The sequence below is a fragment of the Sphaerisporangium sp. NPDC049003 genome, assembly GCF_043197795.1.
Taxonomy (GTDB): Bacteria; Actinomycetota; Actinomycetes; order Streptosporangiales; family Streptosporangiaceae; genus Sphaerisporangium.
In genome coordinates, this window is sequence record NZ_JBICTU010000002.1 from 181,261 (window position 1) to 237,691 (window position 56,431).

Annotated in this window: 50 protein-coding genes (1 of these 50 cut by a window edge); 18 read left to right on the forward strand and 32 right to left on the reverse strand. The window is 70.5% G+C overall.

What is annotated here, in order from left to right; genetic code table 11:
- Positions 1 to 390: 390 nt before the first annotated feature.
- From recA to ACGFIV_RS02755, 3 genes are all read right to left on the reverse strand, one after another.
- Entirely contained in the window at positions 391 to 2,577 is a 2,187-nt protein-coding gene (recA, locus tag ACGFIV_RS02745; RefSeq protein ID WP_392831352.1) for an intein-containing recombinase RecA, read from the reverse strand.
- Positions 2,578 to 2,945: 368 nt separating this feature from the next.
- A complete protein-coding gene (locus tag ACGFIV_RS02750; RefSeq protein WP_358551937.1) occupies positions 2,946 to 3,140 on the reverse strand; it encodes a DUF3046 domain-containing protein in 195 nt (64 codons plus the stop codon).
- A 126-nt stretch (positions 3,141 to 3,266) separates the two neighbouring features.
- Positions 3,267 to 3,755 carry a VOC family protein gene (locus ACGFIV_RS02755; protein WP_358551939.1) on the reverse strand — a complete coding sequence of 163 codons (489 nt, stop codon included), beginning with the start codon at positions 3,753 to 3,755 and terminating at the stop codon, positions 3,267 to 3,269.
- 144 nt (positions 3,756 to 3,899) lie between these two features.
- Here ACGFIV_RS02755 and ACGFIV_RS02760 point away from each other — a divergent pair, with 144 nt between their 5' ends.
- Entirely contained in the window at positions 3,900 to 8,603 is a 4,704-nt protein-coding gene (locus ACGFIV_RS02760) for a DEAD/DEAH box helicase (protein WP_392831356.1), read from the forward strand.
- An 85-nt stretch (positions 8,604 to 8,688) separates the two neighbouring features.
- Here the strand turns inward: ACGFIV_RS02760 and ACGFIV_RS02765 are convergent, their stop codons facing one another.
- The 3 genes from ACGFIV_RS02765 to ACGFIV_RS02775 form a co-directional block, all read right to left on the reverse strand.
- The gene (locus ACGFIV_RS02765) at positions 8,689 to 8,823 is read right to left on the reverse strand and encodes a hypothetical protein (protein WP_358551943.1); all 135 of its coding nucleotides are present in this window, start codon (positions 8,821 to 8,823) and stop codon (positions 8,689 to 8,691) included.
- Positions 8,824 to 8,918: 95 nt separating this feature from the next.
- Positions 8,919 to 9,326, reverse strand: a complete 408-nt coding sequence (locus ACGFIV_RS02770; protein ID WP_358551945.1) for a hypothetical protein — start codon at positions 9,324 to 9,326, stop codon at positions 8,919 to 8,921.
- The gene (locus ACGFIV_RS02775) at positions 9,323 to 9,943 is read right to left on the reverse strand and encodes a PadR family transcriptional regulator (RefSeq protein WP_358551947.1); all 621 of its coding nucleotides are present in this window, start codon (positions 9,941 to 9,943) and stop codon (positions 9,323 to 9,325) included. The genes ACGFIV_RS02770 and ACGFIV_RS02775 overlap by 4 nt, the downstream gene beginning before the upstream one ends.
- 113 nt (positions 9,944 to 10,056) lie before the next feature.
- On the opposite strand from ACGFIV_RS02775, the gene ACGFIV_RS02780 reads away from it, so the two are divergent.
- A complete protein-coding gene (locus ACGFIV_RS02780) occupies positions 10,057 to 10,827 on the forward strand; it encodes an esterase-like activity of phytase family protein (RefSeq protein WP_392831361.1) in 771 nt (256 codons plus the stop codon).
- Here ACGFIV_RS02780 and ACGFIV_RS02785 read toward each other — a convergent pair.
- Both ACGFIV_RS02785 and ACGFIV_RS02790 read right to left on the reverse strand, forming a co-directional pair.
- Positions 10,724 to 11,371: a M15 family metallopeptidase gene (locus ACGFIV_RS02785; RefSeq protein ID WP_392831364.1), complete on the reverse strand. Its 648-nt coding sequence runs from the start codon at positions 11,369 to 11,371 to the stop codon at positions 10,724 to 10,726. The two genes, ACGFIV_RS02780 and ACGFIV_RS02785, sit on opposite strands and share 104 nt — an antisense overlap.
- Positions 11,372 to 11,424: 53 nt before the next feature.
- On the reverse strand, positions 11,425 to 12,735 hold the full coding sequence (locus ACGFIV_RS02790) for an ROK family transcriptional regulator (RefSeq protein ID WP_358551953.1): 1,311 nt from the start codon (positions 12,733 to 12,735) through the stop codon (positions 11,425 to 11,427).
- 214 nt (positions 12,736 to 12,949) lie between these two features.
- Here ACGFIV_RS02790 and ACGFIV_RS02795 point away from each other — a divergent pair, with 214 nt between their 5' ends.
- Genes ACGFIV_RS02795 through ACGFIV_RS02810 form a run of 4 tightly spaced genes read left to right on the forward strand, consistent with a single transcriptional unit; the run spans position 12,950 to position 17,651 of the window.
- A complete protein-coding gene (locus tag ACGFIV_RS02795; protein ID WP_358551955.1) occupies positions 12,950 to 14,284 on the forward strand; it encodes a sugar ABC transporter substrate-binding protein in 1,335 nt (444 codons plus the stop codon).
- 2 nt (positions 14,285 to 14,286) lie between these two features.
- Complete coding sequence (locus ACGFIV_RS02800) at positions 14,287 to 15,303, forward strand: sugar ABC transporter permease (RefSeq protein ID WP_358551957.1); 1,017 nt, start codon at positions 14,287 to 14,289, stop codon at positions 15,301 to 15,303.
- Positions 15,300 to 16,151 carry a carbohydrate ABC transporter permease gene (locus ACGFIV_RS02805; RefSeq protein WP_358551959.1) on the forward strand — a complete coding sequence of 284 codons (852 nt, stop codon included), beginning with the start codon at positions 15,300 to 15,302 and terminating at the stop codon, positions 16,149 to 16,151. Before ACGFIV_RS02800 ends, ACGFIV_RS02805 begins: the two co-directional genes overlap by 4 nt.
- 45 nt (positions 16,152 to 16,196) lie before the next feature.
- On the forward strand, positions 16,197 to 17,651 hold the full coding sequence (locus ACGFIV_RS02810) for a glycoside hydrolase family 3 protein (RefSeq protein ID WP_392831370.1): 1,455 nt from the start codon (positions 16,197 to 16,199) through the stop codon (positions 17,649 to 17,651).
- A gap of 23 nt (positions 17,652 to 17,674) precedes the next feature.
- On the opposite strand, the gene ACGFIV_RS02815 is transcribed toward ACGFIV_RS02810, so the two are convergent.
- Positions 17,675 to 18,853 carry an ROK family transcriptional regulator gene (locus ACGFIV_RS02815; RefSeq protein WP_358551963.1) on the reverse strand — a complete coding sequence of 393 codons (1,179 nt, stop codon included), beginning with the start codon at positions 18,851 to 18,853 and terminating at the stop codon, positions 17,675 to 17,677.
- 210 nt (positions 18,854 to 19,063) lie between these two features.
- Here ACGFIV_RS02815 and ACGFIV_RS02820 point away from each other — a divergent pair, with 210 nt between their 5' ends.
- Genes ACGFIV_RS02820 through ACGFIV_RS02830 form a run of 3 tightly spaced genes read left to right on the forward strand, consistent with a single transcriptional unit; the run spans position 19,064 to position 22,321 of the window.
- Complete coding sequence (locus ACGFIV_RS02820; protein ID WP_392831373.1) at positions 19,064 to 21,052, forward strand: endonuclease/exonuclease/phosphatase family protein; 1,989 nt, start codon at positions 19,064 to 19,066, stop codon at positions 21,050 to 21,052.
- A gap of 20 nt (positions 21,053 to 21,072) precedes the next feature.
- Positions 21,073 to 21,522, forward strand: coding sequence for an Rrf2 family transcriptional regulator (locus ACGFIV_RS02825; RefSeq protein WP_358551967.1), 450 nt, complete (start codon positions 21,073 to 21,075; stop codon positions 21,520 to 21,522).
- A 7-nt stretch (positions 21,523 to 21,529) separates the two neighbouring features.
- Entirely contained in the window at positions 21,530 to 22,321 is a 792-nt protein-coding gene (locus ACGFIV_RS02830; protein ID WP_358551969.1) for a DNA-formamidopyrimidine glycosylase family protein, read from the forward strand.
- A 99-nt stretch (positions 22,322 to 22,420) separates the two neighbouring features.
- Here the strand turns inward: ACGFIV_RS02830 and ACGFIV_RS02835 are convergent, their stop codons facing one another.
- The 6 genes from ACGFIV_RS02835 to ACGFIV_RS02860 all read right to left on the reverse strand — a co-directional run bounded on the left by ACGFIV_RS02835 (position 22,421) and on the right by ACGFIV_RS02860 (position 29,078).
- A complete protein-coding gene (locus tag ACGFIV_RS02835; protein ID WP_358551971.1) occupies positions 22,421 to 22,786 on the reverse strand; it encodes a helix-turn-helix transcriptional regulator in 366 nt (121 codons plus the stop codon).
- Positions 22,787 to 23,039: 253 nt separating this feature from the next.
- The gene (locus ACGFIV_RS02840; protein WP_392831378.1) at positions 23,040 to 23,537 is read right to left on the reverse strand and encodes a CinA family protein; all 498 of its coding nucleotides are present in this window, start codon (positions 23,535 to 23,537) and stop codon (positions 23,040 to 23,042) included.
- Positions 23,534 to 24,139, reverse strand: a complete 606-nt coding sequence (gene pgsA, locus ACGFIV_RS02845) for a CDP-diacylglycerol--glycerol-3-phosphate 3-phosphatidyltransferase (RefSeq protein WP_358551975.1) — start codon at positions 24,137 to 24,139, stop codon at positions 23,534 to 23,536. The genes ACGFIV_RS02840 and pgsA overlap by 4 nt, the downstream gene beginning before the upstream one ends.
- Entirely contained in the window at positions 24,136 to 25,542 is a 1,407-nt protein-coding gene (rimO, locus tag ACGFIV_RS02850; RefSeq protein ID WP_392831382.1) for a 30S ribosomal protein S12 methylthiotransferase RimO, read from the reverse strand. The genes pgsA and rimO overlap by 4 nt, the downstream gene beginning before the upstream one ends.
- 148 nt (positions 25,543 to 25,690) lie before the next feature.
- Positions 25,691 to 26,434 carry a helix-turn-helix domain-containing protein gene (locus ACGFIV_RS02855; RefSeq protein ID WP_358549804.1) on the reverse strand — a complete coding sequence of 248 codons (744 nt, stop codon included), beginning with the start codon at positions 26,432 to 26,434 and terminating at the stop codon, positions 25,691 to 25,693.
- A 97-nt stretch (positions 26,435 to 26,531) separates the two neighbouring features.
- Positions 26,532 to 29,078: a DNA translocase FtsK 4TM domain-containing protein gene (locus ACGFIV_RS02860; protein WP_392831384.1), complete on the reverse strand. Its 2,547-nt coding sequence runs from the start codon at positions 29,076 to 29,078 to the stop codon at positions 26,532 to 26,534.
- Between the two features lie 134 nt (positions 29,079 to 29,212).
- Between ACGFIV_RS02860 and ACGFIV_RS02865 the strand changes: the two genes are divergently transcribed.
- Entirely contained in the window at positions 29,213 to 29,986 is a 774-nt protein-coding gene (locus ACGFIV_RS02865; RefSeq protein WP_358549808.1) for a hypothetical protein, read from the forward strand.
- Positions 29,987 to 30,063: 77 nt separating this feature from the next.
- On the opposite strand, the gene ACGFIV_RS02870 is transcribed toward ACGFIV_RS02865, so the two are convergent.
- Positions 30,064 to 30,249: a tautomerase family protein gene (locus tag ACGFIV_RS02870; RefSeq protein WP_358549810.1), complete on the reverse strand. Its 186-nt coding sequence runs from the start codon at positions 30,247 to 30,249 to the stop codon at positions 30,064 to 30,066.
- An 83-nt stretch (positions 30,250 to 30,332) separates the two neighbouring features.
- Here ACGFIV_RS02870 and ACGFIV_RS02875 point away from each other — a divergent pair, with 83 nt between their 5' ends.
- On the forward strand, positions 30,333 to 31,283 hold the full coding sequence (locus tag ACGFIV_RS02875) for a sugar kinase (protein ID WP_358549888.1): 951 nt from the start codon (positions 30,333 to 30,335) through the stop codon (positions 31,281 to 31,283).
- Positions 31,284 to 31,301: 18 nt separating this feature from the next.
- Here the strand turns inward: ACGFIV_RS02875 and ACGFIV_RS02880 are convergent, their stop codons facing one another.
- The 9 genes from ACGFIV_RS02880 to ACGFIV_RS02920 form a co-directional block, all read right to left on the reverse strand.
- Entirely contained in the window at positions 31,302 to 32,066 is a 765-nt protein-coding gene (locus ACGFIV_RS02880; RefSeq protein ID WP_358549812.1) for an IclR family transcriptional regulator, read from the reverse strand.
- 50 nt (positions 32,067 to 32,116) lie between these two features.
- Positions 32,117 to 32,863: an SDR family oxidoreductase gene (locus ACGFIV_RS02885; protein WP_358549814.1), complete on the reverse strand. Its 747-nt coding sequence runs from the start codon at positions 32,861 to 32,863 to the stop codon at positions 32,117 to 32,119.
- Positions 32,863 to 33,687, reverse strand: a complete 825-nt coding sequence (gene kduI, locus ACGFIV_RS02890) for a 5-dehydro-4-deoxy-D-glucuronate isomerase (RefSeq protein ID WP_358549816.1) — start codon at positions 33,685 to 33,687, stop codon at positions 32,863 to 32,865. Before kduI ends, ACGFIV_RS02885 begins: the two co-directional genes overlap by 1 nt.
- A gap of 89 nt (positions 33,688 to 33,776) precedes the next feature.
- Positions 33,777 to 34,559, reverse strand: coding sequence for an IclR family transcriptional regulator (locus tag ACGFIV_RS02895; RefSeq protein ID WP_392831390.1), 783 nt, complete (start codon positions 34,557 to 34,559; stop codon positions 33,777 to 33,779).
- Between the two features lie 40 nt (positions 34,560 to 34,599).
- The gene (locus ACGFIV_RS02900) at positions 34,600 to 35,367 is read right to left on the reverse strand and encodes an NAD(P)-dependent oxidoreductase (RefSeq protein ID WP_358549820.1); all 768 of its coding nucleotides are present in this window, start codon (positions 35,365 to 35,367) and stop codon (positions 34,600 to 34,602) included.
- Entirely contained in the window at positions 35,361 to 36,512 is a 1,152-nt protein-coding gene (locus ACGFIV_RS02905; RefSeq protein ID WP_358549822.1) for an enolase C-terminal domain-like protein, read from the reverse strand. Before ACGFIV_RS02905 ends, ACGFIV_RS02900 begins: the two co-directional genes overlap by 7 nt.
- A 108-nt stretch (positions 36,513 to 36,620) precedes the next feature.
- Positions 36,621 to 37,931, reverse strand: coding sequence for a sugar ABC transporter substrate-binding protein (locus ACGFIV_RS02910; protein WP_358549824.1), 1,311 nt, complete (start codon positions 37,929 to 37,931; stop codon positions 36,621 to 36,623).
- Positions 37,932 to 37,957: 26 nt separating this feature from the next.
- Complete coding sequence (locus ACGFIV_RS02915) at positions 37,958 to 38,836, reverse strand: carbohydrate ABC transporter permease (RefSeq protein ID WP_358549826.1); 879 nt, start codon at positions 38,834 to 38,836, stop codon at positions 37,958 to 37,960.
- Positions 38,837 to 38,847: 11 nt separating this feature from the next.
- Positions 38,848 to 39,750 carry a sugar ABC transporter permease gene (locus tag ACGFIV_RS02920; protein ID WP_358549828.1) on the reverse strand — a complete coding sequence of 301 codons (903 nt, stop codon included), beginning with the start codon at positions 39,748 to 39,750 and terminating at the stop codon, positions 38,848 to 38,850.
- A gap of 244 nt (positions 39,751 to 39,994) precedes the next feature.
- Here ACGFIV_RS02920 and ACGFIV_RS02925 point away from each other — a divergent pair, with 244 nt between their 5' ends.
- Together ACGFIV_RS02925 and ACGFIV_RS02930 are read left to right on the forward strand one after the other, a co-directional pair.
- Positions 39,995 to 40,915 (forward strand): 5-dehydro-4-deoxyglucarate dehydratase, encoded by a 921-nt coding sequence (locus tag ACGFIV_RS02925; protein ID WP_358549830.1) that lies wholly within the window; start codon positions 39,995 to 39,997, stop codon positions 40,913 to 40,915.
- A gap of 135 nt (positions 40,916 to 41,050) precedes the next feature.
- On the forward strand, positions 41,051 to 42,367 hold the full coding sequence (locus ACGFIV_RS02930; RefSeq protein WP_358549832.1) for a pectate lyase: 1,317 nt from the start codon (positions 41,051 to 41,053) through the stop codon (positions 42,365 to 42,367).
- 58 nt (positions 42,368 to 42,425) lie between these two features.
- Here ACGFIV_RS02930 and ACGFIV_RS02935 read toward each other — a convergent pair whose 3' ends face one another.
- The 3 genes from ACGFIV_RS02935 to dapA form a co-directional block, all read right to left on the reverse strand.
- Positions 42,426 to 42,956, reverse strand: coding sequence for a DUF402 domain-containing protein (locus ACGFIV_RS02935; RefSeq protein ID WP_358549834.1), 531 nt, complete (start codon positions 42,954 to 42,956; stop codon positions 42,426 to 42,428).
- 77 nt (positions 42,957 to 43,033) lie between these two features.
- Positions 43,034 to 44,719, reverse strand: coding sequence for a ribonuclease J (locus ACGFIV_RS02940; RefSeq protein WP_358549836.1), 1,686 nt, complete (start codon positions 44,717 to 44,719; stop codon positions 43,034 to 43,036).
- A 226-nt stretch (positions 44,720 to 44,945) separates the two neighbouring features.
- Positions 44,946 to 45,860: a 4-hydroxy-tetrahydrodipicolinate synthase gene (gene dapA, locus ACGFIV_RS02945; protein ID WP_358549838.1), complete on the reverse strand. Its 915-nt coding sequence runs from the start codon at positions 45,858 to 45,860 to the stop codon at positions 44,946 to 44,948.
- A 480-nt stretch (positions 45,861 to 46,340) separates the two neighbouring features.
- Between dapA and ACGFIV_RS02950 the strand changes: the two genes are divergently transcribed.
- Positions 46,341 to 47,081 (forward strand): GntR family transcriptional regulator, encoded by a 741-nt coding sequence (locus ACGFIV_RS02950; RefSeq protein WP_358549840.1) that lies wholly within the window; start codon positions 46,341 to 46,343, stop codon positions 47,079 to 47,081.
- A gap of 38 nt (positions 47,082 to 47,119) precedes the next feature.
- Here ACGFIV_RS02950 and ACGFIV_RS02955 read toward each other — a convergent pair whose 3' ends face one another.
- Positions 47,120 to 48,163, reverse strand: a complete 1,044-nt coding sequence (locus tag ACGFIV_RS02955) for a DMT family transporter (protein WP_392831400.1) — start codon at positions 48,161 to 48,163, stop codon at positions 47,120 to 47,122.
- On the opposite strand from ACGFIV_RS02955, the gene ACGFIV_RS02960 reads away from it, so the two are divergent.
- The 4 genes from ACGFIV_RS02960 (at position 48,162) to ACGFIV_RS02975 (ending at position 51,891) form a co-directional block, all read left to right on the forward strand.
- Positions 48,162 to 49,577, forward strand: coding sequence for a PLP-dependent aminotransferase family protein (locus ACGFIV_RS02960; RefSeq protein ID WP_392831402.1), 1,416 nt, complete (start codon positions 48,162 to 48,164; stop codon positions 49,575 to 49,577). The genes ACGFIV_RS02955 and ACGFIV_RS02960 overlap by 2 nt on opposite strands.
- A 70-nt stretch (positions 49,578 to 49,647) precedes the next feature.
- Positions 49,648 to 50,184, forward strand: coding sequence for a CGNR zinc finger domain-containing protein (locus tag ACGFIV_RS02965; RefSeq protein WP_392831405.1), 537 nt, complete (start codon positions 49,648 to 49,650; stop codon positions 50,182 to 50,184).
- Between the two features lie 103 nt (positions 50,185 to 50,287).
- Positions 50,288 to 50,872, forward strand: a complete 585-nt coding sequence (locus ACGFIV_RS02970) for a GNAT family N-acetyltransferase (protein WP_358549848.1) — start codon at positions 50,288 to 50,290, stop codon at positions 50,870 to 50,872.
- 149 nt (positions 50,873 to 51,021) lie between these two features.
- Positions 51,022 to 51,891: a 1,4-dihydroxy-2-naphthoate polyprenyltransferase gene (locus ACGFIV_RS02975; RefSeq protein WP_358549850.1), complete on the forward strand. Its 870-nt coding sequence runs from the start codon at positions 51,022 to 51,024 to the stop codon at positions 51,889 to 51,891.
- Positions 51,892 to 52,028: 137 nt separating this feature from the next.
- Here ACGFIV_RS02975 and dapB read toward each other — a convergent pair whose 3' ends face one another.
- The 3 genes from dapB to ACGFIV_RS02990 form a co-directional block, all read right to left on the reverse strand.
- The gene (dapB, locus tag ACGFIV_RS02980) at positions 52,029 to 52,766 is read right to left on the reverse strand and encodes a 4-hydroxy-tetrahydrodipicolinate reductase (RefSeq protein WP_358549852.1); all 738 of its coding nucleotides are present in this window, start codon (positions 52,764 to 52,766) and stop codon (positions 52,029 to 52,031) included.
- A gap of 72 nt (positions 52,767 to 52,838) precedes the next feature.
- Positions 52,839 to 54,149 carry a M16 family metallopeptidase gene (locus ACGFIV_RS02985; RefSeq protein WP_392831410.1) on the reverse strand — a complete coding sequence of 437 codons (1,311 nt, stop codon included), beginning with the start codon at positions 54,147 to 54,149 and terminating at the stop codon, positions 52,839 to 52,841.
- Positions 54,146 to 56,431 carry the 3' portion of a polyribonucleotide nucleotidyltransferase gene (locus ACGFIV_RS02990; protein ID WP_358549856.1) on the reverse strand. 39 nt of this gene lie beyond the right edge of the window, so the window shows 2,286 of its 2,325 coding nt (coding positions 40-2,325); the start codon falls outside the window, past its right edge — the gene reads right to left on this strand; its stop codon occupies positions 54,146 to 54,148. Before ACGFIV_RS02990 ends, ACGFIV_RS02985 begins: the two co-directional genes overlap by 4 nt.

The window sequence follows — 56,431 nt, forward strand, 5'->3', positions numbered from 1 at the left end:
CCCGATTCAACCGAACCGCCAGGCCAAACCGACCCATCCGACCGACCCGAACCACCGGACCGACCCGATTCAACCGAACCGCCAGGCCAAACCGACCCATCCGACCGACCCGAACCACCGGACCGACCCGATTCAACCGAACCGCCAGGCCAAACCGATCCATCCGACCGACCCGAACCACCGGACCGACCCGAACCGCCCGATCGGGACTGGCTCGACCCCAGCGGATGATCAGAGTCGCGAGGTCGTTGACGACCACCTCGGCGCCCGCCGGGTCCCTGGTCGCCGCTTCGCTCCTCCTCGGGGCCCTCCTCGATCCACGCGCCCCAGTCCCCTGGCCGGAGGCGGCCAGGGGGGTCGTCGCTCGCAGGCATGTGAGATCAGCTCAGATCAGACGTCACCCGGCTTGGGCGCCTTGCTGCCACGACCGGAGGGAGCGGGCGCGGGCGCGGCGGTAGCGGCGGGCGCGGCCGCGGCGGGGTTGTCGAGGCGAGGCCCGACGCCGAGCTTCTCCTTGATCTTCTTCTCGATCTCGTTGGCGATGTCGGGGTTGTTCTTCAGGAAATTACGGGCGTTCTCCTTGCCCTGCCCGAGCTGGTCGCCCTCGTAGGTGTACCAGGCGCCGGCCTTGCGGACGAAGCCGTGCTCGACCCCCATGTCGATCAGGCCGCCCTCGCGGGAGATGCCGAAGCCGTAGAGGATGTCGAAGTCGGCCACCCGGAAGGGCGGGGCCATCTTGTTCTTCACGACCTTGACACGGGTGCGGTTGCCGACGGCCTCGGTGCCGTCCTTGAGCGTCTCGATGCGGCGCACGTCGAGCCGCACCGACGCGTAGAACTTGAGCGCCTTGCCACCAGTCGTCGTCTCGGGGCTGTTGTGCACCATGACGTCGTCGACGAAGTAGTTGTGCGTGCCCTCGATCTCGATGTCGAACTTTCTCATCGACCGTGTCTTGGGCTTGATGTGCACATCGAGAATCTGTGATGGCACCAGGCGAACTTCCGCGTCCGAGAACTCCGGCCGCACCGCGAACTGGCCCTGGAATCTCGAAAGGAGCTTGTAGGCCATAGAGGGGTGGACGTAGGGCGCGACGAGCTTCTGGAACTTCGTGGTCGATTCGGTGGTGAACTGGAGGACCGCGACTCCTCGCGCCCCCCGGGACTGAAGCTTCACCTCAAGACCGTGAGTGTCGGCGAGGTAGTCACGCAACCGCTCCCGTGAACCCGCGCTCATCGCCTCGACGCAGATCTCGATGCGGCCCGTGCCACCTGCGGTGCGCTCCTGGACTCCCTTTGAACGCAGCGTGAAACAGCCGTCGTCCATGTACCAGACCGCGAGGGAAAGCGGGGTCAACGCCTTGAGGTACTCCTCGGTGATGTGCTTCTTCCCGTCCCCGAAGTAGACCACCTGGCGCAGCTCGTCGAGCTCGGGCAAAGGAGTGAAGTCCGCGAAGACCGCTCCCTTGGAGTTGGTCGTCCTGCTGCATGTGATGTTTCCGAGAAGGGCGCACTTCCAGTCGAGGTAGGCCTCCTGCTCGGCTCCGTGACCCATGCGGAATCGGACGCCGGTCCGCCCGTGAGTGTTGGGAGAGAGGCTTCCGTCTCCCAGCAACGAGCCGAGAATCGTCTGCCGCTGCTGACCGCTCAGGCGATGCGTCTCCGCGAGCATGACCCTGTCACCGGCGATGAGCTCGCCCGCCTCACGCCAGCCCCCCGGCGTGCGAACGAGATGATTCTCCGTGGCGGCGAACTGCGCACGACCGTTGCCTCCAGACTTGGCGACGGTGAACTGCAAGAACCGCTCGGCGTTCCCGTTGTCGAACCAGTTGACGATCTTGCGCGGGACCACACGATCGGTCTCGGCGTCGTACGAGAGCACCTCGACATCCATGCGCTGGTTGACGATCTTGCCGATTTTCTCTTTTGTTCCATCAGCCAGGCTTACGCGCGTGTTGTAGGAGAAGCATCCGAACATGACGCCGATCTTCTCGCGGAGCTGGTTGATGAAGATCGCGGTCGTGCCGGTGTTGCTGAGGGCGCCGGCCACCTTGCGGAGTGCCTGGGACATCAGGCGGGCCTGGAGACCCACGTGGCTGTCGCCCATCTCGCCCTCGATCTCGGCCTTGGGCACGAGGGCCGCGACCGAGTCGATGACCACGAGGTCGATCGCGCCGGAACGGATCAGCATGTCGGCGATCTCAAGCGCCTGCTCGCCGGTGTCAGGCTGGGAGACCAGCAGGGCGTCGGTGTCGACACCGAGCTTCCCGGCGTACTCGGGGTCCAGGGCGTGCTCGGCGTCGATGAACGCGGCGATGCCGCCCGCCCGCTGGGCGTTGGCGACGGCGTGGAGCGCCACGGTGGTCTTACCGCTGGACTCGGGACCATAGACCTCGACGATGCGCCCACGGGGGAACCCGCCGATGCCGAGCGCGACGTCGAGCGCGATGGCCCCAGTAGGAATGATCTCGATGGGGGCTCGCGTGTCATCGCCGAGGCGCATGACAGAGCCCTTGCCGAACTGCCGCTCGATCTGAGCGAGAGCAGTCTCAAGGGCCTTCTCGCGGTCGTTGGCTGCCATGGAGTGCTCCCCTGGAGGGTGTGTCGAAGTCGTTTCCGTCGCTTGCAAGCTACGGGCTGCCACCGACATTTTCCCGGAGTGGGCCCAGGGGCGTCGGCAAGTTCAATATAGCCGAACGACTGTTCGATCACAGCTCGACACCATCGGAAATCCGAACGCTTTCGAGTCGGCGGACCAGCGACGATGACGGGCGAGCCCGGAGACCGGTCCATACGCCCGGAGGGCCGATGGCATGAGCCCGGAGACCGGTCCGTACGCCCGGAGGGCCGACGGCATGAGCCCGGAGACCGGTCCGTACACCCGGAGGGCCGGTGCCGTGAGGCCGGGCTTGAGTCCGAGAGGGGGCCGAGGGGCGTGGAGCGAAGGCGTCAGCGTAGGCGGGAGTCCACGTCGGTTACGCCGCACACGGCGCGCCAGACCTCTTTGGCGGACACGCCGTCGGCGAGGGCCTGTGTCACGGTGCGGCTCCCCAGCTCCGCGATCACGTAGTCACGCGCCCAGGACTCGGCGTACCGCTCACCGAAGTGGCGGTTCATCCGGTTCCAGAATTCGGTCAGGCGCATCCCCCCAGTATGGTGCCGGGGACCACGTGGACGGACCGGGCCCGTTCATATGGTGCCGGGGACCATGTGGACGGACCGGGCCCGTTCGCTCTCCTTCGACCTCGCCCGTGGTGCGGCGGTACGCGGTCACAGGACGCGGGCGCCGTACATCTCTCCGAGAGGGTCGGCGAGGAGTTCCAGGCGAGCGCCGTCGGGGTCGCGGAAGTAGATCGAGGCGTCGCTCTCCAGCTGGTAGGGCACTCCCGCGTCGTCCAGCTTGCCCCGGAGCATCTCCCACTTCCCGCGCTCGACGGAGATCGCGATGTGGTGCAACCCGCCCAGTACCTCCTGGTACGGCCCGAGGTCCAGCCCCGGGAGGTCGAAGAACGCCAGCAGGTTGCCGTTGCCGATGTCGAAGAAGAAGTGGCTGGATCCCTTGTAGTCGCGGTTTTCGAAGATCTCCGTCAGCGGGAACTCCAGGATCCCCTGGTAGAAGTCGATCGTCCGCTCGACGTCCGAGCAGATCAGTGCGAAGTGGTGGAGGCCGCGCGCGCTGCTCTCGGGGCGCCGCTCGCGGAGGTGCCGGTCGCGGATCCGTTCCCGGCTCGCCTCGATGGCCGCGTAGTCGATGTCCATAGTTCAGATGACGTTCCAGGCGGCCCCCGTGTCAAGGCTTGGGCTTTTCGCCTGAGTAATGCACTGACGAGACTTTTGTCCCTTCTAGGAGGTCGGGCATGGGCGGTGGCGCGTTCTGTCGGTGGCGAGTTGCATGATGAAGCCGTGACCGGATCCGCGCTCGACCATTTCACCTCGGTGACCAGGCAATGGTTCACCGCCGCCTTCGCCGCGCCGACCTCCGCGCAGGAGGGGGCGTGGCGGTCGATCGCGCGCGGTGACAACACTCTGGTGGTCGCGCCGACCGGGTCGGGCAAGACCCTCGCCGCCTTCCTGTGGTCCCTCGACCGCCTCGCCGCCGAGCGGATGACGACCTCGGAGCCGCGACAGGAGCGTCCGGCGCGGCAGTGCCGTGTCGTCTACGTCTCGCCCCTCAAGGCGCTGGCGGTCGACGTCGAGCGCAACCTGAGGGCCCCGCTCGCCGGCCTCAGGCAGACCGCCCGGCGTGTGGGCCTGCCCGTCCCCGAGATCTCCGTGGCCATCCGGTCGGGCGACACCTCCGCGGAGGACCGCCGCCGCTTCGCCGCCGATCCGGCGGACATCCTGATCACCACTCCCGAGTCGCTCTACCTGCTGCTCACGAGCAGGGCACGCGACGCGCTGCGCGCGGTCGAGACGGTCATCGTCGACGAGGTGCACGCGGTGGCCTCCACCAAGCGAGGCGTCCACCTCGCGCTGACCCTGGAGCGGCTCGACGCCCTGCTTGCCCGCCCGGCGCAGCGCGTCGGCCTGTCGGCCACGGTCCGCCCCGTGAGCGAGGTGGCGACGTTCCTGGGCGGCGCCCGTCCGACGACGGTCGTCCAGCCGCCGTCCGAGAAGGTCATCGAGGTGAGGGTGATCGTCCCCGTCGAGGACATGACCGAGCTCGGCGGGCCGCCCCCGCGGACCGCCCCGTCCGGCGACGGCGACGAGCACGAAGACGGTCACGGCGACAGCCACGGCCACGGTGACGGTGACGGCCACTACGAGGAGCACGAAGACGGGCACGGCGAGGAGCGTGAATACGGTCGCGGCGACGGCGCATGGTCGACGGAGTCACCGGCGCGGCGGTCCATCTGGCCCCATGTGGAGGAGCATCTCCTCGACCTGATCGGGTCCCACCGCTCGACGATCGTTTTCGCCAACTCGCGGCGCCTCGCCGAGCGCCTGTGCGCGCGGCTCAACGAGCTCGCCTTCGAGCGCATGGCCCCGCCGGCCAGCGGCCCCCTCACCGGTGACGGGCTCTCGCCCGGCGAGTGCGCCCCGCCCGCGCCCCCTCCGCCCGCGATGGTCATGGCGCAGGCCGGCGCCGCGAAGGGCGCGGTGCCCGAGATCGTGCGCGCCCACCACGGGTCGGTCTCCAAGGAGGAGCGGGCGCAGATCGAGGAGGCGCTGAAGTCCGGCCGTCTTCCCGCCGTGGTCGCGACCTCCAGCCTGGAGCTGGGCATCGACATGGGCTCGGTCGATCTGGTGGCCTGCGTGGAGGCGCCGCCCAGCGTCGCCAGCGGGTTGCAGCGCATCGGCCGGGCCGGTCACCAGGTCGGCGCGGTCTCCCGGGGTGTGATCTTCCCCAAGTACCGCGGCGACCTGGTCCAGACGGCCGTCGTGTCCGAGCGCATGAAGTCCGGTGAGATCGAGGAGCTGCGCTACCCGCGCAATCCCCTCGACGTGCTGGCCCAGCAGGTCGTGGCGATGTGCGCGCTCGACGAGTGGACCGTCGACGAGCTGGAGGCCCTGGTCAGGCGGGCCGCCCCCTATGCCACGCTGCCCCGCGGCGCGCTTGAGGCCACGCTCGACATGCTCGCCGGGCGCTATCCCAGCGAGGAGTTCGCCGAGCTGCGCCCGCGCATCGTGTGGGACCGCGTGACCGGCCGCGTCACCGGCCGTCCCGGAGCCCAGCGCCTCGCGGTGACCAACGCCGGCACCATCCCCGACCGCGGCATGTTCGGCGTCTTCCTGGCCGGAGGCGACACCGGGCGCGGCAGGAGGGTCGGCGAGCTCGACGAGGAGATGGTGTACGAGTCCCGCGTGGGCGACGTGTTCGTGCTCGGCGCCACCTCCTGGCGCATCGAGGACATCACGGCCGACCGGGTGCTGGTCTCCCCCGCCCCCGGTCAGCCGGGCAAGCTGCCGTTCTGGCACGGCGACACGCCGGGCCGTCCCGCCGAGCTGGGCCGGGCGCTCGGGGCGTTCCTGCGCGAGCTGTCCGGGGGCGAGACCGAGCGCCTCGCCGAGGCGGGGCTCGACGCGTTCGCCATCGCAAACCTCCTCGCCTACCTCGCCGAGCAGCGTGAGGCCACCGGTTACGTTCCCGACGACCGCACCCTGCTCGTCGAGCGCTTCCACGACGAGCTCGGCGACTGGCGCGTCGTGATCCACACGCCGTACGGGGCCCGGGTCCACGCGCCGTGGGCACTCGCCATCGGGCGGCGGCTGCGCGAGCGGTACGACGTCGACGTGCAGACCATGCACTCCGACGACGGCATCGTGCTGCGCATCCCCGACACGCTCGAAGGCGCGCCCACCGACGTGGCCGTCTTCGACGCCGACGAGATCGAGCAGATCGTCACCGAGGAGCTGGGCGGGTCGGCGCTGTTCGCGTCGCGGTTCCGTGAGTGCGCCGGCCGCGCGCTCCTGCTGCCCCGGCGCAACCCTGGCAGGCGCTCCCCCCTGTGGCAGCAGCGGCAGCGGGCGGCCGGCCTTCTGAAGGTCGCGAGCAAGTACGGTTCGTTCCCGATCGTGCTGGAGACCATGCGCGAGTGCCTGCAGGATGTGTTCGACGTTCCTGGGCTGGTCCGGCTCATGCGCGACATCGCGGCCCGGCGCGTGCGGGTGGTGGAGGTCGAGACCGACCAGGCGTCGCCCTTCGCGGCGTCCCTGCTCTTCGCCTACGTCGGCGCGTTCATGTACGAGGGGGACGCGCCGCTGGCCGAGCGGCGTGCCCAGGCGCTCGCCCTGGACACCCATCTGCTGGCCGAGCTGCTCGGCGAGGCCGATCTGCGTGAGCTGCTCGACCCCGACGTGGTGGCCGACACCGAGCGGGAGCTGGCGAGGCTCGACCGTCCCCTGCGCGACGCCGAGGACCTCGCCGACCTGCTGCGGACCCACGGCCCGTTGCAGGCGCAGGACGTCACCGTGCGCGAGGGTGACCCCACGTGGCTGGCCGATCTCGAAGGCGCGCGGCGTGCCATCCGGGTCCGGGTCGCCGGGGTCGAGCAGTGGGCGGCGATCGAGGACGCCGCGAGGCTGCGCGACGCCCTCGGCGTCCCCCTGCCGATGGGGGTGCCGCACGCCTTCCTGGAGCCGGTGGCCGATCCGCTCGGCGATCTCCTCGCCCGGCACGCCCGCACGCGCGGCCCGTTCCCCGCCACGACGGCCTCGGCCCGGTTCGGCCTCGGCGTCGCGGTCGTGGTCGACGGGCTCCGGCGGCTGGCCTCCTCGGGCAGGGTCGTGCCCGGCGAGTTCAGGCCCGGCGGCTGGGGCGAGGAGTGGTGCGACGCGGGCGTGCTCCGGCTGCTCCGGCGCAGGTCGCTGGCCCGGCTCCGCAAGGAGGTCGAGCCGGTGCCGCCGGAGGCCCTGGGTGCGTTCGCCCCGGCGTGGCACGGCGTGACCGAGGGCCGCTCGGCCCGGGGGATGGACGCCCTGGTGCACGCCATCGAGCAGTTGCAGGGGGCGGCCGTCCCGGCGTCCGCGCTGGAGACGCTGGTGCTGCCCGGCAGGGTCCCCGGGTACGAGCCCGCCCTGCTCGACGAGCTGACCGCCGCGGGTGAGGTCGTCTGGGCCGGTCAGGGTTCGCTGCCCGGCGGTGACGGCTGGGTGGCGCTGTTCTTCGCCGACACCGCTCCGCTGCTGCTGCCTCCGCCGGCCGAGATCACGATGACCCCGCTGCACGAGAAGGTCCTCGCGGCGCTGAGCGGCGGCGGGGCGCTGTTCTTCCGCGACCTCGGCGCCCGGGTCGGTTCGCTGGACGACACCGCGCTCGCCGGCGCGCTGTGGGATCTCGTATGGGCGGGGCGGGTGTCCGGTGACACGCTGGCGCCCCTGCGGTCGGCGCTCGGCTCCGGTCGGCCCGCGCATCGCGCGACGACGGCCCGCAGGCGCAGGGCCGTACTGCCGACCCGGGCGGGGCCTCCGACGGTCAGCGGCCGCTGGTGGCCGCTTCCCGAGCCGTCCGGCGACGCCACCCAGCGCGCCCACGCCCAGGCGGAGGTGCTGCTGGAGCGGCACGGCGTCGTGACCAAGGGCGCGGTGGCGGCCGAGCGGCTCACGGGCGGCTTCGCCACCGTCTACCCGGTGTTGCGGGCGTTCGAGGAGACCGGGCGGTGCCGTCGCGGTTACTTCGTCGAGGGACTGGGAGGCGCCCAGTTCGCGCTCCCCGGCGCCGTCGACCGCATGCGGGCCATCGCGTCGACGCTGTTCTCCGAGGTCGGCGGTTCCCGCCCGCAGGGCGGTCCCACGGGTGAGCGGCGCGCGGTGGTCCTCGCGGCGACCGACCCCGCCAACCCGTACGGCGCGGCCCTGCCGTGGCCCGCCCATCCGGGGGAGATCGCGCACAAGCCGGGGCGCAAGGCGGGCGCGCTGGTGGTGCTGGTCGACGGCCGTCTGGTGATCTATGTCGAGCGCGGAGGCAAGACGCTGCTGTCCTTCACCGACGACGACCGGCTGCGGCCGGCGGTCGACGCGCTGGCGCTGGCCGTGCGCGACGGAGCCCTCGGGAAGCTGACGGTCGAGAAGGCCGACGGCACGGCGATCGTCAACTCCCCGCTAGCCTCCGCCCTGGAGGCCGCGGGCTTCCACCCCACCCCCCGCGGCCTACGCCTGCGCGCCTGAGCCATGGCCGACATCGCGGACCATGCGAATCGAGGGGACTCGCCGAACAACATTGAGGTCAAGTCTGTTGACGCCGAAATACTACTTAGCGAAACAGGCCGCTGAAGGCGTTGAGCGCGGGCTGTCCACCGAGGTGGGCGTAGAGGACGTTGGAGTCCCTGGGAATGTCGCCGTCGCGGATCGGGTCGATCAGCCCGGCCATCGACTTGCCCTCGTACACGGGGTCCAGGATGACGCCTTCAAGGCTGCCGGTGAGCCGGATGGCCAGATCCCGTTACGCGATCGAATGCGACAAGCACGATGTTTCATGCCGTGCTACGTCGAAACCCGGGCCGGGCCGAGCGCCACGAGCAGGGTCAAAATTGAGAGGGCGAGTGCGATCGGGCCCATCAGGAAGTTCTCCCACCGGCTGGCGGAGGCGAAGTTGGCGAGGGCGCTGAGACCGAGCAGGGAGACGAGCGCCCAGGTGCCCCAGCGGTAGAGGCCGGAAGGTCCGTTACCGGCCCGGAAGCCGCCTCGGCCGAGCACGACAAGAGCGGCGAGGACGAGGAAGGCCGCCGAGATGGCGCTGCCGATGCGCAATTCAACTGGCAGTTGCGTGTACGTCCCGCCCCATGCGGCCCGGCCCAGCGGAGCGCCCAATGCAAGGGCGATCTGGAACGCGGCGACCCCGGCCAGTCCGGTGGCGGCGACCGCAGCGATCCTGGCGGTGGAAATGCTCACAGTTGCTCTCCTCGATATCTCTGCTGGTTCTGGATCACGGAGTCAAGGCGCAGCCGCATCCGGGCGGGCGCGGCGGGCAGGTCGTCGAGGTCGTTACGCAGGTCGCGCAGCCAATCAAGCTCGGCGGCGACGTGGCGGATCCCGTTTTCCAGCGTCGCGGCGGCCAGCAGCCGGTCAGCGGCGGGCGGTACGTCATCGAGTACGGCTGTCGACTGCGCCGCGATCGCGCACAGGACGCCGAGCTGCTCCTCGGCTGCGGCGATCCGCGCGTCGACGATCGCCGCGGTCTCGGCCGCCGGCAGACGCCCAGCGAAGAACACCCTCGCGAGGAATGGTTCCCGTGGGGCGTGCCGCTCGACCGGCGCACGCAGCCACCCATCGAGCTCGATCCGGCCTGCGTCAGTGATGTGGTGCTCCTTGCGGTCGGGTCGCCCGTCCTGCTCGATGACGCGCACCTGGACAAGCCCGTCCTCGGACAACTGTGCGAGCGCCCGGTAGATCTGGGCCTGGTCGGCGCTCCAGAAGTGCCGGACGCTCGCGTCGAAGTACTTCTTGAGGTCGTAGCCGGTCAGCGGCTTCAGCGACAAGAAGCCGAGGATCGTGTGGCGGAGAGACACATCAACACCATATAGGATGAGACATATATATGACTAGTCTCATACTCACCGCGCCGTGGCCTCAGCTCGGGCCTGCCCTCGATGCGGGTAGCGCGGTACGGCGGTATTCGCGCATGACCGCATTCCTGGCGAGAGGCGAGACGCCGACGAAGCGGAGGAGTCGTGGATTCGAGGCCGTCGCCTCCTCCCCCGACGGGCACTACCTCTACCCCGCTGTGGAAGGCCGGCTTGCGGACGACGCCAACCCGTTCCGGCGCTACATCCACGAGTTCGACACCCGCAAGAACCCGTACACCGGTCGTTCCTGGCAGTACAGGGCGGATGGCGAGGATTACCGCATCGCCGACATGCAGTCGCTTGACGCCAACCGGGCGATCCTGATCGAGCGTGAGGACGACGAGGGGCCGGCCGCCACCCTCAAGCGCATCTACCTCATCGACCGGCGTCACCTCGACTCCGACGGTTTCCTTGTCAAGACCGAGGTCGCCGACCTGCCGAACCTGCGCGATCCCGCCCTCATCGGTTCGCACGACCCCACCGGGGGTTACGGCCTCGGCAACCCCCTTCAAGTTCCCCCTGCAGTCCGTGGAGGCACTGCTCCCCCTGCCGGGAAACCGGATCGCCATCGTGCAGGACAACAACTTCCCGGACAGCACCGATCGCGTCCCCGGCAAGACGGACGCCACCGAGATGATCATTATCGGCTTCCGCAAGTCCGACGACAGGACCGGGCGCCACTGGCACGCGGTCAGGACGATCGGCCACCACCGCGTCGGTGGGTCAGGTCAGGGAGCGGGGGCCGTAGATGGCGGCTTCGGCGCCGGTGGTCATGGCCCAGTAGCGGTCGCCGTAGGACCAGTGCCACCATTCGGTCGGATAGTTGACCAGCCCCGCCGCCTCCAGGGCGCCGCCGAGGATCTTCCGGTGCTCGCGCGCGCCGGCGGTGATGTTGAGCGCGGCGGTGTAGCAGGCGCCGTCGCTCTCCTCCGGGTTGGCGTTGACCGCGGTGCCCATGTCGAGCTCGACGCCGTCCTCGCCGGCGAGGGTCAGGTCGACCGCCGCGCCCGCCGTGTGGGGAGCGACCTCGATCGGGGAGACGTAGCGGCTGGCCGCCGTGTGCAGTTCCTCGGGCGACATTTCCGGAAATGTCGCCCTGAGCTCGTCCTTGTACTCCTCGAAGTACTTCCGCTGAAGCGCCGGAGGCCGGTACCCCTCGACCACCAGGATCCGGTAGCCCTGCGGAAGCCGCCGCTCCGCGTCCTTCAGCCGGGCGAGCAGCCCCTCCCGAAGGTGGGCGTAGGCGCCGTCGGGATCCGCCAGCCTGCCGTCGACGGCCAGGACGCCGCGCACGTCGGCCAGCGCCTCTCCGCTCTCCTCCACGGGGATGGAGGTCACGCGGGGGTCAGAGATCAGGACGATATCGTGCATGACCAGCAAGTCTCGCATAAATGACGTCATCGGGACCCCCGCGAAAGATCTCCTCAGCCGTCCACCGTGCTCGCGAAGACCTCCTCACGCGCCGGGCCCAGGGCGGCCATCACCGCGCCTCGCAGTACCGGATTGCCCTCGACCCCGGTCACGGTGACTCTGGGACGGCTCGGGCAGATCTGGGCCACCGCCTCCTCCACCCTCCGCGCGAGCGCGAGGCCACCGGCACGGCCCACGTCCCCGCTCAGCACGATCAGCCCTGGGTCGAGCACGACCGTCACCGCGGCGACCCCGATGGCCAGGCGCCGGGCGAGTTCGTCCAGGAACCCGTCCCGTCCCGCCTCGACGGCCGTACGGACGATCTCGGCCGCCGTGGCAGGCGGACCTGACGGGCCCGGGGAGGTGAAAGGAGCCTGCCCGTTGAAAGCGCCCTTCATCGAGGAACCGGCCGAGCCCGCGGATCCCGCCGGGCCATCAGAGCCCCCCGTACCAAGGGGGAGCAACGCGTCGGACGAGAAGCCCGGGATGCCGTGGGCGGCGGCGAGGCCGGTGACCGCCGCGGTGCCGACCAGACGCTGGAAGGACCCGGACTGCGGCTCGGTGACGTCTATGGGCAGGGGCTCGCCCGGCACCGGAAGCCAGCCGATCTCCCCCGCTCCCCCGGTGAACCCCCGGTGCAGGCGGGAGCCGAGCATGACGCCGAGCCCCTGCCCGACCCCCGCCCACACCAGGACGAAGTCATCGATCCCGCGCGCGGCCCCGTACGAGTGCTCGGCCAGCGCGGCCAGGTTCACATCGTTCTCGATCATGACGGAGGAGCCGAGCGCGGCGCGGAGGTCGGCGAGCACCCCCGCGTGCCAGGACGGCAGGTCGAAGGAGAAACGGACGTCCCCGGTCCGCGGATCGACCACGCCGCGGGTCCCGATGACCAACGCGCGCAGCCGGGACAGGCTCACGCCGGCCGAGTCGCAGGCCCGCCGCACCGCGCTGTGCACGGTCTTCACGGGCTCGCCGGTCTCGCAGGGGTCCACGGTGACCTCGGCGATCATCTCCCCGGTGATGTCGGCGACGCCGGCGGTGACACTGTCGGGCAGCACCTCAAGGCCGGCGACGTACGCGCTTCCGGGGACGACCGCGTAGAGGGCGGCGTTGGGGCCACGGCCTCCCGGGCGCTCCCCCGAGACGGCCACGAGCCCGCGCTCCTCCAGGCGGGCGAGCAGCTGGCCGGAGGTCACCTTGGAAAGTCCCGTGTGTTCTCCCAGCTCGGCCCTGGTGAGCGGCCCTTCGGAGAGCAGGAGCTCCAGCGCCGCACGGTCGTTGAGCTGACGCAGCAGCCGGGGTGTCCCGGGATGTCGTCTGGGCATGGGGTCGGGCCCCTCTCGTCACGATCCGCTAACAGGCGTTTCTTTTAATAAAGTTTCTTGTTAGTTTAGCGGCAGTCAGCCCGCAGGCAAGCGATCAGGCCTCGGGATGTCGCAGCGCAGAGCACGAGGATGGCGTCTTCGCAGGTGCACGGCCCTAAGTGCACTCTTCGATGAGCGCGAGCCCGACGCGAAGCCGGGAAGGGAGAACCCAAACGTGAAGTTCGGAAAGATCGCTGCCGCGACGGCCACGACCGCCGCTCTTGCCATTGGTGTGACCGCGTGTGGAAGCGGCGAGCCCGCCAAGACGGCGGACCCCCAGGCGTCAGCAGCAGCCTCGGGCCCCAAATACGCGGGTCAGACGCTGAACGTATGGCGGCTCGGTGCCCCCAATGACGTGCAGAACAAGTACATGGCCGACCTTGACGCCAAGTTCAAGGAGCAGACCGGCGCCGAGGTCAACGTCCAGTGGATCCCGTGGCCGGACGCCCAGAAGAAGTGGACCGCCGCGCTCGCGGGCGGCGAGGGCCCGGATGTCACCGAGTTCGGTAACGACCAGGTGGCCGCGTGGGTGTCCCAGGACGCCCTGACCGACATCAGCGACCTGGTCAAGTCCAGCCCCGACTTCCAGCAGATCCCGCAGAACCTGTGGGGCTACGAGACCATCGACAGCAAGATCTACGCGGCGCCGTGGGGCGGCGGCACCCGCGCCGTCCTCTACCGCAAGGACTGGTTCAAGAGCCTCGGCATCGAGGTGCCCAAGACCTGGGACGAGCTCGTGGCCGCGGGCAAGAAGATCGTCGAGAAGAAGGGCAAGGACGTCGACGGCTTCGCCTTCAACGGCGGCTCCGACGCCAACATGTCCCTCTCGCCGTTCGTGTGGTCGGCGGGTGGCGACTTCGCCGCCTTCGAGGGAGGCAAGTGGGTCGGCAAGCTGACCGACCCGGCCTTCAAGGAGGGCTTCCAGTTCTACACCGACCTGGTGGCCAAGGACGGCGTCTCGGGCAAGTCCCGCCTCAGCCAGAACTCGGTGGACATCAGCCAGCGCTTCGCCGCCGGCAAGGTCGGCATGTACGTCACCGGCGGCTGGGACATCGCCACCATCAAGGAGCAGAGCAAGGGCAAGGTCGGCGAGGACCAGATGGCCTTCTTCTCGCTCCCGAACAAGGAGGGCAGCGGCCCGGCCCCGGCCTTCCAAGGTGGCAACGACATCGCCATCTGGAAGGACGCCAAGAGCCCCGAGCTCGCCGCCGAGTACCTGAAGCTGGCCGCGGGCAAGGAGTTCGGCACGCGGTACGCCAAGGAGGGCGGCCTGCTCCCGCTCTACCCGGACGCTCTGGCGGAGTTCGCCAGTGACCCGGTGCAGGCGCCGTTCGCCGAGACGTTCAAGGTCGCCAAGGGCTTCCCCGCCAGCCCGAACTGGGCCGAGGCCAACGACACCAAGGCCGTCCTGCAGAACGCGGCCCGCTCCGTCATCGAGGGCAAGAAGGACACGGACACGGCCCTCGCCGACGCGAACAAGGAACTCGAGACCATCCTGAACCAGCAGTAACGATGGCGCAGACGTCAACTGTCGCCCGGGGCGGAGGCAACTCCTCCGCCCCGGCGCGGCGCCGGTCCCACCGGCCTCCGCGCCGGTCCAGCGGCCTTCCCGCCTGGGTCGTCCCCTACGCGCTGCTCCTGCCGGGCCTCCTGGTCATCGCGGTCCTGCTGCTCTATCCGCTGTACCAGATGGTCGACATGTCCTTCCACAAGGTTGGACTGCGGCAGATCAGGCCGAACCCGCAGCCTGCCGAGTTCCTCGGGGTGGACAACTACACACAGGTCTTCCAGTCGGACCTGTTCTGGTCCTCGCTGCGCAACACCGTGATGTTCGCCGTGATCACCGTCACCCTGACGCTCGTCGGGGGCACGCTGGTCGGGCTCCTGCTCCACAAGCTCGGCAAGAAGATGTCGACCTTCGTCATCATCGGCATCATGGCCGCCTGGGCCACCCCGCCCACCGCCACGGCGATCATCTGGAAGTGGCTGTTCGACGCCGACGCCGGCGTGGTCAACTGGGCGCTCAACCTGCTGCCCGACTGGCTGTCCAGCCTGGTCTTCGGACGGTCCGACTGGTCGGGCCAGCCCTGGCTCAACGACCCCACCACCATCTACCTGGTGCTGATCGTCGCGGTCGTCTGGGCGTCGTTCCCCTTCATCGCGGTGTCGGTGCTGGCGGGCCTCAAGAGCATCCCGTCGGAGCTGTACGAGGCGGCCAGGGTCGACGGCTCGACCCCGACCAGAACGTTCAGGAAGATCACCTTCCCTCTTCTGAAGCCGGTGTTCTCCGTCCTGCTGGTGCTCTCCGTCATCTGGGACTTCAAGGTCTTCACCCAGCTGTACGTGCTGGCCGGCGGCACCACCAACCGGGATTCGTTCAACCTGTCGCTCTGGGCGTACACCGAGGCGTTCAGCGCGCCGCCCAAGATGGGCTTCGGCGCCGCGATCGCCGTCATCCTCACGGTGATCATGCTCCTCATCACCGCCGTATATGTCCGGCAAATCGTGAGAACGGAGGACGTGCGATGAACCCGCGATCCGTCAAGCAGCTCAAGCAGTACGGGCTGAACGCGGCCGGCGTCGTCGTGTTCCTGTTCGCCGTGTTCCCCGTCTACTGGATGGTCGCGACCGCGTTCAAGCCCAACGACGAGATCTTCACCACGCGGTTCATCCCCTTCCCGCTGTCGCCGACCTTCGACCACGTGTCGCGGGTCCTCACCAAGGGCGTCGCCGGGCACTCCATCTGGCAGTACCTGATGAACAGCGCGATCGTCGCAGTCGGCACCGTGCTCATCGGCTCGGTCTTCGCGCTGCTCGCCGCCACCGCGGTGGCGCGCTTCAGGTTCCGCTTCCGTACGAGCTTCCTGATCCTGCTCCTGATCGTGCAGATGGTGCCCGCCGAGGCGTTGCTGATCCCGCTCTTCCTCATGGTGAAGCGGCTCGGGCTGTACGACCAGCTCCTCGGCCTGATCATCGTCAACGTGGGCTTCACGCTGCCCTTCGCGATCTGGATGCTGCGGACCTTCGTGGCCGCCGTGCCCAAGGAGCTGGAGGAGGCCGCCTCCATCGACGGCGCCAGCCGGTTCGTCACCTTCTGGAAGGTACTGTTCCCCCTGGTGGCGCCAGGACTGGTGGCGACGAGCATCTTCTCGTTCATCACCGCGTGGAACGAGTTCGTCTTCGCGCTGACACTGATCAACGACCAGGGCTCCTACACGATGCCCGTGGCGTTGCAGTTCTTCACCGGACAGCGGTCGACGGACTGGGGCGGCATCATGGCCGCCTCGACGCTGATGACCATCCCGGTCATCGCGTTCTTCCTGCTGGTGCAGCGGCGCATGGTCTCGGGCCTGGTCGCCGGCGCCGTGAAAGGCTGAAAACCCCAGCCTTCCCAACTCTGAGCTAAGGAGTCGAGTACAGCCATGTCTGAGTTCTCCGTGGGCGATGGCGATCGGGGGCTGCATCGTCTCGCGGCCGGTACGCTGCTCGTGGCATTCCCCGGCACCACCGCCCCCGACTGGATCCTCCACGACCTGGAGGACGGTCTCGGCGGGGTCACGCTGTTCGGCTTCAACGTCGCGGGGGCCGAGCAGCTCGCTGCTCTCACCGCGCGACTGCGCGGCGCCGGCGACCCGGTCATCAGCCTGGACGAGGAAGGCGGGGACGTCACGCGGCTCGCCTACCACGTCGGCAGCCCGTACCCGGGCAACGCGGCCCTCGGGGCCGTGGACGACGTCGAACTCACCCGCCGCGTCTACCGGTCCATCGGCGACGATCTGGCCCGCTGCCGCGTCAACCTCGACATGGCGCCCGACGCGGACGTCAACACCGCCGACGACAACCCTGTCATCGGCACCCGCTCGTTCGGCTCCGACGCGGCCCTGGTCGCCCGGCACACCGTGGCGGCCGTCTCGGGGCTGCAGGACGCCGGGGTGGCGGCCTGCGTCAAGCACTTCCCTGGGCACGGCGCCACCCGGCAGGACTCCCACCTGGAGATCCCCGTGGTGGACGTCACCCGCGAGGTGCTGTGGGACCGCGAGCTCATCCCGTTCCGCGCGGCCATCGAGGCGGGCACCAAGTCGATCATGACCGCGCACGTGCGGGTCCCGTTCCTGACCGGTACGGCTCCCGCCACGCTGTCGGCCGCCGCGCTGACCGAGCTGCTCAGGGGTGAGCTCGGTTACGACGGTGTGGTGATCTCCGACGCCCTCGACATGCACGCGATCACCGAGAGCGTCGGGCTCGGAGGGGGCGCGGTGCTCTCGCTGGCCGCCGGGTCGGACCTGCTCTGCCTCGGGCCCTTGCCCACGCGGGAGCAGATCCAGAAGATCAAGGCCGACATCGTGGCGGCGGTGCGCGACGGGCGGCTCCCGCGGGCCCGCCTGGAGGAGGCCGCCGAGCGCGTGGCACGGCTGCGCGGCTGGTTCGGCAGGCCCCGCGAGGAGGTCAGGGACGGCAACGTGATCGGCCTCACCGCCGCGCGCCGGGCCGTCAGCCTGTCCGGAACGGCGACCCCGCTGGTCAACCCGCTGGTCGTCGAGGTGGACACCCCGCCCACGATCGCGGTCGGTGACGTGCCCTGGGGGTTCGCCCCGTGGCTGCCCGACGCCGAGATCGCCCGGGTCAAGCCCGACGCGGCCGACGCGGCCGGGCTTCTGGAGCGCGCCATCGGCCGCTCGCTGGTGATCGTCGTGAAGGACGCCCACCGCCACCGCGCGAGCCAGGACATCGTGTCGGCGCTGCTGGCCGGGCGCCCGGACGCGACGGTGGTCGAGATGGGCCTGCCCATCTGGCGCCCCTCCGCGGGCGCCTACATCGCGACGTACGGCGCCGCCCGCGCCAACGCCCAGGCGGCGGCGGAGCTCCTCACCGCCTGAGGACGCCGGAAAGGCCGGGCCCGTCAGGAGGCGAAGATCTCCTCGCGGGCCTGGTCGAGGGCGGCCAGGATGGCGCCGCGCAGCACCGGGCGGCCCTTGACGTCGCTGACGACGACCTCCGGCCTGATCGGGCAGATGGCCGCCACGGCCTCCTCCACCCGGTGGGTCAGAGCGCCACCGCCCGCCCTGCCGACCTCGCCGTTGAGCACCACGAGGGTCGGGTCGAGGACGACGCACACCGACGCGACGCCGAGGGCGAGCCGGTGGGCCAGCTCGTCGAGGAACGCCGACCCGCCGTCGCCGCTCTCGACGGCCGCGCGCACGGCGTCGGCGGCGGACCCGCCCGCGAAGCCGTACGGCTCGGCCAGCTCGGCCACCGCCTCGGCGCTGATCAGGGACTGCAGGCCGCCCGCCAGCGCCGGCATCCGCCCCGGCACGGCCTTGACGTCCGCGGCGAGCGGCACCCCCGGCACCGGCAGGTAGCCGATCTCACCCGCGCTGCCGGAGCGCCCGCGGTGCAGCCTGCCGCCCAGGACGACGGCGAGGCCGACGCCGCGCTCCACCCAGAGCAGGACGAAGTCGTCGACTCCCCTGGCCGCGCCCTCGGACCGCTCGGCGATGGCCGCGAGGTTCACGTCGTTCTCTATGGTGACGGGTCGTCGCAGGTCATGGGCCAGAGCCTCGTGGCTGCCCTCGTGCCACCCGGGGAGGTCGAAGGAGAACTTCACGTCACCGCTGCGGGGGTCGACCACGCCGGGCGTGCCGATCACGATGCCCTTCAGGCGGGACAGGGCGACCTTGCCCGAACGGCAGGCCTTCACCACCGCGTTGTGCACCAGCGCGACGGGGTCGCCGTGCCCATTGGTGGAAACCGTCACCTCTGCCACGATTTCGCCGTTAATATCCGCGATGGCGGTCGTCACCGATTCCGGTCCGACATCGAGCCCCGCCACATAGGCGGACGACGGAATCACCCCGTAAAGGGCCGCATTGGGCCCCCGGTTCCCCGCCTGTTCTCCGACCACCTCGACCAGGCCGCGCTCCTCCAGCCTGGACAGCGTCTGGGACGCGGTGACCTTGGAAAGACCGGTCATGTCACCGATCTGTCCCCTGGTCAGCGGGCCCGAGGCCAGCAGCAGCTCCAGCGCGGCCCGGTCGTTGATCTCCCGTAGCAACCTGGGCACGCCAGGACGTCGCTCCATCGCATGCTTTCTTGTCGTCGGTCCCCGTTGGGTTTATCACAAAGCGCGGCGCGGTGTGACTCAACCATTCATCAGTAAAGCTTCCTGCTAGTTTACCGGCATCGCCTGCCGGGTATCGTCGCCCGCCATGCCGCCTTCTTCTTTGCCGGACCTTGCCTTCGCCCGGCAAAGACACGAGGATCACTCATGTCTTTGCCGAGGAGATGCCATATGGGTGAGCCCACCGTCGAGTCCGCCGTCGAATCCACCGTCCGTGCCGAGCGCGCGGCCCCACTCTCACGGCTGGAGCCGTTCACCGGTGTGATCGCCCTGGCCCTGGGCGTCCTGCTGTTCACCGACGTGCTGAGGGTCTTCCTGCCGTCGCTCATCACGCTCTTCGGCCACGCCGGGGACACCCCGCCCGAGCAGATGGGGCTGTACGCGGCCCTGTGGTTCGTCCTGCCGTTCGCCGCCGCTCCCCTGTGCCGCCTGGTGGACCCGAGGCGCGTCGCGCTCGGTGGCGCCCTCCTCCTGGTCGCCGCCCGCCTGGTGCTCCAGGCCACGGACGGCGGCACGGCCCAGCTCTATGTCGCGAGCGCGGGCGTCTCGTCCGGCCTGATCTTCCTGTACGGCCGCGCGCTCACGACGCCACGCGCGGCCGTACCCGGCGGGCTGGCGGCCGGTCTCGCGGCCTCCGTGGTCCTCCACCTGGCCCTCGGCCAGATGGATCTGGTGTGGCGCGACGGGCCGCTCCCCTGGCCGGCCGTCGCCGTCCTGTGCGCCGCCCTCGTCTGGTCCGCACGGCTCGCGCCGACCGCTGAGGACGTCGCCCCTGCGGGGGTGTGGTTCGTCTTCGGCCCCTTCATCGTGCTGCACGGGATGTTCCTCACGACGATCGGGCTGGCGGACCATCCCGGAGGAAGCGGGCGCAACCCCTGGGAGACCGCCGCCATCGTCGCCGCGCTGGTCTGCGCCCAGTTCCTGATGGCCTTCTACGCCGCCCGGCCCCCGCGGCAGCGCGGGCTCATGCTCATTCTGCTGCCGGTGACCTCGGCCATGCTGATCATCTTCTCCGCGCTGCCCCTGGCTCTGCTCATGGCGCCCGCCCTCGGCGCATGCGTCGGGATGGCCGGACTGCCCTCGGCCCGGTCGCCCCGGCGGAGCGGGCTCGCACTGCTCGGCGGAACGCTGGTCTTCCTGATCTCGGTCTTCCTCTACTACGCCGCCTACGACACCGACCTCGGCTTCCCCAACAGCGTGGTGCCCGCGCTGCTGACGGGCCTGGTCACCGCGGTGGCGCTCCTGGCGGCCAGGGGAAGGAGGTCCGAGGTTCCCGGACGCCCCCGGACGGCCAGGATCGCGGTGACGGCCCTGTCCACGGCGCTGGTCGTCGCCGCCCTCACCTGGCAGCCGCTGCCGGCCGTACAGGCCAGGGCCGGGAACGAGTTCACGCTCGTCGCGTACAACATCCGGATGGGGTTCGGGCTCAAGGGCACCCTCGACCTCGACCGGGTCGCCGCCTGGGCGAAGAGCGAACGGCCCGACGTGGTGCTGCTGAGCGAGGTCGACCGGGGCTGGCTCCTCAACGGCGGCCACGACGACCTGGCGCGCATCGCCAGGGGGCTCGGCATGCGGTACCACTTCGCTCCCGCCGCCGACAGCCTGTGGGGCGACGCGATCATCACCAACCTGCCGATCAGGCAGATCGCCTCACACCCGCTGGGAAAGCATGACTACCCCACCGGCGCGCAGGCCCAGGCGGTCGTCATCGAGGTCGGCGGGCAGGAGGTCGGGATCGTCAACACCCACCTGCAGGCCCCGCCCGGCCAGGCGCCCGAGGTCGCGGCCATCGCCAGGGATCTGGCCGCGGGGATGAGCGCCGAAAGCGCCGGAACGACGTTGCCGGGCGCGCGGGCACCCCGGGCCGGTACGCCCACGACGGAAACGCCGGGCAGGGCGGCGCCACGGCCGGTGCTGCTGACGGGGGACCTCAACACCACACCCGCCGACCCCGAGATGCGCGTGCTGGAGGCCGCCGGGCTCTCGGACCCCCTGACGGCACTGGGAAATCCCGATACGTCCCCCGCCGAAGCTCCGGTCAAACGCATAGATCACGTGCTGGTGAGCCGGGGTCTGACGGCGGTCGAGGCCCGGGTGCCGCGCGTGAGTTTCTCAGATCACCTGCCTGTTGTGGTCCGGTTGCGCGTAACCAGGGTTTAGCAGGCGGGATAATCGACAACATGCGTCTTTCCGCCCGTGTCGACTACGCCCTTCGCGCCGCCGCCGAGCTGGCCGCCTCCGGCAGCGGCCCCACAACGGTGGGCGAGCTGGCCAAGGAACAGGAAATGCCCCCCAAGTACCTGGAGAATATCTTGCTCCAGATGCGCCGGGCGGGTCTGGTCCGCGGCCAGCGGGGTCCCGAGGGCGGGTACGTCCTCGCCAGGCCCGCGGCGGAGATCTCCCTCGCCGACGTGATCCGCGCCGTGGACGGGCCGCTGGCCAACGTCCGCGGCGAGCGGCCCGAGCACGTGGGCTACCGGGGAGCGGCCCGTTCCCTGCAACAGGTGTGGATCGCCCTGCGCGCCAGCGAGCGCGCGATCCTGGAGGAGGTCACCCTCGACCAGATCGCCGCCGACACCCTGCCCGACCGCGTGATGGAGCTCGCGGCCGATCCGGCCGCCTGGGACTGACCGCGCCATGCCCGAGGGCGATGCCGTCTACCGCACGGCCGCCAGGCTGCGAGCCGCCCTCGACGGACGGGTGCTCACCCGGTCCGACTTCAGGGTGCCCCGGCACGCCACGGCCGACCTCACGGGCCGCGCGGTCCTCACCACCGTTTCGCGGGGAAAGCACCTGCTCACGAGGGTCGACGGCGGGCTGACCGTCCACACGCACCTTCGCATGGACGGAAGCTGGCGGATCAACCCCGTCGGCGCGCACATCCGCAGGGGCGACGTCGTGCGGCTGGTCCTCGCCAACGAGCGGTGGCAGGCGGTCGGGATCAAGCTCGGCATGGTCGACCTGCTGCGCACCGACCGGGAGGACGAGGTCGTCGGCCATCTGGGGCCCGACCTGCTCGACCCCGCCTGGGACGCCGGGCACGCGGGGCGGGCGGCGCGGAACATCGCGCGCCGCCCGGACCAGACGATCGGGGACGCCCTGCTCGATCAGCGCAACGTGGCGGGGATGGGCACGATCTGGCGGGCGGAGACGCTGTTCCTGTCGGGGGTTTCGCCGTTCAGGCGCGTCGAGGAGGTGGAGAACCTCGAAAAGATGATGGGGCTCGCCCACAGGCTGCTGGACGCGAACAAGGACAACGCGGGTGGTCCGCTGACCACGGGAGACCGGCGCCCCGGAAGGCGCCTTTGGGCGTACGGCCGGGCCGGGCGGCCCTGTCTTCGCTGCGGGAACAAGATGATCGGCGGTGAGCTCGGGGCGCGGCCATACGAAAGAGTGGTCTTCTACTGCCCCGCCTGCCAACCCCGCTAGCGGGCCCGGTCACCGGACAGCGTGCGAAACACAGACCATCACGAGTCAACCACCCGTGACAGTCCGCTCGTCAGGACGGAAAGCCGGCGACCGCTCGAACTACGCGGCGACCATGTCCTTGACTTCGGGGAAACCGTCGAACTCGGAGCCCGAGATCGTGCTGGGCACGGTCTCGGAAACAGGCAGACGCTCGTGTTCAGGCGCATCGGCCAGGACGGGTGCGTGTTGAAGCTCGGCCAGCGCGAACTGGTCGGAAACCTCACGGAGCACCTGTGAGAGCGGCACACCGAGGGCGCCGCAAATCGAGGCGAGCAGCTCCGAGGACGCCTCCTTCTGGCCACGCTCCACCTCGGACAGGTAGCCAAGGGAGACACGTGCCAGGGTGGAAACCTCACGCAGGGTGCGTGCCTGCCGCACCCGCAGCCGCCGCAGCACGTCACCGAGCAGCTGACGCAGCAGGACCATCTGTCGCTCCCTCCCGGGCGCAGGCGTCTTCACGACGCTCCGCGCGGTCGGTTCGTATCGCCCGTTTTTCGAATGCCCTTCGTACATGCTCCTCGCCGTCATCATTGGTTCGCTCGGCCCCTTTGCCGGGCGTACGCCGGACCTGCTCCTCACCGATGGGTCACGAACCTCACTCACAGCTCCACCGTACCCGCATCGACCAAGAGGGCGGCAGACCGTGGGGAGCATGTTCGCTGGTGACGTAACGCGGTAATCATCCGGAATGTTCCCCCATTTGCGCCTCCAGCACACCTCTCAGGAGATCCAAACCCTCCCTCACCGTACTTTCACGGATGTCTTCGCGAGATCCCGGGAACACCCCGTCTCGCCGCCAGATGGCGCCCTCAGGACCGCTCACGGCGATGTGGACCGTGCCGACCGCCTTGCCGTCCTGCTCGCCGGGCCCGGCCACGCCGGTCACGGCCAGCCCGTACGTGGAGCCGGTGAGCGCCCGCACGCCGGCCGCCATCGCCGCCGCGACGTCCGGATGGACCGCGCCCTCCCGATCGAGTAGATCTTTCGGGACGCCGAGGATCGCGGCCTTCAGCTCGGTGGCGTAGGCGATCACCCCGCCCCGGAAGGCGGCGGAGGCTCCGCTCGGCGCGGTGAGCGTGGCGCCGATGAGCCCGCCCGTGAGCGACTCGGCCACCGCGACCGTGGCCTTACGGCCTACCAGGAGGGACAGCACGTCAGCGGCGACGGCCGAGGTCATCCGCCGCGTGCCTTCTGGGCCACCTTGCGCAGCCGCAGGGCGCGGACGACGTAGTCGAGCCCGGTGACCACGGTGACGGCCAGGGCGAGCCCCATGGCCACCCACCTGATCGGGCCGGGCACGCCGGGCAAGATGTAGAGCGCGATCGCCACGATCTGCAGAACGGTCTTGACCTTGCCGCCGTAGCTGGCGGGGATGATGCCATGGCGGATCACCGCGAAGCGCAGGCCGGTGACGCCGATCTCCCTGCCGATGATCACGACGGTGATCCACCAGGGCAGCTCGCCGAGGACCGACAGCGTGACCAGGGCCGCGCCGATCAGCGCCTTGTCGGCGATGGGATCGGCGATCTTGCCGAAGTCGGTGATCAGGCCGTACCGCCGGGCGAGCCAGCCGTCGAGCTGGTCGGTCAGGGAGGCGAGCAGGAAGACGACGAGGGCGGCGGTGCGCCAGCCGGCGCCCTCGACGAACAGGCAGGCGACGAAGAACGGGACGACCAGAAGCCGGAGGACGGTCAGCACGTTGGCGATGTTCCACGGGCTGACCTGCCGAGCCACGGACCCCACTATCGGCTCGGTGCCGATCTCCGGCGGGTTGGTCATGGCCCGGCCTTGATACGGGCGATCAGGTCGACCCCCTCGGCGTCGACGACCGTGGCCCGCACGATCTGGCCGGGCAGCAGGCCGATGCCCTGGACGGTCACCGAGCCGTCGACCTCGGGGCCCTGGTGGGCGGCGCGGCCCTCGTAGCCGCCGTCGCCCAGGTCCTCCTCGACGAGCACCTCGATCTCGGTGCCGATGCGCTCCTCGGCGCGCTGGGAGGTCAGCTCCTCGGCGAGCTCGGTCAGCGCCGCCACCCGCTCGTCGATCGTGTCCTGGTCGAGCTTGGCGCCGAGGCGCGCCGCCTCGGTGCCGTCCTCGTCGGAGTAGCCGAAGACGCCGATGACGTCGAGGCGGGCCTCTTCGAGGAACCCGACCAGCTCGGCGAACTCGGCCTCGGTCTCCCCCGGGAAACCGACGATGAAGTTGGAGCGCACGCCGGCCTCGGGGGCGCGGTGGCGGACCGTCTCCAGCAGGTCGAGGAAGCGGCGCGGGTCGCCGAAGCGGCGCATCCGGCGCAGCACCGGCCCGCTCGCGTGCTGGAATGAGAGGTCGAAGTAGGGCGCGACGCCCTCGGTGCCCGCGATCACGTCGATGAGGCCGGGGCGCAGCTCGGCCGGCTGGAGGTAGCTGACGCGGACGCGCTCGATGCCGTCGGTGGCGGCGAGCTCGGGCAGCAGCTTCTCAAGGGCGCGCAGGTCGCCGAGGTCCTTGCCGTAGGAGGTGGAGTTCTCGCTGACGAGCACGAGCTCCTTGACCCCCTGCCCGGCGAGCCAGGCGGCCTCGGACAGCAACTCGTCGGGACGGCGTGAGACGTAGGCGCCGCGGAACGCGGGGATGGCGCAGAAGGTGCAGCGACGGTCGCAACCGGAGGCGAGCTTGAGCGAGGCGACGGGCCCGCCGGACAGCCGCTTGCGCAGGGTGCGCGGGCCGCTGGCGGGCGCGACTCCCTCGGGCAGCTCGCCGTGGCCCGGGACGTGGGCGTGGCCGGCGGAGCGCTCGACGGGACTGATGGGCAGCAGCGTGCGGCGGTCGCGGGGGCTGTGAGGCCTGAGCGGCCGGCCGTCGAGGACGTCGTCGAGACGCGCGCCGATGTCGGTGTAGTCGTCGAAGGAGATGACGGCGGAGGCCTCGGGAAGCGCCTCCGCCAGCTCCTTGCCGTAGCGCTCGGCCATGCAGCCTGCGGCGACCACCTTGGCGCCGGAGTCCGACGCGGCGAGCAGCGTGTCGATGGAGTCCTTCTTCGCCGAGTCGATGAAGCCACAGGTGTTGACGACGACGACGTCGGGGTTGTCGTCGTCGAGCTGCCACCCGGCGGCTTCCATGCGCGCGGCGAGCTCCTCGGAGTCGACTTCGTTGCGCGCGCAGCCCAATGTGATCAGCGATGCGGTTCGGCGGGAAGACATGATGGCTCTACGGTATCGGGAGTTGGCCACCGCCTGACGCACTCCCCCCGTTCTTCCGCCGCCGGCAGCCGTGAGCGGCGCCGATGGATCATGTCGAGCGGCGCCGCCGGGGGGAACGACCGGGGTCAGGACCGGTCGCGACCGGGCATCATCGGGAGCCGGGCTCCTCGGGGCCGAAGGACCTTCGGACGAGCTGCCCGACCTTGCCGGGCACGCCGACGTGCTTGCCGTTCACCTCAAGATCGACTCCTCCGGCGTTGCCGATGGTGACGCGCATCTGCTTGTGCGTCTTCCAGATCGACGTCTGCCCCGCGGGCATCGTGCCGCGGAACATCTGCTTGCCCTTGCCGTCGCTGACCTCGACCCACGAGGGTTTGTTGGCCTTGACCTGGAGCGTCACCAGGTCGCTCACCGGTTTGGCCGCCTTGGGGTTGACGGGCTGCCTGGTCGCGCCCGACCCCTTCGGGGTGGGCGTCGGCTTGAGGTCGGCGCCCGTGGCGAGGGTCTCGCCGGAGCCGCTCATCACCCGGGTCACCCCGAAGACCGCGACGATGGCCAGGGCTATCGCCATCGCGGTGGACCAGTTGGGGCTGCGGCGGTCGCGAAGCTTGATCGTGCTCTCGGCCTGGAAGACCGCCGCCGCGCGCACGGGCCGAGGCACACCACCGTGTTCCTCGTCGAACTGGTGCACGATGGCGTCGGGATCGAGCCCGAGCGTCTTGGCGATGTTGCGGACGTGACCTCTCGCGTAGAAGTCGCCCCCGCAGAGCGAGAAATCGTCCCGCTCCATGGCGTAGATGACCGTTTCCCTGATCCGCGTGCGGCCGCTCAGCTGAGCGACCGTCATGCCTGCCGCGTTGCGTGCCGCGGCCAGCGTCACTCCAATGCTCATACGTCCCCCTCGCCGTGCACCTGCGCTGCGCCCGTATTCCGACGATGCGTAGTCATTCACATTCAACCAGTTACCGAGGGGGACGGTCGCGGAGGGGTCACTCTCCCCGCAAGTCGGCGAGCAGGCCGGGCAGTTCATCGGGTTTCACCATGACCTCGCGGGCCTTGGAGCCTTCGCTCGGGCCGACGACGTTCCTGCTCTCCAGCAGGTCCATCAGGCGGCCGGCCTTGGCGAATCCCACGCGCAGCTTGCGCTGGAGCATCGACGTGGAGCCGAACTGCGTGGAGACGATCAGCTCGGCGGCCTGGACGAGCAGGTCGAGGTCGTCGCCGATGTCCTCGTCGATCTCGCGCTTGGCTGTCGCCACGGCGGCGACGTCGTCGCGGTACTCCACCTGCATCTGCGCCTTGCAGTGGCCGACGACGTCGTTGATCTCCTTCTCCGACAGGAAGGCGTTCTGCAGCCGCATGGGCTTGCTGGCGCCCATCGGCAGGAAGAGCGCGTCGCCCTGCCCGACGAGCTTCTCGGCGCCCGGCTGGTCGAGGATGACCCGGGAGTCGGCGAGCGAGGAGGTCGCGAACGCCAGCCGCGACGGCACGTTCGCCTTGATCAGGCCGGTCACGACGTCGACCGACGGACGCTGGGTGGCGATGACCAGGTGGATGCCCGCGGCGCGCGCGAGCTGGGTGATGCGGACGATGGAGTCCTCGACGTCGCGGGGGGCGACCATCATGAGGTCGGCCAGCTCGTCGATGATGACGAGCAGGTAGGGGTACGGCTGGTAGACCCGCTCGCTCCCGGGAGGGGGCACGAGCTTGCCCGCCCGCACCGCCTTGTTGAACTCGTCCACGTGCCGGAAGCCGCTGGCGGCCAGGTCGTCGTAGCGGCGGTCCATCTCGCCGACGACCCATTCGAGGGCCTCGGCGGCCTTCTTCGGGTTGGTGATGATGGGCGTGATCAGGTGGGGGATGCCCTCGTAGGTGTTCAGCTCCACCCGCTTGGGGTCGACCAGGACCATGCGCACCTCGTCGGGCGTGGCCCGCATGAGGATCGAGGTGATGAGCCCGTTGACGCACACCGACTTGCCCGCGCCGGTGGCGCCCGCGATGAGCAGATGGGGCATCTTGGCCAGATTGGCCACTATGGTGCGGCCCTCCACGTCCTTGCCGAGCCCCACGATCATCGGGTGGTGGTCGGCCTGGGCCACCTGGGAGCGGAGCACGTCGCCCAGGCTGACCAGGTCCTTGTCGGTGTTGGGGATCTCGACCCCGATCGCCGACTTGCCGGGGATCGGGGACAAGATCCGGACATCAGCCGATTTAACGGCATAGGCGATGTTCTTGGTGAGGGCGGTGACCTTCTCGACCTTGACCGCGGGCCCCAGCTCGATCTCGTAGCGCGTGACCGTCGGGCCCCGGGTGAACCCGATCACCTGGGCGTCGATGGCGAACTGCTCCAGGACGCTGGTGAGCGCGTTGACCACGATGGTGTTCGCCTTGGTCTGCGGCTTCGGCGCGCTGCCCGGGCGCAGCGCCTGCAGGTCGGGCAGGGCGTACGGGCCGGCCTGCGGCGAGAGCACGAGCTGCTCGACCTTGCGCGGCGCCGGCGAGGGGTGGGGGGGCTCGGGGACGCGCGGCGGCTCCGGCGGCTCGTCCTCGTCCACCAGGCCCGGCACGATCTCCGGGGAGTGGTCGGAGACCTTGCCGTCGGAGTCCGCGATGAGCGGGGTGTCGTAGGGCTTGATGTGCTCGCCGAGCTCGGGCTCGCCGCCCTTGCCCCCGCCGGAGGACGGGCCTCGGGGCTTGCGGGGGCGCCTGACGCGCTCGCCGGTCTTGGCCGGAGCATCTCCCCCGCTCTTCTGGAAGAGCATGTGCTGGATCTCCGCCAGGCGCTCGGGCACCCGGTGGACGGGGGTCGCGGTGATCACCAGAATCCCGAACCCCGAGAGCAGCAGGAGCAACGGGATCGTGATGAACGCCGGGAGGATGCTGGCCGGCGGCGCCGAGACGATGAACCCGATCATGCCCCCGGCCGCGGACACCTTGTCCATGCCGTCGGTCTTGGCCGGGCCCGAGGGGTACGGCGTGGCGTGCGCGACGTGGATGATGCCGAGCAGGCCGGCCAGCAGCGCGGTCCAGCCGATCATCATGCGGCCGGTGTCGGCGTTCTGGTCGGGATGCCTCAGCAGGCGCCACGCGACCAGCGCGAGCAGGATGGGCACGGACCAGGCCAGGGACCCGAGGGCGCCGCGCATGACGGCGTCGACCACCGTCGCGACCGTCCCGTGGGTGGTGCGCCAGGTCATCGCGGCGAGGACGATCGCCCCGCCCAGCACCGCCAGGCCGAGACCGTCGCGGCGGTGGGCCGGGTCGAGATCGCGCGCCTGCTGCCCGAAGGCGCGCGCGGCGGTGCCGATGCCGTTCGCGAAGAGCAGCCACACGCCGATGAACAACCTGCCGATCACCAGGAAGACCCAGCTGATCGGGTCGGGGGGCGCGGATGCCGGACGGCGGGCGGGCGGTCGGCCGCCTGCCCGTGCGCCTGCGGCCCGCGTGCCGGTCGGCCGCTTGGCGGGGGACGTACGCGACGACGTGGACCGCTTCGCCGACCCCTTTGGGGTGCTTTTCGACGTACGGGTGGCCATGGTACCGAGGGTACGCATGAGGCGGGCTTGACGCTCGGGGGCGCGCCGGGGCTTCACGGGATTGTGTTCTATGTATTGACATCGCGTTTCATGTAATGGAATCTCCATCCAACGGGACGTTGGAAGGAGGAGCGATGTCCGCACTCGACTGGACCGTGCTGGGCGCCTACTTCGTGGTCATGGTCGTCATCGGGGTGTGGTCGAAGAACCGCATCAGGACCGTCATCGACTACTTCACGGCCGGGGGCAGGATCCCCTGGTGGCTCTCGGGGATCTCGCACCACATGTCGGGCTACAGCGCGGTCATGTTCGTGGCGTTCGCGGCCGTCGCCTACGACTACGGGCTGACCGTCTACGTCTGGTGGGCGATGACGATCGGCATCGGCGTCGGCATCGGGGCCTTCCTGTTCGCCGCCCGGTGGAACCGGCTCGCGGTGATCACCCGTGACATCCTGCCCGTCTTCGTGCGGCGGGTCAGGACGCTGACCGCCGAGGGCGCGCTCAGGCTGGCCCGGGTCACGACGTTCCTGTTCGTGGCGGTCAGCATGACGATCGCGATCGCCACCCAGGGCCAGGGGGTGGTGCTGAAGATCGTCGTGGACGTCGTGGCCGCCACCATGGGGCCGATCTCGATCCCGCTGATGCTCGGCCTGCTCCCGTGGTTCAAGCGCAGCGGCCCGACGGCGGCCATCGTCTCCTGGGCGGCCGGCCTCGGCGTCTGGGCCGTGATCAAATGGGTGATCGCCTCGGGGAACCAGACCCTGGTGGTCGCGGCGCCGCTGGTGACGTCCCTGGTGCTGTACGTCCTCATCGGCTTGCTGAGGCCGGAGAACCGCCCCGACCGCGACGAGCTGGTGGACTCGCTCGGCACCGACCCGGCGACGGACCGCGCCAGGGTGACCGCGTAGTTGGGCGCCCGCACGGCTCGCACAGGTGGCCTGGGAGAGATGACCGCCCCTCCCAGGCCATTTATCAGCTTTTATTGTTACTTATCGGACTCCATGGTGCCGCCGTTGGCCACGTCGGACTTCTCGATCTCCCAGAAGACGATGCGGACGGACTCCCTGCGCGCCTTGAGAATGTCGACGGCGGCTTCCGTCACGGCGGCCACGAAGTCGCGGCGCTGGTCCATGGTCCGCCCCGACAGCATTTCCACGGTGATGTTCGGCATGATGTCCTCCGATTCGACGTCTGTTGCATCACATGAAATCAAATTCCGCTACATGAACCAAGAAGGAGTTCGTCGTGGACGTGATGGTGATCGGTGAGCCGCTGGTCGAGTTCTCGGCGTCCGCTCCCCTGACCGAGGCGGACACCTTTCACCTCTCCTTCTCCGGTGACGCGCTGAACGCCGCCGTCGCGGCGGCGGCGACCGGCGCGCACGTCGCCCTGGTGACGCTGGTGGGCGAGGACGAGTTCGGCGAGCGGCTGATCCGGTTCGCCGCCGCCCACGGCGTCGACACCCGCTGGATGCGCCGCGGCCCCGGCTCCACCGGCGCCTACGCCGTGGGCGCCGACCCGAGCGGGGAGCGCGCCTTCGGCTACATGCGGGCGTGCAGCGCTGCCACGAGGATGGGCCCCTCGGACGTCTCGGCGACGCCGCTGGCGCAGACCTCCGTCCTGCTCGTCAGCGGTGTCACCGCCGCCCTGTCGGCCTCCTGCGCCCACGCGGTGCTCCACGCCGCCGAGATCGTGCACGAGGCGGGGGGCAAGGTCGTCTACGACCCGAACTACCGCTCCCGGCTCACCAGCGCCGAGGCGGCGGCCGGCGCGCTCGCGGCGATCGCCCCGTACGCCGCCCTGGTGACCCCCTCGTGCCCCGGCGACAGCCTGCCTCTGCTCGGTACCGGGGACCCCGCCGAGGCCGTACGGGCGTGCCTGGGGCTCGGCGCGCGGGCCGTGGCCGTCACCCGGGGAGCCGACGGGGTCCTGCTCGGCGAGCGGAACGCGGGGCCGCCCGTGGAGATCCCCGCCGTCCCCGCGGGGGTGATCGTGGACCAGACCGGGGCGGGCGACGCCTTCGCCGGGACGGTCGCGGCCAGGCTCTCGGCCGGAGCCCCCCTGCGCGAGGCCGTACGGGCGGGCACGGCCGCCGCTGCCGTCAGCCTGGAGGGACAGGGAGGCACGGGCCGGGTCGCCACGCCCGAGGACATCCGGCGGCTGCTCGGAGAGCTTTCGGGAACCTCGGACGCGCCCTCGGCGTGAGCCGCCGCGGGTCGCGGGTCAGCGGGTGACGGCCGCGGCGGGAGCGCCGAGGGCGAGAGAGACCTCGCGGGCGGCGGCGGTGACCACGGGCGCGAGATCCTCCAGCACCTCGCGCTCCATGTCCATGGCGAGCGAGGAGATCGAGATGCCGCCGAGCACCCGGCCCGTGTGGTCGAAGACGGCCGCGCCGACGCAGCGGATGCCGGGCTCGTTCTCCTCGTCGTCCATGGCGTAGCCGCGTGCCCGCACCTTGCCGAGGTGGGCCAGCAGGTCATCGACGCCCGTCAGGGTCGCGGGCGTCAGCCGGGGCAGGCCGGCGCGCCCGGCGACGGCGCGGACCTCGTCGTCGGTCAGCTCGGCGAGGATCGCCTTGCCGATGGCGGTGCTGTGCAGGCGCAGGCTCATGCCCACGCGGGAGGGCATCTGGTAGGGCCTGCGGCCCTCCAGCTTGTCGACGTAGACCGCCTCGTCACCGCTGCGGATGCCGAAGTGGGTGGTGTAGCCGGTGCGCTCGTGCAGGGCGCGCAGGGCGGCGGACGCCTGCCGCGAGGGATCGAAGCGGCTCATGACCTTGCCCGCCAGGGTGAGGATGCGCGGCCCGGGCTCGTACCCCCCGGCGCCGTCGGGACGGGCGAACCCCCACTCGACGAGCGACTGCAGGATGCGGTGGACGGTCGACTTGGAGACGCCGGTCGCCGCGGCGATGTCGGTCACGCGGTGGTGCTCGGCGATCGCCTCGAACACCGCCAGCGCCTTGTCGATGGAGCTGCCTTCCCTGACCACGCCCCGAGCCTACTAACAGGCATCCCGTAGTACGGTCCACGCCGGCCTCCTCACCGGGCGAGCCAGCCGCCGTCGACGGCCAGCACGTGGCCGTTGACGTAGTCGGAGGCGCGCGAGGCCAGGAAGACCGAGGCTCCCACGAGGTCCTCGGGCGTGCCCCAGCGCCCCGCCGGGATCCTGGCCCTGATCGCGGGCTCGCGGCTCGGGTCCTCGCGCAGCGCGCCGGTGTTGCCGGTGGCGACGTACCCCGGGGCGATCGCGTTGACCTGCACGCCGCCCGCGGCCCACTCGCAGGCCAGCGCCCGGGTCAGGCCCGCGACGGCGTGCTTGGCCGCGGTGTACCCGGGCACGTTGATCCCGCCCTGGAACGACAGCATTGACGCGATCATGATGATCTTGCCGGAGCCCCGGCCCAGCATGGGGCGGCCGAAGGCCTGGGTGAGCAGGAAGGCCGCGTCGAGGTCGACGTCGAGCACGGCCCGCCAGTCGGTGTAGGCGTGCTCGGCCGCGGGGGCCCTGCGGATGATGCCGGCGTTGTTGACCAGGATGTCCACGCGGTGCCGCGCGAGGAGCTCCTCGGCCGCCCGGGGCAGCCCGGCGAGGTCCGACAGGTCGAGGATCCATCGCCATGCCTCACGGCCCGTCTTGCGGACCTCGGCCTCCACCTCGTCGAGGTCGTCGCGGTGGCCGTGCAGGACGACGTCGGCCCCCGCCCTGGCGAGTCCCGCCGCGATCGCGCGGCCGATGCCGGTGCGGGTGCCGGTGACCAGCGCCGTCCTGCCTTCGAGCGAGAACATCACCGCATCGCGCCGATCGCGACCTGCTCCACGTCATCGTAGGCCTGGTTCTCGCCGCCCATCGCCCAGACGAAGGCGTAGTTGCGGGTGCCGAAGCCGCAGTGCACCGACCAGGAGGGCGAGATCACGGCCTGGCGGTTCGCCACGATCAGGTTGCGGGTCTCGTCCGGCTCGCCCATGAGGTGGACCACCCGCTGGTCGTCGGGGAGGTCGAAGTAGAGGTAGATCTCGGTGCGCCGCTCGTGGGTGTGGCACGGCATGGTGTTCCACATGCTGCCCGGCTCCAGCACGGTGACGCCGAGCACGAGCTGGCAGCTCTGGATGCCCTTGGCGTGGATGTACTTGTTGATCGTGCGGTCGTTCGACCCCTCCTGCGAGCCGAGCCGCACGGGCTCCGCGTCTTCGAGGCCCGCCTTGACCGTCGGATGGGCGGTGTGCGCGGGAGTGGACACCAGGTAGAACGCGCCGCCGGTGAACGCCACCGCACGCGCGCCCCTGCCGACGTACAGGCACTCCTTGGGGCCCAGCTCGTAGGCCGCGCCGTCGACGGTGACGGTGCCGGGGCGGGGGCCGGGTCCGCCCACGTTGACCACGCCGAGCTCGCGGCGTTCGAGGAAGTACTCGGCCCGCAGCGGGTCCGGGCACGGAAGCTCCAGCGGCGTGTCCCCGGCGACCGCGCCGCCGATCACGATGCGGTCCTCGTGGGAGTACACCAGGCGCACCTCGCCGGGCACGAAGAGGTCCTCCGCGAGGAAGCGGCTCCTGAGCCGCTCGGTCGTCATGCCCGGCAACTGGTCCGGTGCGGTCGCGTGCCGTACCTCCACCGCGCCTCCTATTCCGTTACATAGAATGCAGTATTGCTATATAGAACAACTTGGGGCACGGAGAGGTCAAGCCGCGGCGTGACGGGTCTTCAGTACGTGCGGCGGACGCCGCGGGCCGCGACCTCGATGCGGTCGCGCGCCTCCAGCAGGCAGGCCGCGATCTCCTTGTCGCGGCCGGCCGTCAGCCGGGGGACGGGCACCGAGACGCTGACCGCGTCGCGGGGCGGGTAGGCGATGTCGAGCGCGACGCCGAAACAGCGCAGGCCCTCGGTGTTCTCCTCGCGGTCGATGGAGTAACCCCGCTTGCGGATGCGGCGCAGGTCGGCGATGAGCTGGCCCTGGTCGACGATGGTGTTCTTGGTGAGCCGCGGCAGCTCGGCGGGGAGCAGGCGCGACACCGCGACGTCGTCGCGCGTGGCGAGTATCGCCTTGCCGAGCGAGGTGGTGCTGGCCGGGAGGCGGCGGCCGACCCTGGTGAAGGGCCGCAGATAGTGGCGGGAGGCCCGGGTGGCGAGGTAGACGACGTCGAAGTGGTCGAGCCGGGCGAGGTGGACGGTCTCGCCGGTGACCTCGGCGAGCCAGTCGAGCGCGTCGCGCGCGATCTGGACCACCGGGTCACCGTCGATGTAGGTCGCGCCGACCAGCAGGGCGCGCATGCCGATGCGGTAGAGCGTGCCGGTGACGTCGGTCTCGATCCACCCGAGGCCCACCAGCGTGCGGAGCAGCGCGTGGAGGCTGCTCTTGGGGTAGCCGAGCTTGCCCTGCAGGTCAGACAGGCTGTGCAGGCCGGGGTACTGGGCGAAGAAGTCGAGCAGCTCCACGGTCCGCACGGCCGACTTGACGTGCGGCACCGCGGTTCCCTGCTCCGTCATGTACGTCCTCCCTGCGGCACGGTACCTCTATTGTCGCCGGTCATGACTCAATGACGCGACCGCCAACCCAGGCGTACTCCGGATCGGCATGGTCGAGCTCGGGGAACTCCGCCGCGAACGCCTCGGCGTCGTCCCTCGGCTCGTAGCCGAGCGCGGCCCCCGGGGCGGGGTCCCACCAGGCGCGCGTGTTGGCCGAGACGCCCCAGACCTCGGCGTACGTCAGGTCCGGCGCCGTCAGGCACGCGTGGACCAGCCGCACCATGTCACCCGGGCTGATCCAGGTGGACAGCGCGCGGGCGTTGGGCGGGCGCCGGTCGAACGTGCCGATGCGCAGGGACGCCACCCGCATGCCGTATCTGTCGGAGTAGTAGCGGCCGAGCGCCTCCCCGTAGGCCTTGGAGACGCCGTAGTGCGAGTCCGGGGCCACGGGGGTGTCGGCCGGTGCGAGCTCCTGGCGCGGCGTGAAGCCCACGGAGTGGTTGCTGCTGGCGTACACGACGCGCTCGACCCCGGCCCGCCGGGCGGCCTCGAAGACGCGGTAGGTGCCCTCGATGTTGGCCGTGAGCAGTTCCTCGAAGGTCGCGGAGGTCGAGGGGATGCCGGCCAGGTGGACGACGGCCGTGATCCCCTTCATGGCCTCCTCCAGCACCGCCGAGTCCGATATATCCCCACAAATCACTTCATGCTGGGGATTATTGATGGGAATTCTGTCCAGGAGCCTCAGCGTGTGGCCGTGCTCGGGAAGTCCGCCGGTCAGGCACGCGCCGATGCGGCCCGCGGCACCGGTCAAGAGAACGTTTTTCACCATGTCGCCACCGTATGGGCGGCGATGTGGTCCAGGTCAAGATCGTCGCCCAAGCCCGGCCGTACGGGCAGCGAGACGTTCCCGGATTCGTCCAGCGGGTCGACGATCGAGCGAAGGTGCGGCGGGGGGTCGTCGTAGTCCGAATGCGGGTGGAGCAGGCCGCGCTCGTACCACTGCCCGCACAGGGAGGCCCCGATGACGGCCAGCGCCCCCGAGCCGTTGCCGTGGATCTCGCAGCCCATGCCGAACGACTCGGCCGTGTGCACGGCCTTCAGCGCCGGGATGATCCCGCCCGAGCCGACCACGCCGACGCGCAGGATGTCGCACGCGCCCGCCGCCACCCACTCGCCCCGCGCCATGTGCTTGCCCCAGGAGGTCTCCGGGCCCAGGATCGGGGTCGCGAGCTGGTCCGCGAGCCATCTGTACGACTGCACCGACGCCTCCTCCATCGGCTCCTCGTACCACGCGAAGTCCAGCTCGTCGAGGGCACGGCCGAGCCTGAGCGCCTCCGTACGGCTGTACCAGTGGTTGCTGTCGAGCATCAGCGCGACGTCGGGGCCGACCGCCTCGCGCACGACCGCGCAGGCCTTGATGTCCAGGTCGACGCCGTGCCGCATCGGGGGCATCCAGGTGTGGAGCTTGATGCCCCGGTAGCCCCGCGCGACCAGGTCCTTGGCGAAGTCCGCGTAGTCGGAGAACGACGCGAGGCCGCCCGGGATGTCGTCGCCGCACATGGTGCTGGCGTAGGCGGGGATCGTGGACCGCGCGCCGCCGAGCAGCTTCCAGACGGGAAGGCCCAGTTTGCGGCCCGCCAGGTCCCACAGCGCCTGGTCCACGGTGCTGAGCAGGCGGTCGGTGAGGTTGCCGTGCGCCCCTCGCTGCCGCCGCGCGACCGCGTGCCACAGGCGCTCGCGGTCCAGGCTGTCCTGGCCGGCCAGCACCGGGCGCACGTGGGCCCGGATCATGCTGTCCCTGAGCGTTTCGGCCTGGCCCAGGCAGTACCCCTTGGCACCGTCGCTGTCGGTGATCTCCAGCAGGGCCTCGCTGACCTCCCGTGGCGGGCCTGGATGCCGGTGCCCGTGCCCGTCCACCACCGACTTGGCGACGGTGGTGAACACCGTGACGGTGACCCGCTCGATGACGGCCATGACGTTCCTCTCCTCAGTGCTGCCGGTGCTGCCTTTCCGTACGTCGCCAGGGGGCGGGGGCTGGCGCCCGCGGTCAGGTGGCGCGCGCCCGCCCCGGCCCGTGACCGGCTAGGAGTGCGACTGCTTCCACTCCGCCTGCGCCTCGGTGAGCTTCTGGGCCATCGTGTCCAGAAACTCCTGCGGCTTCATCTGGCCGAGGAGCACCTTCTGGAACAGCGGCTCGGTGTCGGCCTTGGTGATCGAGGAGAACTGCGGCAGGTAGTAGGGCGGCGAGACGACCACCGTGCCCGGGTCGCCGAGCACCTCGACCGCGTTCCTGAGGTACGGCCGCTCGTTCAGCCAGGAGTCGCCCTGGGCGTCGGTGTTCGCCGGGATCTGTCCGGTCTGCTGGTTCCAGTAGCTGTTGCTCTCCTTGGAGACCAGGAAGTCCACGAACTTCCAGGCCGCCTCCTTGTGCTCGCTGTTCTTGAACACCGCGAACCCGTCGACGGGGTTGGCCACGATGGTGCGCTTGCCCGACACCCCCACGGGCATCGGGAAGGCGTCGATCTTGTCCGCGCCGAACGCCTTCACGTGGTCGTTGTACGACCCGAGGTTGTGGTGCATCATCGCGACCTTGCCGCTGGTGAACTGGGCCACCATCTTCGGGAAGTCGTTGGTGACGTCGGCCTCCGGGGTGTCCTTCTTGTACAGCGCGGCGATCTTGGCGACCAGTTCGACGTTCTTCGGGTCGTTCACGGTGCTCTTGCCGGAGGCGTCGAAGAACTCGGTGACGCCCGAGTACGCGTAGGCCTCGGCCAGAAGCTGGAAGATCGAGCCCGCGCCGCCGCGGATGGTCCATCCGTACTGGTCGGGGGCCTTGGTCAGCTTGTCCACGGCGGTGAAGAACGCGTCCCAGGTCTTCGGCGCCTCGACCCCCGCCGCGGCCAGCTTCTCCTTCTGGTACCAGACGACGTCGAGGTTGGAGGTGGCCGGCACCAGGTAGAGCTTGCCGTCCGGGGTGGTCTGCTTGATCGAGGTGAGCATGCTGCCGAGCAGCTTGCCGTTCGCGGGGCTCTTGGCCAGCCAGTCGTCGGCCGGTTCGAGCGCCTGCTGGCCCGTCAGGTTGGCGAGGTAGCTGGTGGTGACGCCGCCGACGTCGGGCGTCTCGCCGCCCGCGACCGCGGTGTCGTACTTCTGCTGGACGGAGGCGATGGGGATGCCGACGTACTCGACGTGGATCGTGGGGTTAGCCTTCTCGAACCGCTTGATCAGCTCCTGGTAGATGGGCGTGCGCACCCCTCCGTTGTTGTCCCAGAAGGTGATCGTCGTCTTGTCCGGTGCCCCGCCTCCGGCGGAGTCCGAACCGCAGGCCGTCGCGGTCACGGACAGGGCGAGGACGGCGACGGCGGCCGCGCGGACCTTCGTGATGGTTCTCATGGGTGGTGTCCTCCAGGCGGGGGGTGCTATCCCTTGACGGCACCGGCGCTGATGCCGGACACGAGATAGCGCTGAATCACTGCGAACACGCAGACGACCGGTACGGCCGCTACCACGCCACCCGCCGCCAGGGCTCCGAAGTCGGCGCTGTACTCGCCGATGGTGTAGCTGAGGCCGACGGGGATCGTGAAGTTGTCCTGCCTGCTGATGAACATCAGCGCGAACAGGAAGTTGTTCCAGGTGTGGATGAAGGCGAACGAGCCCACGGCGATGAGCCCCGGCCGGAGCTGCGGCAGCACGACCGCGAAGAACGCCCGCATCCGCGTGCAGCCGTCGACCAGCGCCGCCTCCTCCACCTGGAAGGGGACCGCGGTGACGAACCCGCTCATCAAGATGATCGACAGCGGCAGGTTGAACACCGTGTCGGCGACCACCAGGCTCCACAGGGAGTTGATGAGCCCAAGCCCCCTGAAGATTGTGAACAGGGGGATCAGCATCATGGCGCCGGGGATGAACTGCGTACACAACAGCGCGATCATGAAGAACGTACGGCCGCGGAAGCGGAACCGCGCCAGCGCGTAGCCGCCCATCAGGGCGACCACCGTGGTGAAGAACAGCGACAGCACGCCGACGATCACGCTGTTCTTGAAGAAGACGGCGTAGCCGATGTCATTCCACACGGTGTCGAAGTGCTCGAAGGTGACCGGCCACGGCACCGGCGCGGTCGAGCCCGTGGGCCGCAGCGCGAAGACGATCATCCAGTAGAACGGGACCAGCGTGAAGACCAGGTAGAGCACCAGCGGGACGTACAGGCGGAGCACCCTGCCGGGGTCCCTCCGGCGCGAGCCGGGGGCCGCGCCCGTCCGCGCGTGGGCGGGGCGTCGCGCGATCACCTCGGTTGCCATGGAACCGTCCCTCATCCCTTGTGGTCCGCGCCGAACCGGCTCAGCCGGAGGTAGAGGAGCGAGCAGAACAGCAGGATCACGAACCCGGCCGTCGTGAGCGCGGAGCCGTACCCGAAGTCCTTGGAGTCGATCGCGCGCTGGGCCACGTACAGCGGGAGCGTGGTGGTGACCTGCGCCGGCCCGCCCCCGGTCAGCGTGTAGATCAGGTCGACGTTGTTGAACTCCCAGACCGAGCGCAGCAGCGTGGCCAGCACGATGGCGTCCCGCAGGTGCGGGAGCGTGACGTGGAAGAAGCGCCGCGTACGGCCGGCCCCGTCGACCGCCGCCGCCTCGTACAGCTCTCCTGGGATGCCCTGCAGCCCGGCGAGCAGCAGGATCGCGAAGAACGGCACGCCGCGCCACAGCTCGGTGATGACCACCGCGCCGAAGACGGTGTCCGGGTTGCCGAGCACGGCGGCCTCGGGGGCGCCGAGGTAGCGCACGATGCCGGTGGTGGGGTTGTAGAGCAGGATCCAGATGCCCGTGGTGAGCACCCCGGAGACCGCCCACGGCGAGAACACCATCGAGCGGGCGAGCCCCCGGCCGATGAAACTTTCATTCACCATGAGCGCCAGGGCGAGTCCGAGCAGGAGCTGCAGAACGATCTCGACGACCACCCACTTGGCGGTGAAGCCCAGGCTGGACCAGAACAGCGGGTCGTGGAACAGCATCTCCCTGAAGTTGTCCAGGCCGGCGAACCCGTTGGCCCATGGCTTGGTCAGGTTGTAGTGCCGCAAGCTGTAGTACAGGACGCTGCCGATGGGGTAGACGAGGAACACCGCGATCAGCAGCACCGTCGGTGAGATCAGCAGGTACGGGGCCCAGCGCAGGGCCCGCGGGCGTCCCCTCGCCTGGGGTGTGCTGGCCAAAGCCACCTCGCACTCCGTTCCGTCGGGCAACGTGACACATTCTTGAATGACGTTCACACTTGTGTACGCGCCGTCAACGTAGGAACGCGACACGCGAACTGTCAACCCTTCGCCAGGTAACCAAAGCATTTCGAACGCGTGGCAGCCGCGTTCGCGCCGCTCCCTTGACTGGCGGGGGGTGTCGGCCATACGTTCCATGTGTTCATATACGTGAATACAGTTCTTGAATGTGTACGCGAGAGAGGACCGCATGACTGCGCTGGTGGATCGGCTCGACGGGCTGCTGTTCTTCCCCGTCACACCGTGCGACGACCGGGAGCGGCTGAACCTCGATGCCTTCCGCCTGCACGTGCGCGAAGGCGTGGCGGCGGGTTGCGGCGCGGTGTTCGCCTGCTGCGGCACGGGCGAGTTCCCCTCGCTGAGCCTGGACGACTACGCGGCCTGCGTCGCCGCCGCCGTCGAGGAGAGCGCCGGGCGCGTGCCCGTCGTGGCGGGCACGGGGTACGGGACGGCGCTGGCGTCGCGGTTCTCCGCGGCGGCGGAGGCGGCGGGGGCCGACGGCCTGCTCGCCCTGCCGCCCTACTTGATCCAGGCCGACCAGGAGGGGCTGCGCCGCCACTACGAGGCCCTGGCCGACGCCTCCGGGCTGCCCGTCATCCTCTACCAGCGGGACAACGCCATCTTCGAGCCGGACACCGTCGTCGCCCTGGCCCGCCATCCCCGCATCGTGGGCTTCAAGGACGGATACGGCGACCTCGACCTGCTCCAGCGCACCATCAGCGCGGTCCGCTCGGCCTCGGGCGAGCTGCTCTACTTCAACGGCCTGCCCACGGCCGAGATGTCGGCGCTCGCCTACCGGGGGCTCGGCATCACCCGATACTCCTCGGCCGTCTTCTGCTTCGTGCCGACCGTCGCGCTGGCCTTTCACCGGGCGCTGGTCGGCGGCGACGACGCCACGGTCGACCTGCTGATCGACGAGTTCTACCGGCCGCTGGTCGAGCTGCGCCGCCAGGGCTCCGGGTACGCCGTGTCGCTCGTCAAGGCCGGCGTGCGGTTGCGAGGGCTCGACGTGGGCCCCCCGCGCGTCCCGCTCGCCGAGCCCGCCCCCGAACACGTCAAGCGACTCGCGGAGCTGGTCGAGCGCGCCCTTGAGGTGATCGAGGGTCGCTGACCCCCGCGCCTGGGCGCCGCGTCTCGGGGAGGCCCCCACCGGGGACCCCGCCGCGGCGCGCCCGCACGGGCCCCGACCCCCTGGAGGCTCCCTCGGCCAGAGGCGGGCCTCCCTGACCCAGGAGGTACCGATCCCTTGAGAACACCTTGGAGAACGACGGCCGTGCTCGCGTCCGGCCTGTGCGCGGTGGCGCTCGCGACCGCGCCCGTGCCGGCCTCGGCTTCCACCGAGACGCCGCTGGGGCGGCGCACGCTGCCCGCCAATGACGGATGGGCCGCCGCGACCACCGGCACGACCGGCGGCTCGGCGGCCGACGACGCCCACGTCTACACCGTCCGAAACCGCAAGGAGCTGGTCGCGGCCCTGGCCGGAGGCGACAGGACACCGAAGATCATCTATGTGAAGGGCGTCATCGACGGGAACACCGACGACTCCGGCGCCAAGCTCGGCTGCGACGACTACGCGGTGGGCGGCTACACCCTCCCTGCGTACCTCGCGGCCTACGACCCGGCGGTGTGGGGCCGAGACACCGAGCCGTCCGGTCCACTGGAGGACGCGCGCGCCGCCTCGGCGGCCAGGCAGACGGCGCACGTCAAGCCGAAGGTGGGCTCCAACACCACCATCGCCGGCGTCGGCCATGCCGTGATCAAGGGCCTCAACCTGCACGTCGACAAGGCCGACAACGTCATCATCAGGAACATCACGTTCCAGGACGCCTACGACTGCTTCCCCCAGTGGGACCCGACCGACGGCGACGAGGGCAACTGGAACTCCCTCTACGACAACATCTCGGTCACCGGCTCCACGCACGTCTGGGCCGACCACAACAGCTTCGACGACGGCGGAAACCCCGACTCCGCGCAGCCGCTGTACTTCGGGCGGCCCTACCAGGTACACGACGGCGAGCTCGACATCACCAACGGGGCGGACCTCGCCACGGTGTCGTGGAACCGGTTCGCCGGCCACGACAAGACCATGCTGATCGGCTCCACCAACAACCCGGCCACCGACTCAGGCAAGCTCAACGTGACCGTTCACCACAACGTGTTCGACACCATCTTGCAGAGGGCGCCGCGCGTGAGGTTCGGCCGGGTACACGTCTACGACAACTTCTACAACGTCCCCGCCGGCGCGGGGTACGTCTACAGCTTCGGCGTCGGCGTGCAGTCGAAGATCTACGCCGAGAACAACTACTTCCGCCTCGGCTCGGGCGTCGGCGCGGACCAGATCATCTACAACTGGGGCGGCACCGCGATCCACGCCACGGGCACGCTCGTGACCAGCGGCGCCACGACGCGCCAGGTCGACATCCTGGCGGCCCACAACGCCACCCACGACCCCGACCTGTCCGGCGACGCCGGCTGGACCCCGACCCTGCACACCAAGGTCGACCCGGCGCTCGTGGTGGCCCTCAAGGTGCCGCTCCTGGCGGGCGCCGGACGCCTGCTCTGACCTTTCGCCCCGTGGACCGTCACGCCGGTGGGCGGCGTGACGGTCCACGTGCACGGGGTCAGGAGATCTCTGCCAGCCAGCGCTCGTGGGCCCCCGAGAAGGGCGGCAGGCGATCGTGGACGGCGGTCATCAGCCACGCGGCCGAACGCTCCGCCTGGGCGATGACCTCTCCGGTATACGCGTAGCGGACCTGGTGCTCGGCGAACTCGTCCTCGTCGTCGAGCAGGACCCGCCCGTCGCGCATCCGGATCACGTCGAGGTCGAGGTCGACCATCGTCACCTGCCCGTCGCGCCACTCAGGGACGGTCGTGATGTCGCAGTAGATCGACGCCTTGCTCGGCACGCCGTTGAAGGTGGCGGTCCACCACAGCCCCCGTGGGAACAGCATGACGAAGGGCTGCGGCCAGACGACCGGCGGCTCGCCGCCCCGGCTGCCGCTGGTGCCGGCCGGGCAGCCGGTCCAGACGCCGTGCTCGTCCTCCCCCAGCAGCCGTGCCCCGTGGTGCCAGTGCAGTGATCCGTCGAACTTTGTGTAGACGATGTCGACCGCTGTGCCGGTGATGTCCGCCCCGCGGGCTTGGACGCTCACCGGCGATCAGCTCGTTTCGCGCGCATGCGGCTCCTCGTGCGTGGCTGAAGTCCTCCCGCACGGAAACCTACGCCCGCTCAGACCTCCACTACCACCGGAATAATCATGGGACGGCGACGGTAGGTGTCACTGACCCAGCGCCCGACGATGCGGCGCGTCAGCCGGCGCATCTGCTGGAGGTCGGCGACCCCGTCGGCCCCGGCCTCCTGAAGCGCCTTCTCGATCAGCGGGATGACCGCGTCGAACGCCTCGATCTCGATGCCGGAACCGCGCGCGTAGATCTCCGGGCCGCCGCTCACCTTGCCCGTCGTCGAGTCGACCACGACGACGACCGAGATGAACCCCTCGTCGCCGAGGATGCGCCGGTCCTTCAGGGCGACGTCGGTGACCGCGCCCACCGAGGAGCCGTCCACGTAGACGTAGCCGCACTGCACCGCGCCCACGATGCGCGCCCTGCCGTCGACCAGGTCGACCACCACGCCGTCCTCGGCGATGACGATGTGGTCGTCAGGCACGCCGGTCATCGCCGCGAGCTTGGCGTGGGCACGCATGTGGCGCCACTCGCCGTGCACCGGCATGAAGTTGGACGGCTTGGTGAGGTTCAGGACGTACAGCAGCTCGCCCGCGGCCGCGTGACCGGAGACGTGCACCAGGGCGTTGCCCTTGTGGATCACCCGGGCGCCCCAGCGGGTGAGCCCGTTGATGACCTTGTTGACGGCCGTCTCGTTGCCGGGCACCAGCGAGGACGCCAGCAGGACGGTGTCCCCCTCGGCGACGCGGATCGGGTGGTCGCGGTTGGCCATGCGGGACAGCGCCGCCATGGGCTCGCCCTGCGACCCCGTGCAGATCAGCACGACGTCCTCCGGCGGCCACTCCTCGATCTCCCGGGAGTCGACGAGGATCCCCGGCGGCACCCTGAGGTAGCCGAGGTCCCTGGCCACGCCCATGTTGCGGACCATCGAGCGCCCGATGAGCGCGACCTTGCGGCCGTTCTCCTCGGCGGCGTCGAAGATCTGCTGCACGCGGTGCACGTGCGAGGCGAAGCACGCCACGATGATCCGCTTGGTCGCGCTGCGGAAGACCTCGTCGATCACCGGGCTGATGGTGCGCTCGCTCGGGACGAAGCCGGGCACCTCGGAGTTGGTCGAGTCGGACATCAGCAGGTCGACGCCCTCGGAGCCGAGCCTGGCGAAGCCGCCGAGGTCGGTGAGGCGGCCGTCGAGCGGCAGCTGGTCCATCTTGAAGTCGCCGGTGTGCAGCACGATGCCGGCTTCGGTCCTGATGGCGACGGCCAGGGCGTCGGGAATGGAGTGGTTGACCGCGAAGAACTCGCACTCGAACGGCCCGAACCGCTGCCGCTGCCCCTCGGCCACCTCCACCTTGACCGGCTGGATGCGGTGCTCGGTGAGCTTGCTCTCGATCAGCCCCAGCGTCAGCCGCGACCCCACCAGAGGAATGCCGGCCCGCTCGCGCAGAAGGTACGGCACGGCGCCGATGTGGTCCTCGTGGGCGTGCGTCAGCACGACCGCCTCGATGTCGTCGAGCCGGTCCCTGATGTAGTCGAAGTCGGGCAGGATCAGGTCGACGCCCGGCTGGTCGGGCTCTGGGAACAGCACGCCGCAGTCGACGACCAGCAGGCGGCCGTCGAACTCGAAGACCGCCATGTTGCGACCGATCTCACCGAGCCCGCCCAGTGCGACGATGCGCAGGCCGTTCTCCGGCAGGACCGGAGGAGGTCCGAGCTCGGGATGCGGATGACTCATGCGTTACCCCCGTGTATGCCGGCCCGCCGCTCGTACACGGCTCCCTCGCCGAACCGTGCGGCGCGTCGCGGGCCGAGATCGCTGTGTCTCTCTCTCAAACTCTCTGTTCCTCCCCGCCACGCTCCGCGCGCGGCGACTCATTGGGATCGTTCTCCGCCGTTCACGTCGCACGGACGGCGGGCAAGCCAGACAATTCTCGCGCGCCTTACGCACGGCGCGCGGCACGTCAGTCGGACAACTTCACGCCGCCCGCGACCAGGTCCTCTCTCAGGACCGCGATCTGCTCGCGGGTGGCCTCCAGCAGGGGAAGGCGCACGGGGCCCACGGACCTGCCGAGCAGGGCGAGGGCCGCCTTGGCCATGATCGCACCCTGGGAGCGGGTCATGATGCCGGTGACCACCGGGAGCAGGCGCTGGTTGACCGCGCGCGCCTCCTCGACATGGCCCGACGTGTACATGTGGATCATGGTGGCGAGCTCGGCGCCGACCACGTGGCTCACCACGCTCACGAACCCGGCCGCGCCGACCGCGAGCCAGGGCAGGTTGACCGCGTCGTCCCCGGAGTAGAAGGCCAGGTCGGTGGAGGCCATCACCTGGGAGCCGGCGAACAGGTCGCCCTTGGCGTCCTTCACCGCCGCGATGCGCGGGTGGGCGGCCAGGCGCCGCAGCGTCTCGGTCTCGATCGCCGTGCCGGTGCGCGCGGGGATGTCGTACAGCATCACGGGGAGCCCGGTCGCGTCGGCCACCGCCGTGAAGTGGCGGTACAGGCCCTCCTGCGGAGGTTTGTTGTAGTAGGGCGTCACCACCAGCAGCCCGTGGGCGCCCGCGTTCTCCGCGGCCCTGGCGAGCTCGGCCGAGTGGCGGGTGTCGTTGGTGCCCGCTCCCGCCACCACGGTGGCCCTGTCGCCGACGGCCTCCACCACGGCCCGGAGGATCATGTCCTTCTCGGCGTCGGTGGTGGTGGGGGACTCACCCGTCGTGCCGCTCACGACGAGCCCGTCGTTCTGTTGCTCGTCCACGAGGTAGGTGGCCAGGCGCTGGACACCTTCGAGATCGACGGCACCGTCGGCCGTGAACGGCGTGACCATCGCGGTCAGCATGCGACCGAAGGGCGCGTCGGAGGTTCCTGTTGGCGATGCCATAGACCGAACGGTACCCGGATCCGAGGAGACGGTGGACCCCGCCACCCCGGTTCGCCGCCCGATGGGACGTAATTAGGGCATGTACCGCTAGCGCAGATGATAGCCGGATATGGATAGAGGCCGCCGATATGTGCTCGGGGGTACACACATCGACGACCTCTATCCATGCAATCGGAGCCGCTTACGGGGGCGTTACACGCTTCTGAGGAGAATTTTCCGATCGTTCGAGCGCACCCAGCCGACGGGGTTCCACAGGGCGGTTCCGCAGGAGGCGCGCCCGGCCGCCGGCGGCGCTTTCCCGCAGGTGGAAAGGCCGCGGCCCACGGGATCCGCGAGCCCTTCCGCACCCTTCGGCACAGGATGTGGTCACAGAATCGCGTTTGGTAAAGTTGGGACTCCAAGTGTCCATCATTACTCCCCGCTGTCCTTTGATTACGGCAAGATAGGGAAACGATCTCGAACGCCCCGAGGGATGGACGGATGACTGGTAACGACCCGGTGTACCTCCGTGTGGTCGAAGAGTTGCGGGCGCAGATAGTCGACGGCACCCTGCCGCCGGGCGCGCCCATTCCGTCTCGAGCGCAGCTCACCCAGCGCTTCAGAGTCGGCGAGACCGCCGCCAGGCACGCGCTGCGCGTCCTGGCCGCCGAAGGCCTGATCATCGGCAGGGTCGGCTCCGGGCACTACGTCCGCGAGAAGTCCGTGCTCTATCCCCTGCAGCGATGCCGCTACATCGACCACGACGCCCCGTTCGCCGCCGACATGCAGGCGGGCGGCCACCGCGCCACCTGGGACTGGCGCAGCGAGGCGATCAAGGCGGGGCGCGAGACCGCCCGGCGGCTGCGCGTCGAGGAGGGCGAGCCCGTCATCCGCACGCGCTACGTCTTCCGCGCCGAGGGCAAGCCCATGCAGCTCGCCACCTCCTACGAGCCGGCCGACCTCGGCAGGGCGCAGTCCTTCCCCGAGGAGGGCACCAACGGCCGCAAGAGCCTCGTGGCCCGCATGTCCGCCGTGGGCATCAAGATCACCGACATCCGCGAGAGCGTGCACACCCGGGTGCCCCAGCCGGCCGAGAGCGACCTGCTCGACCTGCCCACCGGAGTTCACGTCCTCCATGTCGAGCGCACCCACTGGTCGGGCGACCGTCCGGTGGAGACCAGCGACATCGTGGTCCCCGGCGACCGGTTCCGCCTCGTCTACTCCGTCCCGATCGGCGCCTGACCCTCCCGGGGCCCCCGCAACGCCCGCGTGCGCGGCCCTCACGTACGGGCGCGCTGGGTGGCGGCCACGCACACCAGCACCGCGAGCGCCGCGGCCACCGTGGCGACCTCCACCCGCTCCGCCAGCAGCAGCCAGGCCCATAGCAGCGTCAGAAGCGGCTGGAGCAGTTGCGTCTGACCGGCGCGGGCGATGCCTCCCATGGCCAGGCCCGCGTACCACGGGATGAACCCCAGGAAGGCCGACACCAGCGCGACGTAGGCGAACCCGGTCACCGCCTCGCCGGTCGGGCGCAGCGGCGTCGTCATGGCGAGGACCACGGTGACCGGCACGGCGACGGGCGCGGCGATCACCAGCGCGTACGAGATGACCCGCCACCCCGGCGTGTGCCGCGCGAGCCGCCCGCCCTCGGTGTACCCCACCGCGGCGCAGACCAGGGCCGCCGCCATCAGCAGGTCGGCCACGGCGAGGCGTCCGCCTCCCCTGCTGAGCGTGAAGATCGTGACCGAGACCGCGCCGCCCGCGCTCGCGACCCAGAACAGCGGCCGGGCCCGCTCGCCCGCCCGCAGGACCGCGCAGACGGCGGTGGCGGCCGGAAGCAGCCCGACGACGACGGCGGCGTGCGACACGCCGGCCCCCGAGTCCAGGGCGAGCCCGCTGAACAGCGCGAACCCGAAGACCACGGTGCCCGCGATGACCGCGTACGACTTCAGCTGGGAGCGCGGCGGCAGCAGCGGAGCGCCGGCCGTCACCAGGCACGCGCCCGCCACGAGCGCGGCCACCGCCGCCCTGCCGATCGCGACCAGGTACGGATCGAAGCCGCGCATCGCGAAGGCGGTGGCCGGGAAGGTGCCGGAGAAGGTCACGACCCCGAGCCCCGCCAGCAGCGTGCCCCGCCAGGGAGTGCCCGCCCGCCCCCCGCCCCTCAGCACGGCGGTCGCACCGCCCGGGGTCCCGGGGCCCGCACCCGCCCTCGTGCCGGCGGTCCCGCCGCCTGGAGCCCCGGTGCCGGGATCCGTCCTCGCGCCGGCCGTGGCGGTGACCGCTACTGCCGTGGGGACGATAGCGCTATTGTCTGGTCTCATGAATGACGATAGCAGTATCGTCCGCGTCGCCGCCCTCCTGCGGGAGGAGGCCGCGAGGCTCAGACCCGGCGACCGGCTGCCGTCCAGCCGCGAGCTGACGCGGCGCCACGGGGTGAGCCCGGTCACGGTGTCGCGGGCCATCGCCGCGCTCGCCGCCGAGGGCAGGGTGATCACGCGGCCGGGGAGCGGCGCCTTCGTCGCCTCCGTGCCCGCCGCCACCGCCGGCGACGCCCCCGACCTGTCGTGGCAGACGGTGTCCCTCGGCGACCGGTGGGTCGACGACGCGACCGTGAGCGGGCTGCTCACGCCGCCGCCCGAGGGGGTCATCCCGCTCACCGGGGGTTATCTCAACCCCGGGCTGCGGCCGTCCAAGGCCCTGTCGAGCGCCGCCACGCGCGCCGTGCGCCGTCCGGACGCCTGGGCGCTCCCGCCGCTGAACGGCCTGCCCGAGCTGCGGCGCTGGTTCGCGACCGAGGTCGGGGGCGGGGTCACCCAGGCGGACGTCCTGATCGTCAGCGGCGGCCAGTCGGCGCTGACCCACGCCTTCCGCGCCCTGGCGGCCCCAGGCGAGCCGATGCTGGTCGAGACCCCGACCTATCCAGGAGCGCTCTCCTCGGCCCGCGCGGCCGGGCTGCGCACGGTGGCCGTGCCGGTCGACCGCGAGGGGGTGCGGCCCGAGCTGCTGGCCGAGGCGTTCGCCGTCACGGGCGCCCGGGTGTTCTTCTGCCAGCCGACCCTGCACAACCCCACCGGGGCCGTGCTCTCGGCGGCGCGGCGCGAGCAGGTCCTCGCCATCGCCCGCGCGGCGGGCGCCTTCGTGATCGAGGACGACTACGCGCGCTACCTCACCACCGGGCCCGTGCCGCCGTCCCTGATCACCCTGGACACCCACGGCACGGTCGTCCACGTCAACTCGCTCAGCAAGGTCACCTCACCGAGCATGCGGGTGGCCGCGGTGATCGCGCGCGGACCGGCGGCGCGGCGGCTGCGGGCGGGGCAGGTCGTCGAGTCGTTCTTCGTCGCCCGTCCGCTGCAGGAGACCGCGCTGGAGTTCCTCGGCTCCCCCGCCTGGCGGCGGCACCGCGCGTCGGTGACGGCCGAGCTCATCGTGCGGCGCGAGGCGCTGGCCGCCGCCCTCGCCCGCCACCTTCCGTCCGCGCAGGTCCGGCTCGTCCCCGAGGGCGGCATGCACCTGTGGGTACGGCTCCCGCGCGAGGTGGACGAGACGGCCCTGGTCGAGAGCGCCCAGCGTGCGGGGGTCCTGGTGAGCCCCGGCACGATCTACCACTCCGCGGAGCCCCCCTCGCCCCACATCCGGGTGACGCACATCGCGGCGGCCCACGTCGCCGAGCTGACGGAGGGAGTGCGCCGCCTCGGCGCGGCCCTGGACACGCGGCTCACCGCCCGGAGCTGAGCCCTGTGGTCTCCCCACCTCGCCGGACGCCGATTCTGGAGACAACCCCCAACTGTCTTACAGTGGTGACATGGACGGGCCGGCGGAGCTGCTCCGCGACTTCGTGAACACCTACGACGTCGAAGGCGACACCGACGATCTGGCCTCCCCCGCCGAGCTCGCCGTCTGGCTGCGGGAACGCGGGCTGATCTCCGAGACCGACCGGGCCGTGGACGACGACTGGGCGCTCGCCATCGGCCTGCGCGAGGGGCTCCGTTCGGCGCTGCACCACGACCAGGGCCCGGGAGCCATGACGAGCGGCCTGGACGCGGCGCTGGCGGCGCTGCCGATGCGGGTCACGCTCGCGGGCGGCGCGCCCGCGTGCGAGCCCCTGAGCACCGGCGCCACGAGGGGCCTCGGGCTCCTGGCGGCGGCCGTCCTCGACGCGCACGCCCGGGGCGACTGGCCCCGCCTCAAGGTCTGCGCGGAAGGCGGCTGCCGGTGGGCGTTCATCGACTCGTCCAAGAATCGTTCGCGTTCGTGGTGTTCGATGCGTATCTGCGGCAATCGCACCAAGACCCGCGCCTACCGGGCCAGACGCCAGCAGGACGAGCCTCACACCTCCTGAGGGACGACCGCATGGAGTTCCAGCTCGGCGCCGCAGGGGCTCCGTGTCCTCGGGGCGGGCGAACCCCGATACGGTGTGGGCAGACGAAAGGGGGCCGGCCGACATGGCAGACGTGGGGGTACGCGCCGCGCGACGCGAGGACGTCCCAGCGGTGACGGCCACCCAGATCCGGGCCTGGAAGAGCGGATACCGCCATCTCCTGCCCGAGGGGCCTCTGGAGCAGATGACCGGCCCGTCGGCCGAGGAGCTGTGGAAGCGCCAGTGGGAGGAGGCCGTCACGACCCCGCCGACGCCGCGCCACCGCCTCCTGGTCGCCGTCGAGACCGAGGACGCCCTGAGCTCCCTGGCGAGCGGGCACGGCGAGCCGGGCGGCCAGCGGGTGGTCGGGATGGCCTCGCACGCCCCCGCCGAGGACCCCGACCTCGACCCCTCCACCACGGCCGAGCTGCTCACGATGCTCGTCGACCCCGAGCACGTCCGCCGGGGCCACGGCAGCCGCCTGCTCAACGCGACCGTCGACCACCTCCGCGACGACGGCTTCTCCACCGTGGTCACCTGGGTCTTCGCCGACGACGAGGCGATGGTGGGCTTCCTGACCTCCGCCGGGTGGGGCCCCGACGAGGCCGAGCGCATCCTCGACATGGGCCGCCCGATCCGCATGATCCGCCTCACGACCGACATCAGCTGACCTCCCGCCCCGGCCGGCCGCAGGAAGCCCGGCGCACGCCCCCGTCACAAGGCAGGGCGTGCCATGAAATAGCCTGCATACGCGAATTTCCCCGGGCCCGTGGAGCGAGCGCTCCCGCCGAGGACCCGATCTTCCGAAGAGGGGCGACGTTGGCGACACCCGCTCAGTGGCTCGCGGGGGCACGGCCCCGCACCCTTCCCGCGGCGGTGGTCCCCGTCGCCGTGGGCACGGGCGTGGCCGTCTCGTACGGCGGAGCGGTCTGGTGGCGAGCCCTCCTGGCCCTGTTCGTGGCGCTGATCCTCCAGGTGGGCGTCAACTACGCCAACGACTACAGCGACGGCGTGCGCGGCACCGACGAGGACCGCGTGGGCCCGCTCCGGCTCGTCGGCTCGCGGGTGGCCGCTCCCCGGTCGGTGCTGCTGGCCGCGCTCGGGTGCTTCCTCGCGGCGGCGGTCGCGGGGCTCGTGCTGGTCGTGGTGACCGGGGCCTGGTGGCTGCTGATCGTCGGCGCGCTGGCGATCGCCGCCGCCTGGTTCTACACCGGAGGCTCCCGCCCGTACGGCTACCGCGCGCTCGGCGAGATCTCGGTGTTCGTCTTCTTCGGCCTGGTGGCCGTGGCCGGCACGACGTACGTGCAGCTGGAAAGCCTCCCTTGGGCCGCCGTGGCGGCGGCGGTGCCGGTCGGGCTGCTGGCCTGCGCGCTGCTCGTCGTGAACAACCTGCGCGACATCACGACCGACGGCCCGGCGGGCAAGCGCACGCTCGCCGTCGTGCTCGGCGACACCCGCACCCGCGTGCTCTACAGCACCTGCCTGCTGCTGCCGTTCGCCGTCGCGCTGGCCCTGGCGTTCGTACGGCCGTTCACCCTGCTGACCGTGCTCGCGCTGCCGCTCGCCCTCGGCCCGGTCAGGGCCGTGCAGGGCGGGGGGATCGGACGCTCCCTGATCACCACACTCCAGCAGACCGGTCGTCTCCAGCTCGCTTTCGGCCTGCTCTTCACGATCGGCCTGGCACTCTGAAAGATCGGCCTGCGCCCTGAAGGATCGGCCTGCGTCCTGAATGCCTCTGCCCGCCCGTAAGGCTTGACGTCGCACCAAGGCCCTTCCACGGCCGTGGAAGGGCCCTCCAGAGCCCATCCCGCCCCGCGGAGAAGGGCTCAGAGGTCGAGAAGGTTCTCCAGGCCGACGGTGAGGCCCGGGAGGTCGCGTACGCGGCGGACCCCGAGGAGCACGCCGGGGGTGAACGACGAGCGGTTCATCGTGTCGTGGCGGATCGTGAGGATCTCGCCGTCACCGCCCAGCAGCACCTCCTGGTGGGCGATCAGGCCCGCCAGGCGCACCCCGTGGACCCGCACGCCGTCGACGTCGGCCCCTCGGGCGCCGTCGAGCTCGGAGGTCGTGGCGTCCGGCATGGCGCCGAGGCCCGCCTTGCGCCGCGCCTCGGCCACCAGCTCGGCCGTACGCCGGGCCGTGCCCGAGGGGGCGTCGGCCTTGCCCGGATGGTGGAGCTCGACGATCTCGACGGACTCGAAGTAGCGCGCGGCCTGCTGGGCGAAGTGCATCATCAGTACGGCGGCGATGCCGAAGTTGGGGGCGATCAAAGCGTTCACGCCCGGGTGCGCGGCGAGCAGGCTCCGCACGGTCGCGAGGCGGCTCGCGTCGAACCCGGTGGTGCCCACCACGGGGTGGACGCCGTGCTCGACGCACCACTTCAGGTTGTCCATGACCACGTCGGGATGGGTGAAGTCGACCACCACCTCGGCGGGGGTCAGCGACTCGATGGGATCGCCGGCGTCGACCGCCGCCACCAGTTCCATGTCGTCCGCCGCGTGGACGGCCTTGCAGACTTCGACACCGACGCGCCCGCGGGCGCCCAGAACTCCAACCCTGATCACGACGCCCAAGCGTAGCGCGAACAACAGGCCCGGGCCCCTCGCGGGGACCCGGGCCTGGTGACGTCACGGCCGTCAGCCGACGAAGGCGCTGAAGTCCTTGTCGCCGTACGGCCCGATGACGGCCAGCGTCATCGGCTGGGAAAGGATCTCCCTGGCCACGGAGTCGACCTCCTCGGGGGTGACGGCGTCGATGCGCGCCAGCACCTCGTCGACCGGCATCAGCGTGTCGTACACCAGCTCGCTCTTGCCGATGCGCGACATGCGGGAGCCGGTGTCCTCCAGACCGAGCACGAGGCCGCCGCGCATCTGGCCCTTGCCGCGCCCGATCTCGTCCTCGGTGATGCTCTCGGCGACGACCCGGGTGATCTCCTCGCGGCAGATCTTCAGCACCTCGTCGACCTTGGCGGGAAGGCATCCCACGTAGATCCCGAACTGGCCGGTGTCGGCGTACTGGGCCGTGAAGCTGTACGCCGAGTAGGCCAGGCCGCGCTTCTCCCGGATCTCCTGGAAGAGCCGGGACGACATGCCCCCGCCCAGGGCGGCGTTGAGCACGCCCAGGGCGAAGCGCCGGTCGTCCGTACGCGAGAACGCGGTCGTGCCGAGGACCAGGTTGGCCTGCTCGGTCGGCCGGTCGACCACGCGCACGCCGGAGCGCGGCGAGGCGCCCTCGCCGGTCAGGCGCGGCGGGACCGGAGTGCCGGTGCCGCCGAGCGCGCCCGCCCGCTGGTAGGCCGTGGCCACCAGCTCCACCACCCGCTCGTGGGTGACGTTGCCGCACACCGACACGACGGTGTGCGGGGGCTGGTAGTAGCTCTGGTAGTACTCGGCGATGCGGTCGCGCGTCAGCTCGTTGATCGACTCGACCGACCCGAGGATGGGCCGCCCGATCGGGGTGTCGCCGTACAGCTCCGCCGAGAACTGCTCGTGCACGACGTCCGACGGGTCGTCGTCGTGCATGGCGATCTCCTCCAGGATCACGCCGCGCTCGGACTCGACGTCCTCGGCGGTGATCAGGGAGGAGGTCACGACGTCGGCCAGCACGTCGATGGCCAGCGGCAGATCCTCGTCGAGCACCCGCGCGTAGTAGCAGGTGTACTCCTTGGCGGTGAACGCGTTGATCTCGCCGCCGATGCCCTCGATCGCCGCGGAGATCTCCAGGGCGTCGCGGGTGGGAGTGCCCTTGAACAGCAGGTGTTCGAGGAAGTGGGTGGCCCCCGTGTGCTCGGAGGCCTCGTCACGCGACCCGATGCCGACCCACATGCCGACCGCGACGGAACGTACGGTCGGCATGGTCTCGGTCACCACCCGGAGACCACCGGGAAGGACGGTGCGCTGCACGACCCCGGCACCGTCCCTGCCGGGGTGCAGAGTGGTGGTCGTCACGAGTTGCGGTCGTCCCGGCCGCCGCGGGTGCGCGACCGGCGCGGCCGGTCGCCGCCCCGCTCGCCGCGGTCGCCGCGCTCGTCACGCGGCTCGGAGTCGGCCTGGCTCGGGACCTCCTCGGTGGAGCCGCCCTCGGCCTTGGCCGCGGCCTCCTTCTCGATGACCTCGACGGGGACCAGGGAGAGCTTGCCGCGCGAGTCGATCTCGGCGATCTCCACCTGGATCTTGTCGCCGACGTTCATGACGTCCTCGACGTTCTCGATGCGCTTGCCGCCGTGCAGCTTGCGGATCTGGGAGACGTGCAGCAGGCCGTCCTTGCCGGGCAGCAGGCTGACGAACGCGCCGAAGGCCGCGATCTTGACGACCGTGCCCAGGTAGCGCTCGCCGATCTCCGGCATGTGCGGGTTCGCGATCGAGTTGATCGTGGTCCGCGCGGCCTCGGCCGACGGGCCGTCGGTCGCGCCGATGTAGATCGTGCCGTCGTCCTCGATCGTGATCTCGGCGCCGGTGTCGTCCTGGATCTGGTTGATCATCTTGCCCTTCGGGCCGATGACCTCGCCGATCTTGTCGACCGGGACCTTGATCGTGATGATGCGCGGCGCGGTCGGGTTCATCTCCGCAGGGGAGTCGATCGCCTCCTGCATCACGTCGAGGATCGCGAGACGGGCCGCCTTGGCCTGCTTGAGCGCGCCCGCCAGGACCGACGCCGGGATGCCGTCGAGCTTGGTGTCGAGCTGCAGCGCCGTGATGACGTCACGGGTGCCGGCGACCTTGAAGTCCATGTCGCCCATGGCGTCCTCGGCACCGAGGATGTCGGTCAGCGTGACGAACTGGCCGTCCTCGCCGATGAGACCCATCGCGATGCCCGCGACCATCTCCTTGAGCGGGACACCCGCGTCGAGGAGCGCCATGGTCGAGGCGCAGACCGAGCCCATGCTGGTCGAGCCGTTGGACCCGAGCGCCTCCGACACCTGGCGGATGGCGTACGGGAACTCCTCGCGGCTCGGGAGCACCGGCACGAGCGCCCGCTCGGCGAGCGCGCCGTGGCCGATCTCGCGGCGCTTGGGCGAGCCCACGCGGCCGGTCTCACCGGTGGAGTACGGCGGGAAGTTGTAGTTGTGCATGTAGCGCTTGGTGCGCTCGGGGTTGAGCGTGTCGATCATCTGCTCCATGCGGAGCATGTTCAGCGTGGTGATGCCCAGGATCTGGGTCTCTCCACGCTCGAACAGGGCCGACCCGTGGACCCTCGGGACCACCTGGACCTCGGCGCTGAGCTGCCGGATGTCCTTGGTCCCCCGGCCGTCGATGCGGACGCCCTCGTTGATCACGCGCTCGCGCATGAGCTTCTTGGTGAGCGAGCGGAAGGCCGCGGAGATCTCCTTCTCGCGACCCTCGAAGTCGGGGCCGAGCTTCTCCAGGGCGAGTGCCTTCACCCGGTCGAGCTCGGTCTCGCGCTCCTTCTTGCCGGCGATCGTCAGCGCGGAGGCCAGCTCGCTGCGCACCGCGCCCACGACGGCCTCGTAGGCGTCCTCCTGGTAGTCGAGGAAGACGGGGAACTGCGCGGTCTCCTTGGCGGCGACCTGAGCGATCTTGTTCTGCGCCTCGACGAGCACCTTGATGAACGGCTTCGCCGCCTCCAGGCCCTCGGCCACGGTCTCCTCGGTGGGAGCGACCGCGCCCTCGCCGACGAGCTTGAGCGTGTCGCGGGTGGACTCGGCCTCGACCATCATGATCGCGACGTCGCCGTCCTCCAGGACCCGGCCGGCCACGACCATGTCGAAGGTCGCGCCCTCCAGCTCCGAGTGGGTCGGGAACGCCACCCACTGGCCGCTGATCAGTGCGACGCGGACGCCGCCGATCGGGCCGGAGAAGGGCAGGCCGGCCAGCTGCGTCGACAGGCTCGCGGCGTTGATGGCCACGACGTCGTACAGGTGGTCGGGGTTGAGCGCCATGATCGTCGCCACGACCTGGACCTCGTTGCGCAGGCCCTTGACGAAGGACGGGCGCAGCGGGCGGTCGATCAGGCGGCAGGTGAGGATGGCGTCCTCGGACGGCCGGCCCTCACGGCGGAAGAACGAACCGGGGATCCGGCCCGCGGCGTACATCCGCTCCTCGACATCCACGGTGAGCGGGAAGAAGTCCAGGCTCTCCTTGGGATGCTTGGACGCGGTGGTGGCGGACAAGACCATCGTGTCGTCGTCCAGGTAGACGACGGAGCTTCCCGCCGCCTGACGCGCGAGCCGCCCGGTCTCGAACCGGATGGTACGCGTTCCGAATGAGCC

Bases quoted from the DNA above. Each gene is read 5' to 3' on its own strand.
- recA (WP_392831352.1), bottom strand. From the start codon at position 2,577: ATGGCAGCCAACGACCGCGAGAAGGCCCTTGAGACTGCTCTCGCTCAG.
- ACGFIV_RS02750 (WP_358551937.1), bottom strand. From the start codon at position 3,140: ATGCGCCTGACCGAATTCTGGAACCGGATGAACCGCCACTTCGGTGAG.
- ACGFIV_RS02755 (WP_358551939.1), bottom strand. From the start codon at position 3,755: ATGGACATCGACTACGCGGCCATCGAGGCGAGCCGGGAACGGATCCGC.
- ACGFIV_RS02780 (WP_392831361.1), top strand. From the start codon at position 10,057: ATGACCGCATTCCTGGCGAGAGGCGAGACGCCGACGAAGCGGAGGAGT.
- ACGFIV_RS02785 (WP_392831364.1), bottom strand. From the start codon at position 11,371: ATGCACGATATCGTCCTGATCTCTGACCCCCGCGTGACCTCCATCCCC.
- ACGFIV_RS02790 (WP_358551953.1), bottom strand. From the start codon at position 12,735: ATGCCCAGACGACATCCCGGGACACCCCGGCTGCTGCGTCAGCTCAAC.
- ACGFIV_RS02800 (WP_358551957.1), top strand. From the start codon at position 14,287: ATGGCGCAGACGTCAACTGTCGCCCGGGGCGGAGGCAACTCCTCCGCC.
- ACGFIV_RS02805 (WP_358551959.1), top strand. From the start codon at position 15,300: ATGAACCCGCGATCCGTCAAGCAGCTCAAGCAGTACGGGCTGAACGCG.
- ACGFIV_RS02810 (WP_392831370.1), top strand. From the start codon at position 16,197: ATGTCTGAGTTCTCCGTGGGCGATGGCGATCGGGGGCTGCATCGTCTC.
- ACGFIV_RS02815 (WP_358551963.1), bottom strand. From the start codon at position 18,853: ATGGAGCGACGTCCTGGCGTGCCCAGGTTGCTACGGGAGATCAACGAC.
- ACGFIV_RS02820 (WP_392831373.1), top strand. From the start codon at position 19,064: ATGGGTGAGCCCACCGTCGAGTCCGCCGTCGAATCCACCGTCCGTGCC.
- ACGFIV_RS02825 (WP_358551967.1), top strand. From the start codon at position 21,073: ATGCGTCTTTCCGCCCGTGTCGACTACGCCCTTCGCGCCGCCGCCGAG.
- ACGFIV_RS02830 (WP_358551969.1), top strand. From the start codon at position 21,530: ATGCCCGAGGGCGATGCCGTCTACCGCACGGCCGCCAGGCTGCGAGCC.
- ACGFIV_RS02835 (WP_358551971.1), bottom strand. From the start codon at position 22,786: ATGGTCCTGCTGCGTCAGCTGCTCGGTGACGTGCTGCGGCGGCTGCGG.
- ACGFIV_RS02840 (WP_392831378.1), bottom strand. From the start codon at position 23,537: ATGACCTCGGCCGTCGCCGCTGACGTGCTGTCCCTCCTGGTAGGCCGT.
- pgsA (WP_358551975.1), bottom strand. From the start codon at position 24,139: ATGACCAACCCGCCGGAGATCGGCACCGAGCCGATAGTGGGGTCCGTG.
- rimO (WP_392831382.1), bottom strand. From the start codon at position 25,542: ATGTCTTCCCGCCGAACCGCATCGCTGATCACATTGGGCTGCGCGCGC.
- ACGFIV_RS02855 (WP_358549804.1), bottom strand. From the start codon at position 26,434: ATGAGCATTGGAGTGACGCTGGCCGCGGCACGCAACGCGGCAGGCATG.
- ACGFIV_RS02860 (WP_392831384.1), bottom strand. From the start codon at position 29,078: ATGGCCACCCGTACGTCGAAAAGCACCCCAAAGGGGTCGGCGAAGCGG.
- ACGFIV_RS02865 (WP_358549808.1), top strand. From the start codon at position 29,213: ATGTCCGCACTCGACTGGACCGTGCTGGGCGCCTACTTCGTGGTCATG.
- ACGFIV_RS02870 (WP_358549810.1), bottom strand. From the start codon at position 30,249: ATGCCGAACATCACCGTGGAAATGCTGTCGGGGCGGACCATGGACCAG.
- ACGFIV_RS02875 (WP_358549888.1), top strand. From the start codon at position 30,333: ATGGTGATCGGTGAGCCGCTGGTCGAGTTCTCGGCGTCCGCTCCCCTG.
- ACGFIV_RS02885 (WP_358549814.1), bottom strand. From the start codon at position 32,863: ATGTTCTCGCTCGAAGGCAGGACGGCGCTGGTCACCGGCACCCGCACC.
- ACGFIV_RS02895 (WP_392831390.1), bottom strand. From the start codon at position 34,559: ATGACGGAGCAGGGAACCGCGGTGCCGCACGTCAAGTCGGCCGTGCGG.
- ACGFIV_RS02900 (WP_358549820.1), bottom strand. From the start codon at position 35,367: ATGGTGAAAAACGTTCTCTTGACCGGTGCCGCGGGCCGCATCGGCGCG.
- ACGFIV_RS02905 (WP_358549822.1), bottom strand. From the start codon at position 36,512: ATGGCCGTCATCGAGCGGGTCACCGTCACGGTGTTCACCACCGTCGCC.
- ACGFIV_RS02910 (WP_358549824.1), bottom strand. From the start codon at position 37,931: ATGAGAACCATCACGAAGGTCCGCGCGGCCGCCGTCGCCGTCCTCGCC.
- ACGFIV_RS02915 (WP_358549826.1), bottom strand. From the start codon at position 38,836: ATGGCAACCGAGGTGATCGCGCGACGCCCCGCCCACGCGCGGACGGGC.
- ACGFIV_RS02925 (WP_358549830.1), top strand. From the start codon at position 39,995: ATGACTGCGCTGGTGGATCGGCTCGACGGGCTGCTGTTCTTCCCCGTC.
- ACGFIV_RS02940 (WP_358549836.1), bottom strand. From the start codon at position 44,719: ATGAGTCATCCGCATCCCGAGCTCGGACCTCCTCCGGTCCTGCCGGAG.
- dapA (WP_358549838.1), bottom strand. From the start codon at position 45,860: ATGGCATCGCCAACAGGAACCTCCGACGCGCCCTTCGGTCGCATGCTG.
- ACGFIV_RS02950 (WP_358549840.1), top strand. From the start codon at position 46,341: ATGACTGGTAACGACCCGGTGTACCTCCGTGTGGTCGAAGAGTTGCGG.
- ACGFIV_RS02960 (WP_392831402.1), top strand. From the start codon at position 48,162: ATGAATGACGATAGCAGTATCGTCCGCGTCGCCGCCCTCCTGCGGGAG.
- ACGFIV_RS02955 (WP_392831400.1), bottom strand. From the start codon at position 48,163: ATGAGACCAGACAATAGCGCTATCGTCCCCACGGCAGTAGCGGTCACC.
- ACGFIV_RS02965 (WP_392831405.1), top strand. From the start codon at position 49,648: ATGGACGGGCCGGCGGAGCTGCTCCGCGACTTCGTGAACACCTACGAC.
- ACGFIV_RS02970 (WP_358549848.1), top strand. From the start codon at position 50,288: ATGGCAGACGTGGGGGTACGCGCCGCGCGACGCGAGGACGTCCCAGCG.